Source organism: Photorhabdus cinerea, from assembly GCF_011189575.1.
Lineage (GTDB): Bacteria > Pseudomonadota > Gammaproteobacteria > Enterobacterales > Enterobacteriaceae > Photorhabdus > Photorhabdus cinerea.
The window spans coordinates 173,014-230,684 of the sequence record NZ_PUJW01000003.1; the positions used below are offsets into that span (position 1 = coordinate 173,014).

At 40.9% G+C, this 57,671-nt stretch carries 49 protein-coding genes and 2 pseudogenes (1 of these 51 running past the window's edge); 19 read left to right on the forward strand and 32 right to left on the reverse strand.

All coding sequences use genetic code 11. From position 1 onward, the window contains the following. Positions 1-41 precede the first annotated feature (41 nt). Entirely contained in the window at positions 42-425 is a 384-nt protein-coding gene (locus C5469_RS04290) for a helix-turn-helix domain-containing protein (protein WP_054478268.1), read from the forward strand. Positions 426-516: 91 nt separating this feature from the next. Further along, positions 517-1,323, forward strand: a complete 807-nt coding sequence (yidA, locus tag C5469_RS04295) for a sugar-phosphatase (protein ID WP_166302776.1) — start codon at positions 517-519, stop codon at positions 1,321-1,323. Positions 1,324-1,590: 267 nt separating this feature from the next. Here yidA and C5469_RS04300 read toward each other — a convergent pair whose 3' ends face one another. The 5 genes from C5469_RS04300 to icd form a co-directional block, all read right to left on the reverse strand. Further along, on the reverse strand, positions 1,591-2,091 hold the full coding sequence (locus C5469_RS04300; protein ID WP_166302779.1) for a DUF2165 family protein: 501 nt from the start codon (positions 2,089-2,091) through the stop codon (positions 1,591-1,593). A 1,035-nt stretch (positions 2,092-3,126) separates the two neighbouring features. Continuing rightward, positions 3,127-3,954 carry an N-acetylmuramoyl-L-alanine amidase gene (locus tag C5469_RS04305; protein WP_166302782.1) on the reverse strand — a complete coding sequence of 276 codons (828 nt, stop codon included), beginning with the start codon at positions 3,952-3,954 and terminating at the stop codon, positions 3,127-3,129. 253 nt (positions 3,955-4,207) lie between these two features. Then, positions 4,208-5,671 carry an alanine/glycine:cation symporter family protein gene (locus tag C5469_RS04310; RefSeq protein WP_166302785.1) on the reverse strand — a complete coding sequence of 488 codons (1,464 nt, stop codon included), beginning with the start codon at positions 5,669-5,671 and terminating at the stop codon, positions 4,208-4,210. Positions 5,672-7,910: 2,239 nt separating this feature from the next. Beyond that, entirely contained in the window at positions 7,911-8,360 is a 450-nt protein-coding gene (locus C5469_RS04315; protein WP_166302788.1) for a DUF16 domain-containing protein, read from the reverse strand. A 130-nt stretch (positions 8,361-8,490) separates the two neighbouring features. Continuing rightward, complete coding sequence (icd, locus tag C5469_RS04320; RefSeq protein ID WP_166302791.1) at positions 8,491-9,744, reverse strand: NADP-dependent isocitrate dehydrogenase; 1,254 nt, start codon at positions 9,742-9,744, stop codon at positions 8,491-8,493. 139 nt (positions 9,745-9,883) lie between these two features. Between icd and rluE the strand changes: the two genes are divergently transcribed. The 8 genes from rluE to C5469_RS04360 all read left to right on the forward strand — a co-directional run bounded on the left by rluE (position 9,884) and on the right by C5469_RS04360 (position 17,777). Further along, complete coding sequence (rluE, locus tag C5469_RS04325) at positions 9,884-10,513, forward strand: 23S rRNA pseudouridine(2457) synthase RluE (protein ID WP_166303007.1); 630 nt, start codon at positions 9,884-9,886, stop codon at positions 10,511-10,513. Beyond that, entirely contained in the window at positions 10,506-10,955 is a 450-nt protein-coding gene (locus tag C5469_RS04330; protein WP_166302794.1) for an NUDIX hydrolase, read from the forward strand. Before rluE ends, C5469_RS04330 begins: the two co-directional genes overlap by 8 nt. An 84-nt stretch (positions 10,956-11,039) precedes the next feature. Continuing rightward, positions 11,040-12,143, forward strand: coding sequence for a tRNA 2-thiouridine(34) synthase MnmA (gene mnmA, locus C5469_RS04335; RefSeq protein ID WP_166302797.1), 1,104 nt, complete (start codon positions 11,040-11,042; stop codon positions 12,141-12,143). Positions 12,144-12,145: 2 nt separating this feature from the next. Then, entirely contained in the window at positions 12,146-12,787 is a 642-nt protein-coding gene (hflD, locus tag C5469_RS04340) for a high frequency lysogenization protein HflD (protein ID WP_166302800.1), read from the forward strand. A 23-nt stretch (positions 12,788-12,810) separates the two neighbouring features. Next, complete coding sequence (purB, locus tag C5469_RS04345) at positions 12,811-14,181, forward strand: adenylosuccinate lyase (RefSeq protein ID WP_166302803.1); 1,371 nt, start codon at positions 12,811-12,813, stop codon at positions 14,179-14,181. A gap of 239 nt (positions 14,182-14,420) precedes the next feature. After that, positions 14,421-15,089 (forward strand): two-component system response regulator PhoP, encoded by a 669-nt coding sequence (gene phoP / locus C5469_RS04350; protein ID WP_166302806.1) that lies wholly within the window; start codon positions 14,421-14,423, stop codon positions 15,087-15,089. A gap of 19 nt (positions 15,090-15,108) precedes the next feature. Further along, entirely contained in the window at positions 15,109-16,572 is a 1,464-nt protein-coding gene (gene phoQ, locus C5469_RS04355; RefSeq protein WP_166303010.1) for a two-component system sensor histidine kinase PhoQ, read from the forward strand. A gap of 83 nt (positions 16,573-16,655) precedes the next feature. Then, the gene (locus C5469_RS04360; protein WP_166302809.1) at positions 16,656-17,777 is read left to right on the forward strand and encodes a ribosomal protein uL16 3-hydroxylase; all 1,122 of its coding nucleotides are present in this window, start codon (positions 16,656-16,658) and stop codon (positions 17,775-17,777) included. A gap of 218 nt (positions 17,778-17,995) precedes the next feature. Here C5469_RS04360 and pepT read toward each other — a convergent pair whose 3' ends face one another. From pepT to lolC, 5 genes are all read right to left on the reverse strand, one after another. After that, entirely contained in the window at positions 17,996-19,258 is a 1,263-nt protein-coding gene (pepT, locus tag C5469_RS04365) for a peptidase T (RefSeq protein WP_166302812.1), read from the reverse strand. Between the two features lie 56 nt (positions 19,259-19,314). Then, positions 19,315-20,157, reverse strand: coding sequence for a Sir2 family NAD+-dependent deacetylase (cobB, locus tag C5469_RS04370; RefSeq protein WP_166302815.1), 843 nt, complete (start codon positions 20,155-20,157; stop codon positions 19,315-19,317). 93 nt (positions 20,158-20,250) lie between these two features. Then, complete coding sequence (gene lolE, locus C5469_RS04375) at positions 20,251-21,498, reverse strand: lipoprotein-releasing ABC transporter permease subunit LolE (protein WP_166302818.1); 1,248 nt, start codon at positions 21,496-21,498, stop codon at positions 20,251-20,253. Then, the gene (gene lolD, locus C5469_RS04380) at positions 21,498-22,202 is read right to left on the reverse strand and encodes a lipoprotein-releasing ABC transporter ATP-binding protein LolD (RefSeq protein ID WP_166302821.1); all 705 of its coding nucleotides are present in this window, start codon (positions 22,200-22,202) and stop codon (positions 21,498-21,500) included. Before lolD ends, lolE begins: the two co-directional genes overlap by 1 nt. Beyond that, positions 22,195-23,397, reverse strand: coding sequence for a lipoprotein-releasing ABC transporter permease subunit LolC (gene lolC, locus C5469_RS04385; protein WP_166302824.1), 1,203 nt, complete (start codon positions 23,395-23,397; stop codon positions 22,195-22,197). Before lolC ends, lolD begins: the two co-directional genes overlap by 8 nt. Positions 23,398-23,595: 198 nt before the next feature. On the opposite strand from lolC, the gene mfd reads away from it, so the two are divergent. The 5 genes from mfd (at position 23,596) to C5469_RS04410 (ending at position 31,989) form a co-directional block, all read left to right on the forward strand. Then, positions 23,596-27,045 (forward strand): transcription-repair coupling factor, encoded by a 3,450-nt coding sequence (mfd, locus tag C5469_RS04390; RefSeq protein ID WP_166302827.1) that lies wholly within the window; start codon positions 23,596-23,598, stop codon positions 27,043-27,045. A gap of 677 nt (positions 27,046-27,722) precedes the next feature. Next, a complete protein-coding gene (gene pvcA, locus C5469_RS04395) occupies positions 27,723-28,700 on the forward strand; it encodes an L-tyrosine isonitrile synthase (RefSeq protein WP_166302830.1) in 978 nt (325 codons plus the stop codon). A gap of 12 nt (positions 28,701-28,712) precedes the next feature. After that, complete coding sequence (locus C5469_RS04400) at positions 28,713-29,558, forward strand: TauD/TfdA family dioxygenase (protein ID WP_166303013.1); 846 nt, start codon at positions 28,713-28,715, stop codon at positions 29,556-29,558. A gap of 123 nt (positions 29,559-29,681) precedes the next feature. Continuing rightward, on the forward strand, positions 29,682-30,110 hold the full coding sequence (locus C5469_RS04405; protein ID WP_166302833.1) for an N-acetyltransferase: 429 nt from the start codon (positions 29,682-29,684) through the stop codon (positions 30,108-30,110). A 205-nt stretch (positions 30,111-30,315) separates the two neighbouring features. Beyond that, positions 30,316-31,989 (forward strand): S8 family peptidase, encoded by a 1,674-nt coding sequence (locus C5469_RS04410; protein ID WP_166302836.1) that lies wholly within the window; start codon positions 30,316-30,318, stop codon positions 31,987-31,989. 81 nt (positions 31,990-32,070) lie between these two features. Here C5469_RS04410 and C5469_RS04415 read toward each other — a convergent pair whose 3' ends face one another. The 18 genes from C5469_RS04415 to yceD all read right to left on the reverse strand — a co-directional run bounded on the left by C5469_RS04415 (position 32,071) and on the right by yceD (position 47,545). Continuing rightward, positions 32,071-33,375 (reverse strand): NAD(P)/FAD-dependent oxidoreductase, encoded by a 1,305-nt coding sequence (locus C5469_RS04415; protein ID WP_166302839.1) that lies wholly within the window; start codon positions 33,373-33,375, stop codon positions 32,071-32,073. Between the two features lie 398 nt (positions 33,376-33,773). Further along, positions 33,774-34,796, reverse strand: a complete 1,023-nt coding sequence (nagZ, locus tag C5469_RS04420; protein ID WP_166302842.1) for a beta-N-acetylhexosaminidase — start codon at positions 34,794-34,796, stop codon at positions 33,774-33,776. A gap of 47 nt (positions 34,797-34,843) precedes the next feature. Beyond that, complete coding sequence (gene thiK / locus C5469_RS04425; RefSeq protein ID WP_339413670.1) at positions 34,844-35,731, reverse strand: thiamine kinase; 888 nt, start codon at positions 35,729-35,731, stop codon at positions 34,844-34,846. Then, positions 35,694-36,260 carry a penicillin-binding protein activator LpoB gene (gene lpoB / locus C5469_RS04430; RefSeq protein WP_166302845.1) on the reverse strand — a complete coding sequence of 189 codons (567 nt, stop codon included), beginning with the start codon at positions 36,258-36,260 and terminating at the stop codon, positions 35,694-35,696. The genes thiK and lpoB overlap by 38 nt, the downstream gene beginning before the upstream one ends. 178 nt (positions 36,261-36,438) lie before the next feature. After that, the gene (gene hinT / locus C5469_RS04435) at positions 36,439-36,789 is read right to left on the reverse strand and encodes a purine nucleoside phosphoramidase (RefSeq protein ID WP_166302848.1); all 351 of its coding nucleotides are present in this window, start codon (positions 36,787-36,789) and stop codon (positions 36,439-36,441) included. A gap of 71 nt (positions 36,790-36,860) precedes the next feature. Continuing rightward, positions 36,861-37,646, reverse strand: a complete 786-nt coding sequence (locus tag C5469_RS04440; RefSeq protein WP_166302851.1) for a metal-dependent hydrolase — start codon at positions 37,644-37,646, stop codon at positions 36,861-36,863. 30 nt (positions 37,647-37,676) lie between these two features. Further along, positions 37,677-38,660 (reverse strand): DNA polymerase III subunit delta', encoded by a 984-nt coding sequence (gene holB, locus C5469_RS04445; protein ID WP_166302854.1) that lies wholly within the window; start codon positions 38,658-38,660, stop codon positions 37,677-37,679. Continuing rightward, positions 38,660-39,298 (reverse strand): dTMP kinase, encoded by a 639-nt coding sequence (gene tmk / locus C5469_RS04450; protein WP_166302857.1) that lies wholly within the window; start codon positions 39,296-39,298, stop codon positions 38,660-38,662. The genes holB and tmk overlap by 1 nt, the downstream gene beginning before the upstream one ends. Further along, positions 39,295-40,320, reverse strand: a complete 1,026-nt coding sequence (gene mltG, locus C5469_RS04455) for an endolytic transglycosylase MltG (RefSeq protein ID WP_166302860.1) — start codon at positions 40,318-40,320, stop codon at positions 39,295-39,297. The genes tmk and mltG overlap by 4 nt, the downstream gene beginning before the upstream one ends. A gap of 27 nt (positions 40,321-40,347) precedes the next feature. Continuing rightward, complete coding sequence (gene pabC / locus C5469_RS04460) at positions 40,348-41,172, reverse strand: aminodeoxychorismate lyase (protein ID WP_166302863.1); 825 nt, start codon at positions 41,170-41,172, stop codon at positions 40,348-40,350. Positions 41,173-41,409: 237 nt separating this feature from the next. Continuing rightward, positions 41,410-42,651, reverse strand: coding sequence for a beta-ketoacyl-ACP synthase II (fabF, locus tag C5469_RS04465; protein ID WP_166302866.1), 1,242 nt, complete (start codon positions 42,649-42,651; stop codon positions 41,410-41,412). A gap of 75 nt (positions 42,652-42,726) precedes the next feature. Continuing rightward, positions 42,727-42,963, reverse strand: a complete 237-nt coding sequence (gene acpP / locus C5469_RS04470) for an acyl carrier protein (protein WP_015833846.1) — start codon at positions 42,961-42,963, stop codon at positions 42,727-42,729. 154 nt (positions 42,964-43,117) lie between these two features. Further along, on the reverse strand, positions 43,118-43,852 hold the full coding sequence (gene fabG, locus C5469_RS04475) for a 3-oxoacyl-ACP reductase FabG (protein WP_166302869.1): 735 nt from the start codon (positions 43,850-43,852) through the stop codon (positions 43,118-43,120). Positions 43,853-43,859: 7 nt separating this feature from the next. Further along, on the reverse strand, positions 43,860-44,792 hold the full coding sequence (gene fabD, locus C5469_RS04480; protein ID WP_166302872.1) for an ACP S-malonyltransferase: 933 nt from the start codon (positions 44,790-44,792) through the stop codon (positions 43,860-43,862). 18 nt (positions 44,793-44,810) lie between these two features. Further along, complete coding sequence (locus tag C5469_RS04485) at positions 44,811-45,764, reverse strand: beta-ketoacyl-ACP synthase III (RefSeq protein WP_166302875.1); 954 nt, start codon at positions 45,762-45,764, stop codon at positions 44,811-44,813. A gap of 6 nt (positions 45,765-45,770) precedes the next feature. Beyond that, positions 45,771-46,808: a phosphate acyltransferase PlsX gene (gene plsX, locus C5469_RS04490; protein WP_166302878.1), complete on the reverse strand. Its 1,038-nt coding sequence runs from the start codon at positions 46,806-46,808 to the stop codon at positions 45,771-45,773. Between the two features lie 29 nt (positions 46,809-46,837). Further along, positions 46,838-47,008, reverse strand: a complete 171-nt coding sequence (gene rpmF, locus C5469_RS04495) for a 50S ribosomal protein L32 (protein ID WP_011147057.1) — start codon at positions 47,006-47,008, stop codon at positions 46,838-46,840. A 12-nt stretch (positions 47,009-47,020) separates the two neighbouring features. Continuing rightward, positions 47,021-47,545: a 23S rRNA accumulation protein YceD gene (gene yceD, locus C5469_RS04500; RefSeq protein ID WP_166302881.1), complete on the reverse strand. Its 525-nt coding sequence runs from the start codon at positions 47,543-47,545 to the stop codon at positions 47,021-47,023. A 142-nt stretch (positions 47,546-47,687) separates the two neighbouring features. On the opposite strand from yceD, the pseudogene C5469_RS04505 reads away from it, so the two are divergent. Continuing rightward, positions 47,688-48,280: pseudogene (locus tag C5469_RS04505) on the forward strand (Maf family protein). Here C5469_RS04505 and rluC read toward each other — a convergent pair. Further along, positions 48,277-49,239, reverse strand: coding sequence for a 23S rRNA pseudouridine(955/2504/2580) synthase RluC (rluC, locus tag C5469_RS04510; protein WP_166302884.1), 963 nt, complete (start codon positions 49,237-49,239; stop codon positions 48,277-48,279). The pseudogene C5469_RS04505 and the gene rluC overlap by 4 nt on opposite strands. 559 nt (positions 49,240-49,798) lie before the next feature. Between rluC and rne the strand changes: the two genes are divergently transcribed. Then, entirely contained in the window at positions 49,799-52,858 is a 3,060-nt protein-coding gene (gene rne / locus C5469_RS04515) for a ribonuclease E (RefSeq protein WP_166302887.1), read from the forward strand. A 165-nt stretch (positions 52,859-53,023) separates the two neighbouring features. Continuing rightward, positions 53,024-53,635 (forward strand): annotated as a pseudogene (locus C5469_RS04520) (SDR family oxidoreductase). Positions 53,636-53,675: 40 nt separating this feature from the next. Here the strand turns inward: C5469_RS04520 and tmaR are convergent. The 3 genes from tmaR to C5469_RS04535 form a co-directional block, all read right to left on the reverse strand. Beyond that, positions 53,676-53,993 carry a PTS system regulator TmaR gene (tmaR, locus tag C5469_RS04525; RefSeq protein WP_166302890.1) on the reverse strand — a complete coding sequence of 106 codons (318 nt, stop codon included), beginning with the start codon at positions 53,991-53,993 and terminating at the stop codon, positions 53,676-53,678. Positions 53,994-55,547: 1,554 nt separating this feature from the next. Continuing rightward, the gene (locus C5469_RS04530) at positions 55,548-56,195 is read right to left on the reverse strand and encodes a hypothetical protein (RefSeq protein WP_166302893.1); all 648 of its coding nucleotides are present in this window, start codon (positions 56,193-56,195) and stop codon (positions 55,548-55,550) included. Continuing rightward, complete coding sequence (locus tag C5469_RS04535) at positions 56,195-56,674, reverse strand: Hcp family type VI secretion system effector (protein WP_166302896.1); 480 nt, start codon at positions 56,672-56,674, stop codon at positions 56,195-56,197. The genes C5469_RS04530 and C5469_RS04535 overlap by 1 nt, the downstream gene beginning before the upstream one ends. 293 nt (positions 56,675-56,967) lie before the next feature. Here C5469_RS04535 and sbcB point away from each other — a divergent pair, with 293 nt between their 5' ends. Further along, positions 56,968-57,671, forward strand: the 5' end (the start) of a protein-coding gene (gene sbcB, locus C5469_RS04540; protein WP_166302899.1) for an exodeoxyribonuclease I. It continues 727 nt past the right edge of the window; the window shows 704 of its 1,431 coding nt (coding positions 1-704); its start codon is at positions 56,968-56,970; its stop codon lies beyond the right edge, outside the window.

Below are 57,671 nucleotides of genomic sequence, written 5' to 3' on the forward strand. Positions count from 1 at the left end.
GTGTATACTTCTTTTCACTTTCAACCAGAACGAAATTGTTAATGCCACAGGATAATCACTTAGCACTTGTATACGCTCTCAGCAAATGGATTGAGAATCACCTTGGCCGGGTAATCCATCTGGAGGAACTGGCAGCTTACTCTGGCTATTCGCTTTGGCATATGCAGAAGATATTCAAGGAAATTACTGGAATTTCTCTTGGCAAATATATCCGCCAACGACGTCTGGCTGGTGCTGTTCACCTTCTAAGAAACAGCTCTTTGTCTATTTTCGATATCGCCCTGGATTTTGGCTTTGGTTCACAGTCTCATTTTACTTACATGTTCCGCAAAGAGTATGGCATAACACCTTATGATTTCCGGCAGAACCCAGATATTGAGCTTGAGGTAAAACTACCTCTTCACTTCGCCAATAGCTGTTCATGACACTATCATCAGGAAAAGAAACGCCTTTAAGCGGGAATTACAAATTACACAACAAAGCAGCGGTACCTAATCAGGCTTTCAGGAGAGAGAAATGTCAATAAAATTGATCGCCATTGATCTTGATGGCACTTTACTGAACGAAAGTCATCAGATCACTCCCCCAGTCAAGCAAGCTATTCATTATGCCAGAAAACAAGGAATTCATATTGTTCTGGCTTCTGGTCGGCCTTTTATTGGCATCCAGCGATACTTACAGGAATTAGAGCTGAACGAAACTAGCAGTTACTGCATCAGTAACAATGGTAGTGTTGTCCATCAGGCAAATGATGGTGAACATTTGCTAGAAAATTTATTGGATTTTGAAGACTATCTGTTTTTTGAATCACTCTCCCGTGAAATTGGCGTTCATCTTCATGCTTTAGAATTTAATAAAATATATACTGCCAACCGTGATATCAGTCCATATACCGTCAGAGAAGCTTTCCTCACCGACACGCCTCTAATTTATTGTCCTGTTAATGAAATGGACAACGAGATGCATTTCACTAAATTAATGATGATAGATCATCCAAACATCCTCAGTGATGCTATTAATTTCATTCCAGTAGACGCTTATGAACACTATACGTTGATGCAGAGCAGTCCCTATTTTCTAGAAATTCTCAGCAAAGAAGTCAACAAAGGCACTGCTATCAAAGCCATCGCTGATCATCTGGGTATCACCAGAGATAAAATTATGTGTATCGGTGATCACAATAATGACTTAGCTATGATCGAATTCGCCGGTGTTGGTGTTGCAATGGGGAATGCCGAACAAAGTGTTAAAGATATCGCTCAATTTATTACCGCAACAAATGAACAAGATGGAGTAGCAATAGCGATAAATAAGTTCCTATAAAGTAGCTTATTTTATAAAACAAAAAAATTTACTGATAATTATTTAATCTTAAATTATATAACTAAACGGAAAAATTTCGTTTAGTTATTCTAATTTGTTACCATGCTTGTTTCATTTTTACTCTGCTATTGGGCAAAGCAATAAGATCCCGAAGCCTGAATGCATCCTCTGACTGAATAATAAGCAGGTTAGATTTTCAGAAATATATGAGGTTGGGGCTTCATCAAGAATGCCCCACCTCATTACTGCTTCTATCTCAATAGGCAGTTATTCTTCACCTAATTCTCTGTCACGTTGAACCAAATAAATCAATACCAGAATGATAGTTACAAAGAAACGGAAAGCGCTGGATACACCATTCCATTGTTTAGACATCCACATCCCAAACCATTCACCTCCAATTGACATAAATGCCACCTGCCAAGTCAGAAAACCCAAAGTCAGGCCAGCTATCGCAATAGCTTTCTTCTTATTAAAGACAGCAGCATTAGATTTTAAATTCGCCAGTAAGAGAATACCACCGATCCAACACAGTACCGCGGTAAGCGTTTCTAGAAAAATAATTCCAATATAACCAATATGATGTAATACAGGTGAATTGATTGCTCGATAAGTAATGGCAGTATCAGGGAAAACAGCATCCATCATGAATACATGCTGTACAAATGCGAAATTAGTACCATAATCTGTAATGTTGCCAAAAGCGACCAATGTAGCAAACAAGGCAATTGCACAGACAGTCAGAGCTTTAGATAAGCGAATAATCATTTGTTGAGTCCTTAAAGAATAAGAATAACTTAAGCACTACCAAGATCACAAAGCCTACAAACTATCATATAACTTAACAATCATCACCTTATTATCACATATTCAATCGTATGATTATCTTTAGGATATTTCTATCCAATTTGGGATTTATATTTTTCTGTTCATACCATCATCAAATCAGTTATTATCTATTTAATATTTATTTACCTGACTATTCTTTATGGATGATTCTCTGTTTAATGCAATAAAAAGCTATTTCAGGCAAAAACTGAGTAGAATAGATTATATTATCAGCTTTATTACAGCGGCGGTTATTCTCGGAGCGCTGATTTTCTTCTCTGGTTATCTGGCAGAAAACAATTATGCCTCCTATATGCAATATGAATTATCAATATGGTTGTACATGATTTCGATTGGCTTATGGGCGATGTGCTCCTTCGCCACTGTTTACTATTTGATCATGAAAACAGCTTTCAGGTTTAATAGTACGGGGTTATATGGCTGGCCAATATCTATTTTTATTTATCTATGCAGTGTCTTACCAAACTATCTTTCTGACAGAATAATCATGTATTCACCACTTATCAGCCTTGTCGGAATTATTCTTGCGTTTACTCTCCCTGCAAGAAAAAACAATGATAAAAGGTAATCTTGATCCTATATATCATGAATTTTATTTAATTTTACCTATTGGTAATAGTCGTTATAAAATAAGCGACTATTACTTAGATAAAGAAAACTTATCATCTTATTACTACTGAATATCTGACCATTTAGCAATATCCTATTTTTACCCTTGTTGAAATAATTAACTATTAAAAATAACGAAAGAGATCTGGATTCAATACAGCGGGAACTGATAATTCTCGATTAAGAATCGTCGGGGTAAACAGTGATAACAGATTAAAATAAAGTAAAGATGAGTTCGAAGAATAAACCATGAAAATTTATAATACTGATTATCAGAAAAACCATGCCACAAAAGCCACTTTTATAAAGTTACTTCTGTGACATGATCTTACTCTGATATCAAAACTATCTTTTATACTTCTCAACCAACGCCAAAGCTATTGACTCAGTTTGTGCATCAGGATTACCACTGATGTCATCTGGCCTAAAATGCATCTGGAATGCACTGATTGTTTTACGAGTATCTTCATCAAGTACACCCGTTTGTGGAATGGTATAGCCATATTTTTCTAATGTTTTCTGTATTAACTCAACAGAAACCTTTGCATTCCATTTTCTACCGGCCATGTATTTTTCAACAGTCGCATCATCAGGCCATGCACCAATACCTTGTTCGGCCAACCTCTTCCAAGGAAAAAGTCTACCTGGGTCATACTTTCTCAGCGGAGCAATATCACTGTGACCGATGACATTTTTCGGTTCAATGTCATAACGCTGGATAATATCTTTTGCCAAACGCGTTAATAGATCGAGCTGCTGCTCATTAAATGGATACCATTCTTTCTCAAGCAACCTTTCCGTGAATCCTTTATTGACAATTTCAATTCCAATAGAGGTATCATTCAAGTCTTTCCGGCCATTCCATGCACTAACACCCGCATGCCATGCCCTTTTATCTTCAGGAACCAACTGCAAAATGACAGGTTTCCCTCTCACATAATTCGGTAATGATGGAATCAAATAATGAGCACTGACACCACCTTGAGTTAATATACGTAAAGAATCTTCGTCATTGACAGCGGTATAGTGAAATACCAAAAACCTTATCCGGTCATTCTGACTTTGTGAAGGAAAGGAGCTATCAACTTTATAAGTGCCCCTATCTTCCAGATGACGCTGACTAGAACACCCGGCTAATAGCATGAATAAGCCAACTAATATGATCTTCTTCATAATCTCCCTGTTCCACCTATTAATTGAAAACAAGATAATAACACAAAGAAATCAAATGAATACAAAATAAAATTTATGTTTTATATGGTTTTTTTTATAAGCTATGGATTTTGTTCTTGATGTGGCACATCAAGGAAAATGCCTTATTCCCATAGGCAAATGGGAATAAGGCACACAAATGAAAAGTTAAACGCGAAAGGTAATCGCTTCTACATCATTAAATATCGTTAACCATACCTTTTGCTCTGGTCTTTCACTTATGGTCAGCCATTTGAGTCGAACGGGCACGACTTGCAGTTTCTTCCCAAATACCAACTTCAACCTTTTGCTGAATTTCAGGATACTGATTGATATCAAACGTCGGTAGCTTCCCAGCACGTCTCTGCTGGTTATAGTCTCTTGCAAGTTTAAATGCGACACCGGAAAGCAGCAAAATAGCGGTCAGATTAGTGATTGCCATCAATGCCATAGATAAATCAGCCATTTTCCAAACCAAAGGCACTTCAGCCAACGCACCAAACATCACCATACCTAATGCCGCTAGACGGAGGATTATCAAACCCGCTGTGTGATTACGTTCAAGGAAGACAATATTACTTTCCGCATAAGCATAATTCGCAATGATTGATGTGAAAGCGAAAAAGAAGATAGCTAAAGCGATAAATTCAGACCCCCAATCGCCTACTGCTGAAGATAATGCCCGCTGAGTCAGCTCTATTCCACTTATTCCTGAAATATTGCCATCAAGCACACCCGATGAAAGGATGATGACAGCGGTAGCACTACAGATAACGATAGTATCCATAAAAACGCCCAGCATTTGTACATACCCTTGGGATGCTGGATGAGGAGGATACGGAGAAGCTGATGCTGCCGCATTAGGCGCTGACCCCATTCCGGCTTCATTTGAAAACAACCCACGCTGAACACCCTGCGTCATCGCCTGCGCAACACCATAACCAACAGTTCCTGCAACAGCTTCCTGTAAGCCAAACGCACATTTGAAGATCAATGCAAAGACTTCTGGCATGCGTTCAAAGTTATGACCGACGACCCAAAACGCCAAGATAAGATAAGCGGTCGCCATAAAAGGAACAACCAACTCCGCAACTCTGGCAATCGAACGCAAACCACCCAAAATAATGATCCCGCTCAAGATAACCAATCCAATACCTACATATAATGGGCTAAAATCAAAGGCAAAAACCGCAGCCTGAACAATTGAGTTTGCCTGAACAGCATTAAATACCAGACCAAAAGCAATAATAAGGAATATGGAGAACAGAATGCCCAACCAGCGTACCCCAAGCCCTTTTTCCATATAATAGGCCGGGCCACCGCGGTAATTCCCCTTATCGTCTTTTGTCTTGTACAGCTGAGCAAGTGTGCTCTCTATAAAAGAGGTCGCCATCCCAATCAGAGCAACAACCCACATCCAGAAAATGGCGCCAGGCCCACCAGCTGTTAAAGCGATCGCCACACCAGTAAGGTTACCTGTACCTACTCGCGCAGCTAAACTGGTACATAGGGCCTGAAATGACGAAATACCTGCACTGTCAGATTTTTTACTATTTTTCAATACCGAAAACATATGCCCAAAATGGCGGATCTGTATAAAACCTGAACGTATAGTGAAGTAAGCACCAGCCCCAAGAAGAAGATAAATCAACACGGAGCCCCAAAGGATGTTGTTAAAAAAGTTAATCAGTTCCGTCAAGATATTTTTCCCCTTATAATTAGCAAACCCAGTCTGACCATAAAATCGTATCCGGCAGAATTCATTGCGCTTAATATGCCTTTATAATTAACAAGTAATACAATGCTGTATGAAAAGAACACAGAGATACTGGTCAGAAAAACGCTATGAATGTAACACAAGTTTGAAATTGATGTGTAATGTTTACTGATCTTTTTACATTATCCATCAGATTAAATGAATGTTTGATGTACTACTCTTGACCGCCAGTTAATAGATTACGTTATTCAATCAACTATTGTCCGTCAGTAACATCTATACATTACATTAGTCATTAGCGATGCCTCTTGTCGATGGTTCTCAATAAGCTACATATATGAAACTCATTTATGAAACTGATTGCTCTGCTCCATACAATAAAAGGAGTTGTACTAATGAATCGCTTTTAATTAAATCAACAAGCAATCAATATCAAGAAAAAAAATTCAGAAATAAGATATTGTGATTAATTTTGTGAGCAGATTATCAGCTTTAAGAAAAAAATCGTAATTAATTATAAAAAATTTCACATAACGAGATTCATCATATAAGACACTAAAAAAATCAAAAAGATAACTCACCACTCCTTATCAGATCACAACGAAATGTCAATGCCATAATGTTAACGTAGGAAATATCATCTCAATGAATACTCCTCTTTATCTGACTATAATTAATACATCCTCGCTTGTTTTGCTACTTTCTGAGCACCTCTAATATATCCAATATCTCCCCTATAGTATTTCCTGTAAGATTATTATCCAATATTCCCACAAGCATATTAAAATCAAATTACAATAGAATTGACATAACAAGATATTTATTATAAAGAATACTCTCTGTTCTCTGGTTGGTCCTCAGAAATAAATAATATTTATCTGACAATTTTCCGGTTGTATAAGTAAAAATTTGATTTCCTGCCAGATAGATGGAATACTTTATCAAGTTTGTGAAGAATTCTCCTGATGAACAATAGAAGTTGAATGAAACCAGATATATTGCAAACTAAAACCATTACAATAATATCATTATCCTGGGCTTTCCCAAAGCTGAGTCACCAGCATAATTGTACTTTATAAATACAGGCACGAAGTTCAACAACTCACCATACCAAGATAACCTAATCAAAATCATAGCTGCCATCTACTGCAACAATTGTTTTACCTTTAAACATTAAAATTTTCCCAAGCTAATATTTACACGACTAATTGCAGGCTTCTTAGCCTATGAAAACACACACTTAACTCAATCATACATAACCATGATCAATATTTTACTCACACTTGCATAACAGAACAAATTAATTACAATAAAATATAATTTACAATTGAAATTATATTTGTAAAAAAATATGAAAAAACTTCTCTTATATGCAACATAAGACTGGATCTTTTATTATCTACTGCTAATATTTTCATTTGTTATCTTTTACAAAAAAAATATGTCTATGAAGTTAATATTGCTTAAATATCTCACTTTTATTCTGAATACATAATTTAAACAATATACGTTGAGGTTATGAATGATGTTAAGAAGAAAAAGGAAGAATCCCACTGATAACAATTTACCTATAAGAGTCTATCGTGGGAGATCTAAATATGAATATCACCCTCCATCGGGAGGTTCAATATCCATTTGCTGTTTAAGTTCACCATTATCTGTCGTTTGGGAGGAATATGAAAAAATCCTTAATAAGGAAAATATAACCAAATAATAAAATTTCAAATATTATACAATAAGTATTATATTTATAGTTATAAAAACAGCGGGAGAACACACTCCCGTTAGCGGTTTCGACCTAATCTCACCCATAAAAAAGATTTTTAAAAGCTATTAAATTAATTATTCAGTTATAAATTCCGTTCCCTGTCTATTGCTCATCGGAAAATCTGAAATAAAAATGACTATTCCAACTATAGCAAAGGAATACCTTACTGATGACAATCTAATCAAGTCTGTGCAAATTGGAAATAATTCACAAAAAATTATTAAAGTAGATAGAGTTCTACCACCAAGACTGCTCTAGACAGCTCGTTAATCAGTAAACGAGATATCTATGAAGTTTGGGGTCAACAGTTTTTTTCCAGTCCATATGAAGTTATACACACAGCTACAGTACCATTCCAGCATAAACCGGAACATACCGTAGCAAAGGTTATAAAGAAGAGGAAAAAATAATAGGTGAAAAAATGACTAACCGCAATTTACGAAATTTTGCAAGTTACTGGATCAAAGTCGCCGCCTTAAAAATATACTCTTTGAAAAGCAGCGCTAGCGCCGCAGCAACAATAGACCATTGAAGACGGTCAAATTTACCTTCAAGTTTGTCAAAACGTTTGTCAACAGATTCGAAGCGCTTATCAACAGACTCGAAGCGTTTATCAATAGATTCGAATCGTTGGTGAATAACCTCAAATTGTTTGTTAACAGACTCAAATTGCTTGTTAACAGACTCAAATTGCTTGTTAACAGACTCAAATTGCTTGTTAACAGACTCGAACCGCTGGTCAATATCAGATCTAAGTGACGCAAAGGAGGACTCACTCTCGCGGCGCAAATTATCAACACTTTCCTGAGTCGCAAGATGTTGCATATTCTGCCCTCGATGCAAAAGAGCGTTCAGAACATCACTTGTACTAAATTCTATTTTTTTATCATTTGAATCACTCATCTTACCCTCCGTATCGGACAGAACAAATATTAACCTTAGTATACACCCTGCCATACGTGAGTTGCAAAATTTGAAACGTTCATCCTCCACAGAAGGATTAACTACCGTGGAGGTGTCTGACAATTTCAGATTACATATGCTGGATAATAGCGTCACCAAATTCGCTACATTTCAACAGCTTAGCCTCTTCCATCAGGCGCTCAAAATCATAAGTCACGGTCTTCGCGGCAATCGCGCCTTCCATACCTTTAACAATCAGATCTGCGGCTTCTGTCCAACCCATATGGCGTAACATCATTTCAGCGGAAAGAATAACTGAACCTGGGTTCACTTTATCCTGGCCAGCATATTTAGGTGCAGTACCATGAGTGGCTTCAAACAGAGCACATTCATCACCAATATTTGCGCCCGGAGCGATACCAATACCACCTACCTGAGCAGCCAGCGCATCAGAAATATAGTCACCATTTAGGTTCATACAAGCGATAACGTCATATTCAGCAGGGCGCAGCAGAATCTGTTGCAGGAAAGCATCTGCAATCACATCTTTGACAATGATCTCTTTACCATTTTTCGGGTTGCTAATTTTCACCCAAGGGCCGCCATCAAGCAATTCACCACCGAACTCTTCACGAGCTAACTGATAACCCCAGTCTTTAAAAGCGCCTTCGGTGAATTTCATAATGTTGCCTTTATGAACCAGAGTCACAGATTCACGGTCATTATCAATTGCGTATTCAATAGCAGCACGGACTAGACGTTTAGTGCCTTCTTCAGAGCATGGTTTCACACCAATACCACATTGTTGTGGGAAACGGATTTTACTCACCCCCATTTCGTCTTGCAGGAATTTAATTACTTTATCCGCTTCAGCAGAACCCGCTTTCCATTCAATACCTGCGTAAATATCTTCAGCGTTTTCACGGAAGATCACCATATCCGTCAACTCAGGCTGTTTAACCGGGCTTGGCGTTCCCTGGTAGTAACGAACCGGGCGAAGACAAACATACAGATCTAATTGTTGACGCAATGCCACATTCAAGGAGCGGATACCACCACCAACCGGCGTCGTCAGAGGGCCTTTGATGGCAACGCGGTATTCACGGATCAGATCCAGAGTTTCATCCGGCAACCAAACATCTTTGCCATAGATATGAGTAGATTTTTCACCCGTGTAGATTTCCATCCAAGAAATTTTACGCTCACCCTGATAGGCTTTCTGAACCGCTGCATCGACAACTTTCAGCATTGCAGGGGTAACATCGACACCAATCCCATCCCCTTCAATATAAGGGATGACCGGGTTATTCGGAACAACCAGTTTACCTTTAGCGTCGACTGTTATTTTTTTACCTTCCGCCGGAATAACTACTTTGCTTTCCATTAACCTCTCCTTTCAAGTAAGCGTAATACCTTGTTAATTTTTTGTAAGGGACGTGTCAATACTACTTGAATATTCTGCGAACGCCAATCAATAGCAGACTAATGTATAATATCCCTCCCTTTTTGCTCAGTGACCTATGATGACAAATTTCCCTGTTAAAAAACACAAACTTAACCGATTCAGCCAAAGAAAAATATCAAATTCTGTCAAAAAACTAACAGGACCTCGCCGAGTGTTGATATTTAACAAACCTTACGACGTTTTACCCCAGTTCACTGATGAAATGGGCAGAACCACGCTGAAAGACTTTATCCCGTTTCCTGATGTTTATGCCGCCGGACGTCTGGATCGTGACAGTGAAGGATTATTGATTTTAACTAATGACGGTAAACTTCAAGCACAACTGACCCAACCGGGTAAAAAAACTGCCAAAGTTTATTATGTTCAAGTTGAAGGGATTCCAGATGAAGAATCACTCGATAAACTACGTAAGGGCATCATCCTAAAAGATGGGCTTACTCTGCCCGCAGGTGCTGAGTTAGTTCATGAACCAACCTGGCTCTGGGTTCGTCATCCCCCAATTCGCGAACGTAAAAGTATTCCGGTAAGCTGGTTAAAAATCACACTTCATGAAGGCCGAAACCGTCAAGTGCGCAGAATGACAGCCCATATTGGTTTTCCTACACTTCGACTGATTCGTTTTAGTATGGGAACCTTACAATTAGGCGAAATTAAACCCGGTGAATGGAAGGAGATCAATTTTGTTTAGCCCTCATGTTACAGTTGCCTGTATTGTCCATGCTCAGAATAAATTCCTGGTAGTTGAAGAGACAATTAATGGCAAAGCATTATGGAATCAACCGGCTGGTCATCTTGAAGCCGATGAAACACTATTACAGGCAGCAGAACGTGAATTATGGGAAGAAGCCGGTATCCGGGCTACGCCACAAGCGTTGCTGAAAATTCATCAGTGGGTTGCACCAGACAACACACCATTTATCCGTTTTCTATTTCTGGTTGAAATGGAGCAACAAATAGCCACCAATCCACAAGACAATGATATTGACTGCTGCCACTGGGTTACGGCAGAACAAATACTAAACAGCACCTGTCTTCGTTCTCCACTTGTTGCAGAAAGTATCCTCTGTTATCTGCAAAATAAAAAACACCCTCTTACGATACTGGATAATTATGCCGCGTCGTTCAATTAGCAGTAAAACAGTCATGCGCTTGATGCACCCTCGCTTGCAACGTGTTAAAGTACGGCGCTTGTTTTTTTCTCCAGTGAGATTCCCATGTCAGATAACAGCCAGAAAAAAGTCATTGTCGGCATGTCCGGCGGTGTAGATTCTTCCGTTTCCGCACACTTATTACAACAGCAAGGTTATCAAGTGTCTGGCTTGTTCATGAAGAATTGGGAAGAGGACGATAATGAAGAATACTGTTCAGCCGCGACAGATCTGGCTGATGCCCAATCTGTTTGTGACAAACTGGGCATTGAACTTCATACCGTCAATTTTGCTGCCGAATATTGGGATAATGTTTTCGAACATTTCCTTTCTGAATATAAAGCAGGCAGAACCCCTAATCCAGATATTCTATGCAACAAAGAAATTAAATTTAAAGCATTTCTGGAATTCGCCGCTGAAGATTTAGGGGCAGATTACATCGCTACAGGTCATTATGTTCGTCGCAAGGATATTAACGGAAAAAGCCAGTTACTACGTGGGCTCGACAATAATAAAGATCAGAGCTACTTCTTATATACCTTGAGCCACCAGCAAATTGCTCAAAGTCTGTTTCCTATCGGTGAATTAGAAAAACCGGAAGTTCGCCGTATTGCTGAAAAAATCGGTTTGGTGACAGCAAAGAAAAAAGATTCCACAGGTATCTGCTTTATTGGTGAACGCAAATTCCGTGATTTCCTCGGCCGTTACTTACCCGCCAAACCTGGCCCGATTGTTACTGTGGATGGTGAAATCCTCGGTAAACATCAAGGGCTGATGTACCATACACTCGGCCAACGTAAAGGTTTGGGAATCGGTGGTACAAAGGACGGCAACGAAGAGCCGTGGTACGTAATAGATAAAGATATTCAAAATAACATGCTGATCGTCGCTCAGGGGCATGAACATCCTCGCCTGATGTCTACCGGCCTTATTGCCCAACAGCTTCATTGGGTAGACAGACAACCATTGACTGAAGAAATCCATTGCATGGCCAAAACACGCTATCGTCAGCAGGATATTCCTTGCACTGTCACACCAATAAACGAAGATAAAATAGAAGTACGTTTTGCTAACCCCGTCACCGCAGTTACACCCGGCCAATCAGCGGTCTTTTATCAGGGTGAAATCTGTCTTGGCGGTAGCGTGATTGAACAACGTTTGCAGGAGTAATTGTGGCAAAGAATTATTACAATATTACACTAGCACTGGCAGGAATTTGCCAGTCAAGTCGTCTGGTACAACAACTTGCCCATGAAAACCAGTGTGATACCGATGCTGTTGCAACTATGGTGAATAGCATCCTGAACACTAACCCGGCATCTGTTTTAGATGTATTTGGCAATCATGAACACAATCTGCGTATCGGGCTGGACGCAATGCTGGGGATATTTAATGGCGGTAATAACGGTAATAGTAATAATAGTGTTTCCGCCGATCTTACCCGCTATATGTTAAGTCTTATGGCACTGGAACGCCGTCTGAATAAACATCAGGAAGCTTCCGATGAGCTTGGTAACCGTATTAATCTGTTAGAACGTCAGCAGGCATATTTTAAGCCAATGTCAGAAGGTATGTTCAACGCATTGGCGGGTATTTACGTCGATGTCGTCAGCCCACTTGGCCCACGTATCCAAGTGACGGGTTCCCCTGACGTTCTGCGCAATCCACTTGTACAGGCGAAAGTCCGGGCTATTCTGCTAGCTGGAGTCCGTTGCGCCGTCTTATGGCAGCAGGTTGGCGGCGGTCGCCTGCAATTAATGTTTTCTCGTCAACGCCTGGTACAACAGGCGAAAGATATTCTTGCTCATTGTTAAATAAAACCCAGGAGTTGCTACCAATGGAATTATCCTCACTGACTGCTATTTCTCCAATTGACGGCCGCTACAGCGACAAAGTCAGCGCATTACGTGCCATTTTTAGTGAGTTTGGCCTACTAAAATTCCGCGTGCAGGTTGAAGTACGTTGGCTGCAAGAACTGGCAGAATGTGCTGAAATTAAAGAAGTCCCTGCTTTTGATGCAGACGCAAACGCTTACCTGGATGAAATTATCGAAAATTTCAATGAACAGGATGCAATGCGTATCAAAACTATCGAACGCACCACCAACCACGATGTCAAAGCAGTGGAATATTTTCTGAAAGAAAAAATTGCACATATTCCTGCACTACATAAAGTCTCCGAATTTATTCACTTTGCTTGTACTTCTGAGGATATCAACAACCTGTCTTATGCGCTGATGCTGCAAACAGCCCGTGAAGAAGTCCTTTTACCGCAATGGCGTCAGATAATTGATACTATCAAAAAAATGGCGGGTGAATATCGAGACTTACCTCTGTTATCTCGTACTCACGGCCAACCGGCTACACCTTCCACTGTTGGTAAAGAGTTTGCAAACGTCGCTTACCGGATGGAACGCCAGTATCGCCAACTGGAACAAATCGAAATATTAGGCAAAATCAATGGTGCAGTAGGTAATTATAATGCCCATATAGCTGCTTACCCACAAGTTGACTGGCATCAGTTCAGTGAAACTTTTGTGACTTCACTTGGCATCAAATGGAATCCATACACGACTCAAATCGAACCTCATGATTATATTGCTGAATTGTTCGATTCCATCGCCCGTTTCAACACGATTCTAATCGATTTCGACCGTGACACTTGGGGCTACATCGCTCTTAACCATTTCAAACAGAAAACAGTTGCTGGTGAAATCGGTTCTTCCACTATGCCACACAAAGTCAACCCAATTGACTTTGAAAACTCCGAAGGTAATCTGGGGCTGGCAAATGCGGTATTGGGTCATCTGGCCAGTAAATTACCCGTTTCCCGCTGGCAGCGTGATCTGACAGATTCAACCGTCTTGCGTAACCTTGGTGTTGGTCTGGGATACGCTCTGATCGCTTATCAAGCTACGATGAAAGGCTTAAATAAGCTGGAAGTCAATGAACAACACCTGTTAGATGAGTTGGATCAGAATTGGGAAGTGCTTGCTGAACCCATCCAGACAGTTATGCGTCGCTATGGTATCGAAAAGCCTTATGAGAAACTCAAAGAACTTACCCGCGGTAAACGTGTCAATGCTGAAGGGATGAAGACCTTTATCGATGGACTGGATTTACCCGAAGAAGAGAAAACACGTCTGAAAGCAATGACACCGGCAAATTATATTGGCCGTGCAATTACTCTGGTTGATGAATTGAAGTAATCGATCTTCCACAGGCGGATAAAACATCCGTCTGTTACTACCCTTATATAAACCAATCCCAAACACACATCAAAGTTATATTCTATATTTCCACTTGACGTCTTGCTGTTACATATCCATGTATCTAACATGTTTGGTGAGTCTATTGTATTGAATTTTTTGCTAGCAGTTTTGTCTATATAACAGTCTTAATGACCTGTTATCATATACTGCTTGTTGGAGTTTAGAAGGAATATTCCATGCGGATATTGATTGTTGAAGACAATATGTTACTACGCCACCATTTAACGGTACAACTTCGTGACACGGGTCATCTGGTTGATGCTGCCGCAAATGCTAAAGAAGCTGATTACTATCTGGCAGAGAGCGAACCCGATATCGCTATTGTTGACCTTGGTTTGCCCGGAGAAGACGGTTTGAGTCTGATCCGTCGCTGGCGCCAGAAAGATGAGAAACTCCCTATTCTTGTTCTGACCGCTCGTGAAAGCTGGCAGGAAAAAGTCACCGTTCTTGATGCCGGGGCGGATGACTATGTCACCAAGCCATTTCATCTTGAGGAAATCATTGCCCGTATGCAGGCACTCCTGCGCCGTAATAATGGGCTGGTTTCCCAAATTATTGAATTTCCCCCGTTCAGGATTGATCTGTCACGCAAGGAATTAACAATTTATGGTGAAAGTCTCAAACTGACGGCTTTTGAATATAAAATTGTTGAAATATTGATGTGTAATAGCGACAAAATTGTCACTAAAGAGTCATTAATGCGTCAATTATATTCCGATGCTGAACTGCGCGAAGGCCATTCCATTGATGTTTTAATCGGGCGGTTAAGAAAGAAAATACAAGATATTTGGCCTTATGAAGCTATCGTGACTGTTCGCAGCCAAGGCTATCGCTTTGATGTATAAAATTTTAATGTGTAAAAAAGTGCTTAAACGTAAAAAGCAACCTTTTTCACTCCGTACCCGGTTTTTAATGGCGACTGCCGCAGTCATTCTGGCTCTGACAATGTCTTATGGTATTGTTGCTATTGTCGGTTACCTGGTCAGTTTCGACAAAACCGCTTATACATTATTACGTAGTCAGAGTAACTTGTTTTTCAGCCTTGCTCAGTGGAACAACAATAAGCTGGATATTTCAGTACCACCCAATTTCACCCTAAATAACCCGTCATTGGTTCTAATTTATAACAACAAAGGCACTATCCTTTGGCGTCAACGCCATATCCCAAAAGTAGAAAGATCTATCCCGAGTGAATGGTTGAAGGAAGATGGTTTATATGAACTGGATACTGACCTGAAAAGCAGTCGAGACTTATTAAAAGACTCGACCAATATGCAGGGGCAATTAGGCAAACTTAATGCTCTCGACGAAAATGAAGATAACGAGCTAACCCATTCCGTTTCCGTTAATAGATATAATGCGACAACACATCTGCCAGAATTGACTATCGTAGTGATTGATACCATTCCACAGGACTTACAGAAAACAGTTCTGGTGTGGGAATGGTTCGGCTATGTATTGATTGCCAACCTTATTCTGGTTATTCCATTAATCTGGCTAGCAGCTCACTGGAGTTTACGGCCAATCAAATCGCTTATTCATCAGGTCAGCTCGTTAGAAAAAGGTGAGCGAGAAAAATTGGATGAGAATCCACCGGCTGAGCTGCGGGGATTGGTTCGTAACCTCAATGTTCTGCTCAATAATGAACGCAACCGCTATACAAAATACCGCACAACACTGGCTGATCTGACACACAGCCTGAAAACACCGCTAGCTGTTTTACAATCAACTCTCCGTTCTTTACGCAGCAGTAAGCAGATGACCATTGAACAGGCGGAACCTATCATGCTTGAACAAATAGGCCGTATTTCTCAGCAGATAGGCTACTATTTGCACCGTGCCAGTATGCGCGGTGATAATAGTATCATTATGCGGGAAGTTTCTTCTGTTCCGGCTTTACTGGATAGTTTGTGCAGCGCTTTAACCAAAGTCTATCAACGCAAAGGAGTCAGTCTCACGTTAGATGTATCGCCGGAAATCACCTGGCTTGGTGAAAAAAATGACTTTATGGAAGTCATGGGCAATGTCCTGGAAAATGCCTGTAAGTATTGCCTTGAATTTGTCGAGGTCTCCGCAACTATGGATCATGATTCGGTAATGATCATTGTTGATGACGATGGACCTGGTGTTCCTATTAATAAACGGGAAATGATTTTCCAGCGGGGACAACGTGTCGATACCTTACAACCGGGTCAGGGGCTTGGATTATCCATTGCTTCTGAAATCATCGAACAATATAAAGGAGATATCAGTATCAGTGACAGTCCGCTTGGCGGCGCCAGAATTTGCGTTATATTCCGTTGCCAGCAAATTAATGATGACGATTAGCCAAATATGCCTGTGTAGTCTGATACTCAATTTAACTATTTCGTTATAATATCCTAAAACTCACCTCAACTCAGGATGTCACTATGGACTATCAGTTGAATCTGGACTGGCAGGCGTTTTTACAAAATCATTGGCAAAAACGGCCTCTGCTGATTAAACAAGGTCTTCGTCAATTCATTGATCCCCTTACTCCCGATGAACTGGCTGGCTTGGCTATGGAAAATGAAGTTGACTGCCGCTTGGTCAGCCAGAAAAATGGCCGTTGGGATGTTTCCCATGGTCCATTCGAAAGTTACGATCATTTAGGTGAAAAAGATTGGTCATTACTGGTACAGGCGGTTAACCACTGGCATCATCCCTCCTCTGCATTAATGCAACCATTCCGTGTGCTATCTGACTGGCGCATGGACGATCTGATGGTCTCTTTCTCTGTTCCTGGCGGGGGTGTTGGCCCACATCTTGACCAATACGATGTATTTATCATCCAGGGAATGGGACGCCGTCGCTGGCGCATTGGGGAGAAAGTGCCAATGAAACAACACTGCCCTCATCCTGATCTGCTACAAGTCGATTCATTTGATGCCATCATCGATGAAGAGATGGAGCCAGGCGATATTCTCTATATTCCACCCGGATTTCCACATGAAGGCTACACCATTGAAGATTCACTGAATTACTCAGTTGGTTTTCGTGCACCTAATACCCGTGAGCTATTCAGTAGTTTTGCTGATTACCTACTAGCTAATGATTTAGGAGGCTATCGCTACAGTGATCCCAATCTGACTTTACGCGACAACCCGGCATTGGTGCAAAAAGATGAGCTATCCGCACTACACTCAATGATGAGTGAATTATTGACACAACCCGAAACTTTCCAACAATGGTTTGGTGAATTTATCTCTCAGTCACGGCATGAGCTTGATATTGCCCCACCAGAACCACCTTATGAAAGCGATGAAATTTATGAATTAATGAAACAAGGCGAAAATTTCCATCGTCTTAATGGATTACGGGTTATAAGAATCGGTGACCAATGCTTTGTTAACGGCGAATTAATAGATACACCTCATATTAATGCTACTGACGTTCTTTGCCACCACTATGAAATTAATGCCGAAATGCTTGGTGAAGCGATAGATGATGTTCGTTTTATCAGCCTGCTCACTGCATTAATAAACAGTGGTTACTGGTACTTTAATGATTAATAAGGTGAATCTAAACAGAGTCGTCCAAAAGTCCATTAATTCTGTTTAACTTCTAACTCGACTATTAATCTACTGCCTTTTAATCATAACTTCCGATTAAAAGGCAGTTACCACAAGTTGCATTAATTATTGTTATATACCCTTCATCTTTCAAGCTGCTGCTTTGTTGGCTGCGTTCACTTGCCGCCACGCTGCAATTTGAAATCTATTGGGTATAGCTAATGCTGCAAAACACCTGAATTTTTCCCAATTTTTTTAGACAACAGAGCAGTCAATTCAGCAATACGCATGACAACACTTACAGCCTGTTCCATTCCTTCCAGCGAAACAAATTCATGTTTACCATGATAATTATATCCCCCCATAAATATATTCGGGCAAGGCAAACCACGAAATGACAATTGTGCTCCATTAGTACCACCACGAATAGGCTTAATGATGGGTTCAATATCACAATCCAGCATTGCCTGTTTTGCAATATTAATAACATGCGGATATTTGATAACTTCATCGTGCATATTGTAATAATTGTCATCGATAGCTAGTTCGATATAACAATCAGGATGTAACCCCTTACCTGCTTTTTCAGCAACTTTGATCATCTTCTTTTTACGTTCTTCGAAATTATCTCGATCAAAATCACGAATGATATAATGCATTTCAGCACGCTCTGCCGTACCTTTAATTCGTTGCAGATGATAAAAACCTTCATATCCGTCCGTGTGTTCCGGCGTTTCTCCTGATGGTAATTCCTGATGAATGCGGATCGCCAGCGACAAAGCATTAATCATGACCCCTTTGGCATTACCAAAATGAATATTATTGCCAACAATCTTGACTGTTACTACCGCCGCATTAAAGTTTTCAAATGCCAATTCACCCACACCACCACCATCAACGGTATACGCCCACTCAGCATCAAATGAATCAATATCAAAATAACGTGCTCCCTTACCTATCTCTTCGTCCGGTGTAAACGCTATGCGAATATCACCATGTAAAATATTGCTATTCTTCAGACGAACCATTGCGGTAATGATTTCTGCAATACCCGCTTTATCATCGGCACCAAGCAGTGTTCTACCATCTGTGGTAATAAGCGTTTTTCCTAACATACTATGCAATACAGGAAACATAACTGGCGATAACACTTCATCACCGCATCCTAAAGCGATGTCACCACCCCGGTAATTTTCCAACATTTGTGGGTTCACATTTTTTCCAGAAAAATCTGGCGAAGTATCAAGATGAGCAATAAAACCGATAACCGGTACAGGCCACGATGTATTAGCCGGTAATGTTGCCATCACACAGCCATGCTCACTTTGTACCACATTAGAGAAACCTAGCTCTATTAGCTCCTGCTTCAATGCCTTGGCAAGTTTAAGCTGACCATTACTGCTAGGAATGGTTTTCGCTGACAGTTTTGACTGAGTATCAAAAGAAATGTATTTAAAAAAACGCTCTAATAATCTGTCCATTGTTCTCTTCCCCCCGGGACTTTAGCTATCCATTATGAGGAAGAGAAACACAATAATTATTGCGTCAAATCAGCTTTAAATTCTTTTATCTTATCAATTAACCTTTGGACATACTCATCCACTATTTTACTGGCTGGTCCATAGTGCTTTTCATCAAACAGGCTTTCTACCTGACTCGGTTCCAGATTCAATTCCACCGTATGTGCGCCTGATAGTTTAGCTTCATGCACAAATCCAGCCGCAGGATAAACATGCCCGGAGGTGCCGATCGCAATGAAAATATCTGCCTGAGCCAGTGCAGAATAGATCTCTTCCATACCAAAAGGCATTTCACCAAACCAAACAATATGTGGACGCAACGGTGATGGGAACTGACAGCAATGGCAGCGCTCATCTGTAGCCAGTGCACCTGTCCATTCAAACACTTGCCCAGATTGGCAGCAACGGATCTTGAGTAACTCACCGTGCATATGTACCGTGCGGCAACTACCTGCCCGTTCATGAAGATTATCGATATTCTGAGTAATCAACAGAAAATGGTCACCAAGTTCATGCTCCAGCGCTGCCAAAGCATAATGCGCTGTGTTCGGCTTTATATCCGATTGTTGGAGCTGACGCCGCCGGGCATTATAAAACGCCTGTACCAAGTTTGGATCTTTCTGAAAACCTTCAGGTGTAGCAACATCTTCCACCCGATGTTCTTCCCACAACCCATCAGAAGAACGGAAAGTCCGAATGCCCGATTCAGCTGAAATACCCGCACCAGTCAATACCACTACGTAAGGTTTTTTCATATCAAGTGCCAATCGATTATCCCTATAGAAAATTCGGCTACGAAACCGCTGATGCCTCAAACGCTTTACCTTACGAAATCGACAAAGCCGACGACGAACACGCATACTGATTTCCTTTAAGATTTCTCAATAATGCTTAGGTTTCTGTTTCCTTCACACCATAGCGCTTTTGGTTAGCGGATGCCAATAATAGGTTTATTATTTCCCACTTAAAATCCGTGCCGGATCAAGCTTGCTTGCCCGTCTTGCCGGATACCAACTTGCCAGCAAACTCAAAATCAGCGCAGTTGCTAAAACGTACAAAACATCCATGCTATGTAACTCTGATGGTAAGAAATCAATGAAGTAAACATCACCGGAAAGGAATTGATGGCCGATCAGCTTTTCCAGTCCATGGATAAGTGAAGTCAGATTAAGTGATGCTAATATTCCAACTACAGCACCTGCGATACTGCCAGTCATCCCCGCCAGTAACCCATACCAGAGAAAAACCGCTCTGATTTGTCCGTCTTTTGCTCCCAGTGTTCGCAAAATAGCGATATCTCTGCTTTTATCTTTTACCGCCATAACCAAGGTAGAAACGATATTGAAACACGCCACACCAATCACCAGAATCATTGCCAGATACATAATGCTGCGTACCATCTGAATATCCTGATACATATAGCCGTAATTCCTTATCCAGCTACTGATATAGACATATTCCTGTGATGCTTCTCCAGCAGCCCTTACCCGCCGATCAGCGGCAAACACATCATCAACCTTGATAGCAATTCCGGTGATCCCTTGGCTATAATCCAGATATTGTTGCGCATCGGCTAAAGGAATCAGAGCCAGACTATGATCAAGTAAGCCACTCAGTTGAAAAATCCCGCTGACCTGTAAACGAATCCGTTTTGGTTGCAACAACTTCATTTCTGGATCGCTGTTTGGGATCATAACCGTCAGCCAATCGCCCTGTTTAACCTTCAAAGCATTAGCAACCCCTTGCCCAAGAATGATCTGTTGATGGCCCGCCTGAAAGTGTTGCCATACATTATTCTGCACAAACGTTGGTAATGAGCTAACCTGAGCCTCTGTGACTAAATCAACGCCTCTTACCTGAACAGCATGTAGACTAGCACCTTTTTCCATCAATCCAGTGAAAGTAATATAAGGTGAAGCAGCAACCACGCCAGTTGTGTTTTTCACCCGTTCTAATGCAGATTGCCACTGTTCAAAAGGCTGATTCACCGCATAGATTTCACCATGAGGAACAACTGAAAGTATCCGGCTCCTCAGTTCCCGTTCAAAACCATTCATGGCACTCAAGCCAATAATCAGGACTGCAACACCAAGCATAATTCCCAAAGTAGAAATCACTGAAATCAAGGAGACCATTCCACCACGACGGCGTCCCCGGCTGAATCGAAGAGCAGTAACTAAAGAAAGAGGCAAATTTGCCATTACAATGCTCCCGTCAGGGTCAATTCATCTTGCAAATAACCGTCACGCATCTCCACCTGACGATCCAATTTGCTGGCAAGTTTCAAATCATGGGTAACCACCAAAAACCCAGTTCCCTGCTGCCGGTTAAGTTTACCCAGTAACTCAAAAATGCTATCTGCATTACGTAAATCAAGGTTGCCAGTGGGCTCATCAGCCAAAACTAAAGAAGGTTCATTAACTAATGCTCTGGCAATCGCCACACGCTGACGTTCACCACCCGATAATTCTGATTGGCGGTGATGAGCCCGCTTCTCCAGACCAACAGCAGCCAACATTTCCAACGCTTTCTTCTGTGCTTGATTCCGGTTTTTACCGCCAATCAGCAGCGGCATAGCCACATTTTCTATCGCGTTAAAATCTGGCAACAGATGATGAAACTGATAAATAAAGCCTAATTCATGATTGCGCAATTCTGCTCTGGCTCTGGAAGACATTTTATTCAGAGACTTCCCTTTAAACAAAACGTCACCGGAAGTCGGTGTATCCAATCCACCAAGCAAATGCAGTAACGTACTCTTACCTGACCCTGAACTCCCTACAATCGCCATCATTTCGCCCTGATTGATAGCAAAAGTGACATTTTTCAGTACTTCGGTCAGTACTTGCCCTTCCTGATATTTTTTACACAGATTATTACACAACAATAATGGTTGATTATTCATAACGCAAAGCCTCAGCAGGTTGGGTGGCAGCGGCACGCCAGGAAGGATATAACGTAGATAATAGGGCAATAACCATCGCTGAAATTGCAATTGTAGCGACTTGTAATGGCTCAATAGCAACAGGTAACTCAACACCTGAAGTCAACAAGCCAATAAGTGGCATTAAGTTATTAAGCTGGCTCGAAAGTAGAACACCAAGCCCAGTTCCCAATAATGTACCGATAATCCCGGCACCCGCTCCTTGGATCATAAAAATCGCCATGACCTGACGGCGTGTCAGTCCCTGTGTTTGCAAAATTGCCACTTCACCCTGTTTTTCCATCACCAGTAAACCAAGTGAAGTAATGATATTGAATGCAGCCACAGCAATAATCAGGCTCAACAGCAATCCCATCATGTTTTTTTCCATTCTTACAGCCTGGAAAAATTCACCTTTACGTTCACGCCAATCTTTCCACAACAACCCTTCAGGCATAGTTTGCAAGCTCAAGCTATCCACCGCCAGCGGTTCTTTGAGATAGAGACGCCAGCCAGTAATATTACCCTGCGGGTAACGCATCAAGCGGGCAGCATCTTGTTGATTAACCAGAATTTGTGTGCCGTCTACTTCACTGTTAGAAGCAAAAGTACCCACAATCATAAACAAACGTTGACTCGGAATACGCCCCATTGGTGTCAATTGGCTTGCACCTGGCACCATCAGGCGAACTCGGTCGCCGCGTTTTACCCCAAGCTCCTCCGCCAACTTTTCTCCCAAAATAACATTATAACTGCCGGGTTCAAGTTGATAGCGAACAGTGTTAACCAGGTATTCAGTCAGTGGTTCATACTCATCTGAAGTAATACCCAACATCACGCCCACACCGACATTACGGGCGCTTTGCAATACAACGTCGCCCATCACCAATGGTGTAATCCTGTTGACTTGCTCTAAGTTCGAAAGTTCACTAGCAGAATGCCTTACGGGATCTAGAGAACCACTTGCCGACGTCACAACAGCCTGCGGCATCAAGCCAAGAATACTGGTTTCCAATGAACGCTCAAAACCATTCATCACTGACAATACAGTGATTAATGCAGCAACACCGAGAGTAATACCGATTGCTGACAGCCATGAAACAAACCGGCCAAATTTGTCAGCCGCACGGCCACGCATATACCGCAAACCTATAAATAATGAGACAGACTGAAACATGAAATCTATTACGCCCCTGTTGCCAAAGCAAAGTGTTCGGGGATAATAAAGGGTAGCTATACTTTATGGAACCACCAACGCCCAGATCTGTGGTTTTTTTTATTTTTTCTCAACCTGCCAGCGTGTTTATTTTAAGGCCATTATGGGTCAAAAAATCTGTTGGGAATGGGCTGAATCATAGAGAACACATTAACGCTTATGTCCTCAAAATACCGTTATGAACTTCCTGAACGCCGCGGTGATAGCCGCCAGTTAGGTCAGCTCACTGGTGCAGCCTATGCTGTAGAGTGTGCTGAAATTGTCGAACGCCATCAAGGTCCTGTCGTACTGATAACCAAGGATATGCAAAACGCTTTACGTCTGCATGATGAAGTCCATCAGTTTACCGACTGTCCTATCAATATACTTTCTGACTGGGAAACACTGCCCTATGACAGTTTTTCTCCTCATCAGGAAATTATTTCTAACCGCCTGTCTACACTTTATCGTCTGCCAACAGTAACCAAGGGTGTTTTAATCCTGCCGGTAAATACCTTAATGCAGCGGGTTTGCCCACATGAATATCTTCACGGGCATGCATTGGTTATGCATAAAGGACAAAAGCTCTCACAGAATAAACTCCGTGCTGAACTGGAACAGGCGGGCTATCGCAGCGTTGAGCAGGTTCTCGAACATGGTGAATTTGCCACCCGAGGCGCATTGCTTGACCTTTTTCCAATGGGAAGCGAGCATCCTTATCGTATCGATTTTTTCGATGATGACATTGATAGCCTGAGAATTTTTGATGTTGACAGTCAGCGCACGCTAACTGAGGTCAAGCAAATCAACTTATTACCTGCTCATGAATTTCCAACAGATAAAGAAACTATTGAACTGTTCCGCAGCCAGTGGCGGGAACGTTTCGAAGTCCGTCGTGATAGTGAGCACATTTATCAGCAAGTTAGTAAAGGCACGTTACCCGCCGGGATAGAATATTGGCAACCGCTGTTTTTCAAACAACCCTTGCCCTCGTTGTTTGATTATCTACCAGATAATACCTTGATTATCATCAGCCAAGAAGTCAACAGCTCTGCTGAACGCTTCTGGCAAGATGTTCAACAGCGTTTTGTGAACCGTAAAGTTGATCCAATGCGACCGCTTTTACCACCGGAAGAGCTCTGGCTTCCAGCTGATAGGTTATTCTCTGAACTGAAAAACTGGCCTCGTATTCAACTCAAAACGGAAGAGCTTAGTAAAAAAGCCAGCCACACAAATCTCGATTATCAACGACTACCTGATCTATCTATCGTCGCACAAAATAAAGCACCGCTGGATAAACTTCGCTGTTTCCTTGAGCAATTCAATGGCCGTGTTATTTTCTCCGTTGAGAGCGAAGGCCGCAAAGAAACATTGCAAGAATTGTTGTCACGAATAAAGATTAAACCAATAAAAATCAGCAAACTAGATGAAGCTCAGGAACCGGGTCACTTTTTAATGATTGGTGCTGCTGAACATGGTTTTATCGATAACAAGAATGAACTTACCCTGATCTGTGAAAGCGACATGCTTGGGGAGCGTGTTGTCCGCCGCACTCAGGATACTCGCCGCACTATTAATACCGATACCCTGATTCGTAACCTGGCAGAATTACGCCCCAGTCAACCCGTCGTCCATCTGGAACATGGTGTTGGTCGTTATCAGGGGTTAACCACTCTCGAAGCGGGTAGCATCAAAACAGAATACTTGATATTGAGCTATGCTGGTGATGACAAGCTCTATGTACCCGTGTCTTCACTGCATCTGATTAGTCGCTACGCAGGTGGTGCAGATGAAAATGCCCCGTTACATAAATTGGGTGGAGAGACATGGAGCAAAGCCCGCCAGAAAGCAGCTGAAAAAGTACGTGATGTCGCCGCCGAACTGCTCGATATTTATGCTCACCGTGCCGTAAAACCAGGATTTGCATTTAAACATGATCAGGAACAATACCAATTATTCTGCCAAAGCTTCCCATTTGAAACTACGCCAGATCAAGAACAGACTATCAACGCCGTTCTAAATGATATGCGTCAGCCAGTGGCAATGGATCGCCTAATTTGCGGTGATGTGGGATTTGGTAAAACTGAAGTTGCTATGCGCTCCGCATTTCTGGCCGTCCATAATGATAAACAAGTGGCTGTACTGGTTCCGACAACGCTTCTGGCCCAGCAACATTTTGACAATTTCCGTGACCGTTTTGCTAATTGGCCTATACGTATTGAGATGATATCCCGCTTTCGCAGCGCAAAAGAGCAACAGCAAGTGGTTGAAATGGCAGCCGCTGGTAAAGTAGATATTATCATCGGTACTCATAAATTGCTGCAAAGTAACCTACGCTGGAAAGATCTTGGTTTGTTAATTGTCGATGAGGAGCACCGGTTTGGTGTACGTCACAAAGAGCAGATTAAAGCCATGCGTGCGGACGTCGACATTCTGACACTTACCGCAACCCCCATTCCGCGAACGCTCAATATGGCAATGAGTAGCATGCGGGATCTATCAATCATTTCAACACCTCCCGCTCGCCGTCTGGCAGTCAAAACATTCGTCCGTGAATATGACAGCCTGGTCGTTCGAGAGGCAATACTGCGTGAAATCTTGCGCGGTGGTCAAGTTTACTATCTTTACAATGATGTTGAGAATATTGAGAAAGCCAAACTACGTCTTGAAGAGTTGGTACCAGAAGCACGGATCGCCATTGGCCATGGGCAGATGCGTGAACGAGATTTAGAACGGGTGATGACCGATTTCCATCATCAACGATTTAATGTTCTGATCTGTACTACGATTATTGAGACTGGCATTGATATTCCAAGTGCCAATACTATCATTATTGAACGTGCTGACCATTTCGGCCTTGCTCAATTGCATCAACTGCGTGGACGTGTTGGACGTTCTCATCATCAGGCTTACGCTTATCTTTTGACTCCACATCCGAAAGCAATGACAACCGATGCCCATAAACGTCTGGAAGCAATCGCTTCGCTTGAGGATTTAGGTGCAGGTTTTGCACTAGCCACTCATGACCTTGAAATCCGTGGAGCCGGGGAACTACTTGGTGAAGAACAAAGCGGCCAGATGACAACCATTGGCTTCACACTCTATATGGAACTATTGGAAAGCGCTGTCGATTCACTAAAAGCGGGTCGTGAACCTTCACTTGAAGATTTAACAAATAGCCAGACTGATGTTGAATTACGCATGCCTGTCTTGTTACCTGATGATTATATTCCTGATGTTAATATGCGCTTGTCTTTCTACAAACGGATTGCCAGTGCCAGAGACAAACCAGAATTGGCAGAATTAAAAGTTGAATTGATAGACCGATTTGGCACATTGCCTGATTCAGGACGCCATTTATTACAATCAGCCACAATTCGCCTGTCAGCTCAGAAATTAGGTATTAAGCGAATAGAAGCCCATGAGAAAGGAGGATTCATCGAGTTTAGTGAGAAAAATAAAGTTGATCCAACTTATCTGATTAATCTATTACAAAAACAGCCTGAAATTTATCGACTGGATGGCCCAACAAAACTGAAATTCATTACTGACCTGAACGAAAGGACATCGCGTCTGGAATTTATCCAGCAGTTACTAAGTACTTTTGAACAGCATCAGTGCAACTCCTAAGTCATTTTTCACTTCCCTGTCCGTGATTGATTATCAATCTGTGGGGAAGTGTTGCAATTCGCCTTGCGAAACTAAACTATACCCAATAGATTTCAAATTACAGCACGGCGGTAAGTGAAAGCAGCCAACAAAGCAGCAACTTGAAAGATAACGGGTATAGTCATGTTCGTAATAGCGACCCGTATTATCAATCCTATTTAACAATAGGCCACTTTAATTTGCATTACTCTATCCTGTTATAATCATTATTTTTACTTATGCATAAGCAACATTGTATAACCCAAGATAATAACTAGAAAAAAGAAGTTCCTTAACCTCATTATTTAAGCGCAATTTTAATAAAATACCGATATAAGACCGTTCAACAATTTCATCCCACAGACATCAATTCAGCTTAAGTTGCCATTCGATTAAAGTGATCGTACCAGTTATTTAATATGCTAATAATATTGCGAAACTGTGCCCTATTGTAACAATCAATCAAATATATTGAGTAATTATAAAAATCATATTCAAACATATTGTTTATTAAAAAATAAATTATTATATATTCCTAAATATTATATTATCTTTTAATTGCATTATCTTACACTTCGTCTATACCAATTAGTTAAACCGCTATTTATCTATTAAGAAAAAATAATAGATATTTATAACAAATATGAGAAATAGTCATTATGCAAAGTGTTACTGATAATAATATTACTTCCGATAATATTTCCTCTAAAAATATCTCAATGCAAATTCTGCATGAATTATTGCAATACCGCCGACACCTAACCGATTCAGGAAGAGATTTAGCTCAAGAAGAAGAGAGCATTAAGAGTGTACAGTTACCCCGAATTGAATATTTTATCAGAAATAAAGAACCTATAGAATTTATTTTACCCGCGTTCCCAACCAAATCGCCAAACAAAAATAAAGTACTTGGTACCGCTCCCGATATGGCAGAACGCTTATCTTTGAGTTTTCTTAATTCTCTATGCCAGCGTATCCAGCTTTATTATCCTCCTGGCGCACGCATTATCATTTGTTCAGACGGACATGTTTTCGGTGATCTAATTCATGTCAAAGACGAAGTTATCAGCCAATATCATGAAGATATTAAACAATTACTCCATGAAATGGGCGCTATAAACTTAGGTACATTTAATCTCAACGATGATAAGGGACTCTGCGAGCATAGCGATAATTTTAACTTACAGAGAGATATGCTAGTAAAACATTACGCCCGATCTGAAGAATCCATCAAAGATGAATTGTTACAAAATAATGATGGATTGCAATTGTATCGTGCAGTCACCCGCTTTTTATATGAAGACAGCTTATTACCTGGTTATACCGGATCAAACAATGCCCTGCAAAAAGATGCCAAACAAAGAGCTATCGGTGTTATTCAACGAAGCTGGGCATGGGGAAGTTTATTAGATACCCATTTCCCAAAAGCCATACGTCTGTCTATTCATCCTCAACCAGCAGACAGTATTAAATTCGGTATTCATATGATGCCAACTAGGGATGACTGGTTAACCCCTTGGCATGGTGTCGCAGCCAATGTAAATGGGCAATTTATACTTATGAAACACAAAGAAGTTCAGATGATGGGCGGGAAATTAGTCAATATTCATGGAAAACCCAGCCACTATGTAATTTAAAGGAAAAAGATGATGACAGAATTAAATAAATTTCAGACAGAAGAGATCATACCTTTTGGTCTAAAAATCACACCACAATATTCCGATCAACATATTGATACGCTATCAGTGGAACAACTGAGAGAACTGACTAAAAAACACAATCTGCTTATATTACGTGGTTTCAAATCTAACTTATCCGATCACGAAAAATACGAAGAATATGCCCGTAGTTGGGGAGAAATAATGATGTGGCCATTTGGTGCCATCTTAGATGTCCGTGAACACCAAGATGCTACCGACCATGTCTTTGATAACACCTATATGCCACTTCACTGGGATGGCATGTATAAACCGACAATTCCCGAATTTATTATGTTCCATTGTGCCCACGCACCTGAAAGTGACCAAGGAGGTAGGACAACCTTTGTCAATACCCGTCGTGTTATTGCTAATGCTACCCAGCAGCAATTAGAACAATGGAAAAATATATCTGTTACTTATCGTATTAATAAAGTCACTCATTATGGTGGAGAAGTTCATTCTCCTCTATTAGAAGAACACCCGGACGGAAACGGATTCGTTATTAGATATAATGAACCAGCAATAGATGGTGAAAAATTCCTTAATAAACATGCTATTGAATACCATAATATCAGCGCCGATCAGGTAGACGAATTCCAGCAAGATTTTATAAATATACTGTACGACAAGCGCCACTTATACGCTCATGCCTGGCAAAAAGGTGATCTCGTGATTGTGGATAATTTCTCTCTATTGCATGGACGTGAAGGTTTTACTTCCAAATCAGAACGGCATTTACAGAGAATCCACATTCAATCTGATCCGGTCTTTAATAATCAGGCGTTAAGATCATAATATTCTTATACAGACGAAAAACTGGAAAAATTATTACTTTGACTCCCAACTCCCATTGTAGTACGCTGACCCTTTATGTCTGCAATATAATACCAGCTAAAATAAATTTACCGGGAGTCAATAATGATCCGCCCTTTTAACACACAGGATATGGATTCTATTCTGCACATCTGGCTATCAGCATCATTGATTGCCCACAAATTCATTGATGCTGATTTCTGGAAAAGCAAAGTAGATGATATGCGCGATATTTATCTTCCATTATCAGAAAATTATGTGTATGAAAAGCAAGGTTCTGTAATAGGTTTTTTCAGCCTATATGAAAATTGTATTGCTGCGATCTTTGTTGCACCATTAGAGCAAGGAAAAGGTATCGGTAAACAACTTATCAACTTTGCAAAAAATCTACGGAATAAACTGGAATTAGAGGTTTATTGCCAAAATACAAACTCCATCAATTTCTATCTTAACTGTGGTTTCGCGGAAAAAGAAAAAATAATAGATAAAAATACAGGTTACCCTGCGCTATTAATGGAATATATTAGAACCTGACCTTTTCAATCAGACCCCTTATTCTAATCTTAGAAAATAAAAAATTCATTTCCCAATAGATTATAAATTTATTTATAAATCACACTCAGTAATAATCAATATAGATAGCCCAATCGCTCTCTATGGACTGAGAAATAATAGTAATTTTAAATACCAAGTTATAGTTATACTAAGGAGGCGATTAACAATAAAGAGGAAAATAACAATGTCTATATCTCTTGAATATTTTAGATCTGCAAAGTTTGACGGAAATCTATATCTAAAATGTCATGGTAAAATAGGTAAAGATACAGAAACAAAACATACATTAACCAATTTAACCACAAAAGAAATATATGAACATTATAGTGAAAACAATCAACTCTCCTGTTTCACTTCGCTTAAACCCGCAAATTATATAATAGAAACCACTATCATTAAAGATGGTAAAACTATTAAAAACCTACCACCAAAAAACATAGAAATAAAAGAATCAGACTTGCTATTTGATATAGAAAAAGAAATAGATGAAATAAATAAAAATGCAAGTAATGATATTAACATTAACCCTATCCCTCCGGAACAAACCACATTTGAATATAGAACTATCTCTCTAAAAGGAAACAATTACATTCCAAATGACAATTTAAAATACAAGCTTGAAATCATGTTTTCTCCTGATGGATTAAAAAGACTTGAAATCGAAAGAAATAATTTATTACCTGTTTTTAATTCACTTAAACACACAATAGAGATAGAACCTGTTTTTAATCAAGAAGATTTAGATAAGAAAACCTGGAAAACTCAAGAATTCAGTAAATTAGCTCACCTTTACAAAATAGACTCTAATATTAATCATTCTGATTTAGTCAAGTTAACCAATGAACTGGAAAAACTAGATTATGTCGAATTTTGCTCCCTTACTCCTATTTTGAAAGATCTACCGCCACCGCCTTTACTTCTGTCCAAAGAAGAAGTAGTAATTCCTGAATCTGATATTCATATCACTACACCTGATTTTTCACATCTACAGGGATATTTAGACGAACACAATGGCATGAATATCAGAAACGCCTGGGCTGAAGGTTATAAAGGTCAAGGTATCACTATACACCACCTTGATTTTGGTGTTTACAGAAACCATGAAGATTTAGTTGGTAATATTACGGTTATCAACAGCCGTCCAGAAACACAAGATTGTAATCACGGCACAGCATCCACCGGCTGTATTGCCGCAAAGGATAATAAATTCGGTGTAACTGGTATTGCTCACGAATGTCAATTCCGTTTTTATGACGTCGATGATTTTGATAAAATAATATATAGCTTTTCACCAGGAGATATTATTAGTTTAGATGTTCAAATTTCAGTAAATTATAGATATTATCCTTTTACCTACATCAAATCTTATTGGCAAAAAATAAAAAGTTGTGCTGATGCTGGGGCAATCATTATTTTCGCCTCTGGTAATAGCGGTCTTAATTTAGCCTATGACTTCACATTCCCTAACTATGGCGATCCTGGCGGTATTATGATCGGTGCCTGTACATCAATTAATGGACACAGGTTAGGCTTTTCCAATCATAATCTCCATACTAGTTTAAATTCCTGGGGTGAGAATGTTACAACAACTGGATATTCGGACTTACAAAAACTACCAGGAAATAATAGGAACTATACTCATAGTTATAATGGGACATCCAGTGCAACACCTTTAGTTTCAGGTGCATTAGCACTCATTCAGTCTTATGCAAAGTCAAAATATCATAAATATCTTAATTGCTATCAAATAGCGACATTGGTTAAAAACAGTGGTTTTACAATAGGAGAAATACAGGGAATTGGTTCGCGTCCGAATGTCGCAAATGCTTTCAAACTAATGGATCGTCTATTTTCTTAATTAAGTAAACTATTTCAAGTAAAAAAGTCATACCTTATAAAGGCTACCAGCTAATCGCTGGTAGCCTTATCAACTGAATAATTAATGCAATTTTAATCGTGGACGAATTACGCGGTTAATTCCACCAACCAACATCATCAAACCAGTTTTAATATAACCATGTAAAGCTACCTGATGCATACGATATAAAGAAATATAGACCGCTCGCGCCACACGCCCTTCTATCATCATTGAGCCACGCATCAGATTGCCCATCAGACTGCCAACCGTACTGAATTTAGATAATGAAACCAAAGAACCATGATCTTTATAAACATACTCTTTTAACGGCTTGTCATTCAGCAACGCAATAATATTGCTATGACAGCGGCTGGCCATTTGGTGAGCCGCCTGTGCTCTTGGTGGAACAAAACCACCTTCTTTCTTCGAGCATGATGCACAATCGCCAATTGCAAAAATATGGTCATCAAGTGTCGTTTGCAACGTTGGCTTCACCACCAGTTGATTAATCCGGTTAGTTTCAAGATCAGCAATATCTTTCATAAAATCCGGTGCCTTGATGCCAGCAGCCCACACCATTAGATCAGCTTTAATCAGCTCACCCTCTTTGGTATTCAACCCATACTCATCAGCACTGGTCACCATAGTTTTAGTCAATACGTGAACGCCAAGTTTTGTCAGCTCTTGGTGTGCCGCAGCGGAAATGCGGGTTGGCAATGCCGGCAAAATACGCTCTCCAGCTTCTACTAACGTAACGTTTAGCGCTTCTGAACTAAGCCCCTCAAAACCATAACTATTAAGTTGTTTTACTGCATTATGCAATTCCGCAGACAACTCAACGCCTGTCGCACCACCACCAACAATTGCAATATTAACCTTATCTTGCTGATTACCGCTTGCAGAATACTTGAGAAACAGATTCAACATTTCATTATGGAAACGGTGAGCCTGTTGTGGGTTATCCAGGAAGATACAGTTATCTTTCACACCCTGCGTACCAAAATCATTAGATTTACTGCCCAGGGCCATAACCAGAATGTCATAACTCAATTCACGCTCAGGAACCAGTATCTCGTTATATTCATCCCGGATCTCAGCCAAAGAGATCTTTTTGGTATCACGGTGAATATCGGTCAAAGTCCCTAATTGGAAATTGAAATAGTGGTTACGGGCATGAGCCAGATAACTCAACGCATCAACACCATCGTCCAGTGATCCTGTCGCGACTTCATGTAATAACGGCTTCCACAAATGGCTTTGGTTACGATCCACCAGCACAATTTCTGCTTTCTTTTTGCGTCCCAGCTTATGCCCCAGACTGGTTGCCAGTTCCAAGCCACCAGCCCCTCCACCAATGATCACAATTCTCTTCTTTGGTGTTGTCATGACTACTCCACTAAAATGTAAACAAAATGTTATTTAAGGGCATTACTTCAATGACCTTAAATAACATTTATTTTTATATAAATAACTGATGTGATAGTTACAGAATATCACGACTGGTTAGTTGGTCATACCAAAATTGAGTGACAACAAATTCTTTTGAATAAATAAACATCAATCACAAATATTGTCAATTTATTTTCAGTTGGTTCGGTTCATCTCTCATTTATCTCATTTTCCTATTTACATAGAAAATAAAATACGATTTAGAAAAAAGCCCTAAAAAACCTGACATTGGAGAAATTATAGGGATGGGGCTTCTAGGATAGAGGCTCTCTACCCTAGCATTAGCCAACTGTCTCGTTTTGATAAGCAAATGAAGATTTGAAATATTTTTATCACTACTGCACACAACCCTGCCATTTCTCATGTAAAGCCGTTAATGCTTTGTTAGCCCGCTGCCAGCGTTTTGAATCTTTTAGCTCATTCAAACTAAATTGACCTCCCCGATGATACAATTCTGATACTTTCTCTGCTTTGGTCTGCAGCAAGTTATCAAGCACACTGACCGCCCCATCACGGTTATTACACACCAGGATCATGTCACAGCCGGCATTCAACGCAGCCTGCCCGCGTTCAGCATAACTGCCCATAATCGCCGCACCTTCCATAGAGAGATCATCCGAAAATATCACACCATTAAAGCCCAATTGCCGACGCAACACTGATTTCAACCAATATGATGATCCGCTGGCGGGATATTTATCTACCTGAGAATAGATCACATGAGCCGGCATAATCGCATCCAACAAATTGCGCTGGATAAAATCACGGAAAATAGACATGTCATGACGACAAATGAGTTCCAGAGGGCGATCATCTTGAGGCGTCTCTTTATGAGAATCGGCACAAACAGCACCATGTCCCGGAAAGTGTTTACCCGTCGATTTCATGCCAGCAGAATGCATACCTTTAATAAAGTGCTCTGCCATAATCATGGCCTGTTCAGGGTTTTCATGGAATGAACGTTCACCAATAGCCACACATTGATGGCCTAAGTCCAGAACGGGTGCAAAACTGATGTCGATATCCATTGCAATCATTTCAGATGCCATTAGCCAACCCGCTTCTTGCGCCAATTTCATACCATCAAAATTATTACTCAATCCAGCAAAAGACTGGGCCGCTGGTAAACGGGTGAAACCTTCACGGAAACGCTGAACTCTGCCACCTTCCTGATCTACGGCAATGACAAGACGATGACGAGAAGCCTTACGAATCTGAAGTACTAATTCACGTAATTGCTCAACATCATGAAAATTGCGGGTAAACAGAATTAAACCGCCCACTAATGGATGTTGTAAAATTTCCTTTTCTTCACTATCCAATTCATAACTGACAACATCTAACATTACCGGACCCATAACATTCCTCACTTGTAAATGTACTGTAATCAATGCAGCGTAAGAGATTAAAACGCCAGACCAAAAGAGAGACGCAACTGTTGTGCTAATTCTAAAAATTGTCTATTACGGCTCTGTTTCCAACGCACTTCAAACCACATTAGAATCATGTAATCAACCCAAGGTTGCCAACATTTAATCTGATGTTCCAATAACGTTCGATCCAGATATCCTGATGGTTGACCACAATAATAGTTCAAGAACATCTGTTGCTGCGATTCATCCCAATGATTAGTCCGAAACAATGCCGCTAATGCAAACCCAATATCTGTATCCGCTGCATATTCCCAGTCAATGAGTTTCAGCCCCTGATGCGTATTGATTAAATTACCGCAATGAACATCCATATGAACCGGTGACAATTTCAGTATTGAAGGCATTGGAGAGGAAATAAAACGTTTATGCAGCCGTAACCAGCCCGGAGTAAGACGAGTTTTATCAATTTGCAACCACTGGCTTTCTAATTGATGCCGTAGTTGAAGCGGATAACCGAACAGCGGCTGATGATGCAAAGTGACCAATAGTGCCGCCAATTTTTGCAAAAAATCAGGCTGAGAAAACTCATCTTGTCCAATAACATGGCCCGGCAACCATTCTAATAACAACCAGTGGCGATCCATGGCAATCACTTGCGGAGCAATTTCTGTCTGGCTGAGATGGAGCAAAATAGCATGCTCACGCTGACGATTAACACCGAGTTGACTCCCTTGCTGCCACTGCCTACGACCAACAATATGATATTCACCATGAGTCGCGTAATGGCTTTCATTTGTCAGACCGCTTAGCGGTCTTATCTTCCAATCGCTTGCTATTGTATGAGGCCATTGTCTACACACTGCCTCCAACAAACGATCATCATTACTTAACGTCACTGAACCCTGACCAGAGAATTTCACCAGTCTGTACCAACATCAGTTGCATGACGATGTCACGTTTATCACTGTTACCTGAAACGATAGAATAGAGAACATAATCCGCATTCAAGTAGCGAGCCAGGCCAATCGCTTTGCTGCGCAATCCCAAGCTATCTTCTTCAGTTAAACCCAGAGATTGACGAGCACTCTGCACCTGATTTTGGGAAACTAATTCAAAAACATTTTTGCTACTAATGACTTGACGCAAAGCATCTGTTGCTTGCATGGCTTGCAACACACCATTGGTATTGTTCTTTACCGTATCAATTAACAGTAACTTCCCGTTTCCCAGCCCATGAGTCTTAACCATTTGTTCTACTAATGGTTGCACACTACCTTCCCAGTCAATTATACGCATTTTAGGTGGCTCTGGAACCTTATCAGGTGGTGATATCGGTTCTGATGGCGGCACCGGTATAACCGGAGTTGGAGGCTCAGGCTGCTGTGGTGGCAAGGACGGACAACCAGCTAACAACATGACCGATAGTGCTACAAAAATAATTCTTTTCATCAACCTATTCCAATTACAGAGTTTAAAAAAGCAGATAAGTCCCTGCTGTGACACCAGCAATTGATTATCAGTTCAACTCAGTAACAAAGTCGGAGCATTTATTTAAAAAATCAAGATATCCGGAGTGATCCTAGAGTCAGTATTCCCTCCGAATATCTGCCTATATAAAGCCTAACGTTTACTTCGCCAGTAGTGGCCCTAAATGACGACCACCAACCAGATGCATGTGGATATGATATACTTCCTGCCCCGAATGGCGGTTACAGTTCATAATTAAACGATATCCATCTTCCGCAATACCTTCTTGTTCAGCAATTTTTGCGGCAACCGTCATTATTCGCCCCAGCGCTAATTCATGCTCTGGCTTCACATCGTTTACCGTTGGGATCAAAACGTTTGGAACAATGAGAATATGAGTCGGTGCCTGCGGAGAAATATCACGGAATGCAGTTACCAAGTCGTCCTGATAAATAATATCGGAAGGTATTTCACGACGAATAATTTTACTGAAAATAGTTTCTTCTGCCATCACATTTTCCTTTTATCCAAATAATACAGAGAGATATGAATGCTTATAAACCACAAATTCAAGCTAATAAATCAGTTTTTGTATACTTCAACATGAAATAGATCACAGAAATTCTGTGTGGTAACTTTAGCCATTTCTTCAATACTTACGCCTTTGAGTACAGCCATATATTCCGCTACATCACGCACGTATGCAGGCTGATTTTCTTTGCCACGATGTGGCACTGGTGCAAGATAAGGGGAATCAGTTTCAATCAGAATACGATCCAACGGTACATATCTTGCCGCTTCACGAATTTGCTCTGCATTACGGAAAGTCACAATACCAGAGAATGAAATATAGAAGCCTAAATCCAGTAATTCTCTGGCGGTATCTTTATCTTCGGTAAAACAATGTAAAACACCACCACATTCTTGTGCCTGCTCTTCACGCAATACCCTCAAAGTGTCATCACGAGCACTGCGGGTATGAACGATAACAGGCTTATTAAGTCTGCGGCTAATACGGATATGTTCACGAAATGAAGTTCGCTGTAGTTCAGCGTTATCCTGTTGATAATAGTAATCCAGCCCAGTTTCACCCAGAGCAACAACTTCATTGCCGGCAGCTAAATGTGCCAACTCATCAAAATCATAGCCTTCATCTAAATTAAGTGGATGAATACCACAGGAAAAAACGATATTTTCCCGCTCACCAATTAAAGTTTTCATTTGCCGGAAACCGGATAGCGTCGTCGCTACTGCCAGCATAAATTTTACCTCCCGATCTGCCGCTTTTGCGACAACGTCATCTACATTTTTATGTAGCTTTTCATAATCAAGGCAATCGAGATGACAATGTGAATCAACTAACAACATATTAAACTCGTATACAAAAAAATTTCAGGGTTATGAATTAAACTGTTTTTCCCAATTAAGCAATTGCTCTGTCAGTAACAGTTCCCAATTTACGCCCACTACTGAAAGTAGCTGATGACGACAATATGTCCAGTCATTAACGCCTTGTAGTAAAACAGTTGTAGTATGCATGGAACTCAATTGATAAATCAGCGTTTGTTGATCCTGATTGATGCAATAATTTTGGGCATGCTGCTGCCACTTGACCGCATCAAGTAACAAGCTGATGAGCCAGTGAAGACGTTGCGGCGCATTTTCGTGATTTAATTGGGGTAAAAATGACAAAGCATCACGTTTATCCAACGCCTGTTCAATAGCCTGACAAAACTGCCTCCGCACCTGCCATTGCTCCGGTTGCAGTAATTGCTCTGCCGCAATAGGAGCCCCTTGAGACAGTTTCAAAGCCGTCATTGCATCGTTCGAAGAAATTGAGGGTAACTGTTTTTGCAACCAATAAAGACTGCTCTCCGCCCTTGGTACAGGTAGAAAATAATAAAAACAGCGGCTACGCAAAGTTGCCAGAAGGCTGGCTGGCTGCCGGCACTCCAACAGAAAATAAGTATATTCCGGCGGTTCTTCCAATGTTTTCAATAATGCATTGGCCGCCGCGTCTGTCAAACCTTCTGCCGAAGGTAACCAAACAATTTTTACCCCACCTTGCTGGGAACGACGATAGAGCGTTTCCGTAACCTGGCGTACCACCTCAACACCGATACTGGTTTTACCCTTTTCCGGTGACAAAATATGCCAATCTGGATGGGTTTCTGCCATCATCAGACGGCAACTATGACACTCTCCACAGCTTTTCATTGCCTGTTTATTCTGACACATCAACCAGCGGCTTAATCCGTATATCAATACATCAGCCCCTGATCCTGCATTAGCATGAAGCAATAAAGCATGATGTCCATGTCCCTGTTGATGAGATTCCACCAACTGACGATATGACTGACTAAGCCATGGATACCAGTTCATCAGCAACTTTCCTGCTGTTTCAACCATTGCTTAAGTACCTGGCAAATATCTGCTTGTACCCGCCCTATTGGTTGGGAAGCATCAACTGTCACAATACTCTTATCCTGTGCCGCAAACTCCAAATAACAACTACGAGTGCGATCAAAGAAATCCATCGATTCCTTTTCAATTCTGTCTAATTCCCCACGCTGACAGGCACGTAACAAACCAACTTTAGGAGGAAGATCAAGATAAATAGTCAGATCAGGGCGAAAACTACCAAGGACAGCATCACGCAGCGAAGTCATCAAGTTTTTATCAATACCGCGCCCTCCTCCTTGATAAGCCTGAGAAGAGAGATCATGACGATCACCAACAACCCATGAACCACGAGCTAAAGCAGGTTTAATCACATTTTCAACCAACTGAACTCTGGCTGCATATAACATCAACACCTCTGCTTTATCAGTCAGAAGTTCACCTTCAATACCTTGCTTAATCAACTCACGCAGTCTTTCTGCCAACGGTGTTCCTCCCGGTTCACGGGTAAAAACTAAATCCTGAATACCGTGCTGCTTCAATATTTCAACGACCGTTTCCATCGCTGAGGTTTTTCCGGCACCTTCCAGCCCTTCAATAACAATAAATTTGCTGTTCATTTGCCTTGTCTTAATCCCTGACGGTAAATATTCACCGCCCTGTTATGTGCAGCCAGATTGGTCGTAAAAGTATGACCACCTTTACCATCCGCCACAAAATAGAGAAATTCAGTTTCTGCCGGATGCGCGGCGGCTTTTATTGAAGCCAGACCGGGCATGGCAATCGGTGTTGGTGGCAAGCCATTAATCATATAAGTATTGTATGGCGTCAATGTGGTTAAATCTTTACGAAAAATAGTGCCTCTATATTTTTCACCTAAACCGTAGATCACCGTCGGATCAGTTTGTAGCCGCATATTTATCCGTAAGCGATTAATAAATACAGAAGCAACTTTTGTCCGTTCTGCTTCAACACTTGTCTCTTTCTCAATGATCGACGCCATAATCAACATCTCATAAGCATTTTTATAAGGTAGATCTTTAGCACGTCCTTTCCATTCCTCTTCGAGCGTCATTTTCATCTGTCGGTATGCCCGCTTCAGTAACGCTATATCGCTTGTACCCGCCGTGTAGAGATAAGTATCAGGATAGAGCCATCCTTCTAAGGTATCAGTATCCTTGATACCCATAATCTTAGCTAATTCCTGAGCATTTTTATCATCCAGTTCATGCTTAATATACTCAGATTGTTGTAGTATTTTCCACCAATCAGACAAACGGCTGCCTTCAACAAAACGGACCGTGAATTGTGCCTCTTTACCACTGGAGAATAATTGCAACATTTCCCGCAAAGTCATTTCTCGTGTCAACTGGTAAGTTCCCGATTTAAACTCGGCGAGTTTTGGCTCCAGCCTTAATAACCAAGGGAAAATATGGCTGTCTTTAATCAGACTATCCTGAACCAGTAATGTTTCCAAACTATTGCGGCCAATGCCGGCTGGCAGTGTAAATATCAAATCTTGTTTGATTGCCAGTGTTTGATCTGCAAATTTTTCAACTTTTTTATAGCCAGCATAGAACAATATTACTGCCACAATGACAATCAGAACCAATAGGGTAAAAAGACGTTTTTTCCGTTTCATCGATTAATCACTTAAACACAGAATGAATTACAACTTCAAACATTCAGGAAGCAAATATTCATACAGCTCCCTTGACTGATATTTCCATGCAGGCCGATTTTCATGCGCCTGAATTTCGCTGACAGGTATCACCGGCATTAACGAATTACAGACTATCACCTCGTCTGCACAGGCCAATGTCTCAGGATAATGGTTTATACAGGAAAGGTAATAGTCACTTTCTGATAGTAACTGCATTATTCTTTCCCGCATCACGCCTTCAACGCCACAGCTCTGCAAGTCAGGAGTATACACATCTTTCCCTTTGCGCCAGAAAATGTTTGCAGTACAACACTCGACCAATAAACCATTTGTATCAAGTACCAAAGCTTCTTCGGCATTTAATTTTTCGATAAATGATTTAATCAATACTTGTTCCAATCGGTTAAGATGTTTAATTCCAGCAAGATAGGGGTTTATCCCCATAGGTATTGGACTCAGTACTAAAGAAAGCCCTTTTTCACGCTGCCTCAGATAATGTTCGGGGTAAGGATTGAGAGACAAGATCTGATTTGGTTGTGTAAGTCCTTGAACGCTGTAACCACGCCCCCCAGCTCCACGAGAGAGGATAATCTTGAGTACGCCTTGTTCAGAAGTGGAAACAATCTGCTTCATATGGCTTTCAAGCTGTTGCCAATTAGGTTGCGGAAGAAATAACTTTTCAACACCTTTTTGTAATCTTTTAATATGCAATGGCAACAAAGCGACTTGTCCTTGCTCTATTTTTGCTGTTGTGAAACAACCATCACCGAATTGAATTGAACGATCATTCACAGGTAAGTAGTCACACCGCTCTCCATTAATCCAATGCATATGATTTTGTTCTTAATTACTCAAAAAAGGCATTTCAACCAACTTAACAAGAAGCGGTATCATAGTATATAGCTGATATGAGTGCAAAAATGCCCGCAGAAACTGTTATAAAAAAGCCCCAATAATGATCAACTATTGGAGCTTTTTATTCTGTCGCCTTAAAGTATTTACAAAATCATACTAACGAGGCTCTCAACAGCATGTATTTGTAACATCAAGCTTTGCTTGTTATAAGGTTTATATCTTACGGAAAATCAGTGAACCGTTCGTACCACCAAAGCCGAAAGAGTTACATAATGCATATTCCATACCTTCTACCTTACGGGATTCGTTAGGAACAAAATCCAGACGGCAATTCTCATCCTGGTTTTCCAGGTTGATAGTTGGCGGAACAATCTGATCACGCAGTGCCAAAATTGTGAAAATAGATTCCACAGCACCAGCTGCGCCCAGTAAATGACCCGTCATTGATTTAGTTGAACTGACTAAAACATCAGTGCCTTCACCAAATACTGCTTCAACTGCATGAGCTTCCGCTAAGTCGCCGGCGGGCGTTGAAGTGCCGTGTGCATTGATATATCCCACTTGTTCAGTGGTGATACCAGCATCTTTTAGCGCATTTTCCATCGCCAGCGCAGCACCAGCACCATTTTCTGGTGGTGATGTCATATGGTAGGCATCACTACTCATGCCAAAGCCAACGATTTCTGCATAAATTTTCGCGCCGCGTTTCTTCGCGTGCTCGTACTCTTCCAGTACCAGGATACCTGCACCATCCCCCAGAACAAAACCATCACGGCCTTTATCCCACGGGCGGCTTGCACTCTGAGGAGCATCATTCCGGGTAGACAAAGCACGGGCAGCACCAAATCCACCAACACCCAGAGGGGTACTGGCTTTTTCTGCACCACCTGCCAACATAATATCAGCATCATTGTAAGCAATAATACGAGCTGCATGACCGATATTATGTACACCTGACGTACACGCTGTCGCGATAGAAATACTTGGACCACGTAAACCGTAAATAATACTCAGGTGACCTGCTACCATATTTACAATTGTGGAAGGTACAAAGAATGGACTGATCTTACGGGGACCATTAGCCACCAATGCTCCATGATTTTCCTCAATAAGACCCAAACCACCAATACCAGAACCAATAGCAGCACCAAAACGACTAGCATTGGCTTCTGTTACTTCGATTCCAGAATCTTCAACGGCTTGCATACCTGCTGCAATACCATATTGAATGAAATCATCCATCTTTCGTGCATCTTTGCGCGAAATATTAAAATCTTCATGATTAAAATCTTTAACCAGGCCAGCAAATTTAGTTGCATGGTGACTGGTGTCAAAATGATCAATCAGGCTGATGCCACTCTGTCCGGCACAAACAGCTTTCCAAGAAGATTCAGCTGTAATACCGACAGGAGATAACATGCCTAGTCCGGTCACCACTACTCGACGCTTAGACACGCTTATCCTCCAGGGAGGGAAATAGAATTTAGGACAGAAACATAGGCGGTCGAGTGACCGCCTAGGTGTGTTCACTTATTTGCTTTCGTTCTGGACGTAATCAATAGCTGCCTGAACTGTAGTGATTTTTTCTGCTTCTTCGTCTGGAATCTCAATATCAAACTCTTCTTCCAGAGCCATTACCAGTTCAACTGTGTCAAGAGAATCAGCGCCCAAGTCATCAACAAAAGAAGCTGAATTGACAACTTCTTCCTCTTTAACACCAAGTTGTTCAACGATGATTTTTTTAACGCGTTCTTCAATAGTGCTCATGCTATTAAATTTCCTATCAAAATTCGCTTTCGCGATGGTTTTCGTAGTTTATAAAATACAGGAAAAGATGCAACCAAATCCCGGCTGGTCGAACCACAATCTTGCTCTATTTTGCGTTATTTAACACAAAAAATGCAACTGGTTCGCCCATTTTTTAGCTCATATACATGCCGCCATTGACATGTATTGTTTCACCTGTGATGTAGGCCGCTTCATCAGAAGCTAAGAAAGCCACAGCACTGGCAACTTCTTTCACATCCCCAAACCGCTTAACTGGTATGTCCTTCACAAAACTTTCCAGCTGCTCATCTGGCAATGCTCTGAGCATATCGGTTTCGATAAACCCTGGCGCGACAACGTTGACCGTGATACCACGGGAAGTAACTTCGCGAGCCAATGTTTTACTGAAACCAATAAGCCCGGCTTTCGCCGCCGCATAACTCGCTTGACCAGGGTTACCTATTGATCCAACAACAGAACCGATAGAAATGATACGGCCGTAACGTTTTTTTATCATAGAACGCATTGCCGCTTTTGACATGCGGAAAACGGAAGAAAGATTAGTGTCAATAACATTTTGCCACTCATCATCTCTTATACGCATCACCAAGTTATCACAAGTAATACCTGCATTATTGACTAATATATCAATTTCACCAAACTCTGTACGAGTGGTAGACATAACCTGTTCAATAGATTCCGGATCAGTAACATTCAGTACAAGCCCCTTACCTTTTTCACCAAGGTAAGCACTGATGACCTCAGCACCTTTTTCACTCGTTGCTGTACCAATAACACAGGCTCCACGCTCAGCTAATAACTCAGCAACTGCACGTCCGATTCCACGGCTAGCGCCTGTTACCAGTGCAATTTTTCCATCTAATCTCATGTTATCCTCAATTATTTTCCAATGTGGTTGCTAATGAAATTGCGTCATTAACCGCTGCTGCGCTTAAAGTATCGACAATTCGTTTAGTTAAACCTGTCAAAACCTTACCTGGCCCTATTTCTAATAGCTGTCCGACACTCTGTCCAGCAATAAATTCAACTGTTTCTGTCCAACGGACAGGATTATAGAGTTGTCGTACCAGTGCATCACGGATAGCTTCAGCAGATTGTTCTATTTTCACATCAACATTGTTTACCACTGGGAACTGAGGATGACTGAATTCAATTCCTTCCAAAACAACTGCCAACTTATCTGCGGCTGGTTTCATCAGTGCACAATGGGACGGCGCACTAACTGCCAAAGGCAGCGCACGTTTTGCGCCTGCGGCTTTGCATGCAACGCCAGCACGTTCTACAGCCTCTTTCTCACCCGCAATAACAACCTGACCAGGTGAATTAAAGTTAACAGGGGAAACAATTTGCCCCTGAGCTGCTTCTTTACAGGCTCTGTCAATAGACTCATTATCCAAGCCAATAATTGCATACATTGCACCAGTGCCTTCAGGTACAGCTTCTTGCATCAATTTGCCACGCAGTTCAACAAGTTTAATCGCTTGTTTGAAATCAATGACACCTGCGCAAACCAGTGCAGAATATTCACCCAGGCTATGTCCTGCCATCAGTGCTGGTGCTTTTCCACCTTTTTCCTGCCAAATCCGCCAAATAGCAACTGAAGCTGCCAGTAACGCGGGTTGGGTTTGCCATGTTTTATTCAGTTCTTCTGCTGGCCCCTGTTGAACCAGTGCCCAAAGATCATATCCCAGCACACCAGATGCTTCAGCAAAAGTGTGTTCCACAACCGGGAACTCTGCGGCCAAATCGGCCAACATACCAAGGGATTGAGAACCTTGGCCAGGAAATACCATTGCAAATTCAGACATGTTCATTTTCCTGTCAAATTAAAAACGTATCAGTGCTGAGCCCCAAGTAAGACCACCACCAAAAGCTTCAAGCAAAATTAACTGACCACGTTTAATCCGGCCATCACGCACCGCCTCATCAAATGCAATAGGTACCGATGCCGCGGAAGTATTACCATGACGATCCAACGTCACCACCACTTTATCCATAGTCATGTGTAACTTTTTAGCTGTTGCTACGATAATACGCAAATTAGCCTGATGAGGTACCAGCCAATCCAGCGCACTATGTGATAAATTATTAGCTTCTAATGTTTCATCAACCAAATTAGCCAATTCACGGACTGCAATTTTAAATACTTCATTACCAATCATACTGGCATACGCGGGTTCTTTCCGATTCTGGCGATCCTGATAAGGCAACACTAACAATTCACCATAGCTACCGTTTGCATGAAGGTGAGTTGAAAGAATCCCTGGCTCATCAGAGGCACCGACTACCATCGCACCCGCTCCATCACCAAACAGGATAAGGGTTCCGCGATCTTCTGGATTAAGCGTTCTGGTAATAGAATCAGAGCCGATAACCAACGCATGTTTTGCAGCACCGGTTTTAATGAACTTATCAGCAATACTCAGTGCATAAGCGAAACCAGAACAAGCCGCAGAAATATCAAAAGCAGCTGAATTTTGGGTACCCAACATGTGCTGAATTTGGCACGCAGAACTTGGGAAAGCATGACTGGATGAAGCCGTCGCCACAATGATTAAATCAATCTGATTTTTATCAATGCCAGACATTTCAATCGCTTTTTCCGCAGCCCTAAAACCCATAATTGCAACAGTTTCATCATCAGTAGCAATACGGCGTTCACGAACACCTGTACGGGTAACAATCCATTCGTCAGAGGTATCCACCATTTTTTCTAAATCAGCATTAGTGCGCACTTGCGCAGGCAGATAACTACCTGTACCTAAAATTTTTGTATACATGTATGTTCAGTCACTCTTGGGTAATGCTGTTTCCAGGCGTGCAGCAATTCTATCAGGAACCTGCCTTTCAACGGCCTGAACAGCCTGTTCGATTGCGGCTTTAAACGCAAGTTCATTAGCCGCCCCATGGCTTTTGATTACTATTCCATATAATCCTAACAGACATGCGCCATTATATTGGTCAGGGTTCAGGTGACCGAAGCGTTTTGTCATCCGTTTTTGCAACCACTTCTTGACTATTTTCAACAACCAGGAGAATCTTCTCTTTTGCCCATCCGATGATTTAAGCAGGGACAAAATAACTCTGATTGCCCCTTCTAGCGTTTTCAACGTTACGTTACCTGCGAAGCCGTCACACACCAACACATCAGTTTTGCCTGTTAACAATTGATCGCCTTCTAGATAACCAATGTAATTCATTGTTGAAATGTTTTTTAAAATAGTGGCGGCTTCGCGGATATTATCAAGCCCTTTACTCTCTTCTGTACCAATATTTAGTAATGCTACCCGAGGATTAACTATACCGACGACTTCCTCTGCCATCACTGAACCCATAATGGCGAATTGCACCAACATACGGCTATCGCAATTAACATTGGCACCCAGATCCAGTACCACAGTTTTTTGCTGTTTCAAGTTTGGCAATACTGTCATCAAAGCAGGTCTTTCGATGCCATCAATAGATTTTAGCATCAATTTGGACAACCCCATCAATACTCCAGTATTTCCTGCACTGACACACGCCCTCGCTTCACCAGATTTGACTAAATCCAGGGCAACTCGCATTGATGTTCCGCGGCTGGCTCGAATTGCCTGCGACGGTTTAGCATCATTAGCCACAACCCGTTCAGCAGGTACCACTTGTAAGCGACTGAGCAGCTCAGCATCGATATTTACAAGCAAAGGGGAAATGATATCGGGGAGTCCGACCAACAATAATTTAAGTTTAGGATTAGATGCCAGCGCCTGCAATGCAGCAGGCACTGTAACGCGAGGACCAAAGTCCCCGCTCATGGCATCTAACGCTAAAGTCAGATTAGTCAAGGTATCAACTTGCTAATGACTAGCGGAGATTATTTGTTGATGACCTTGCGGCCACGGTAGTAACCATCAGCAGTCACATGGTGACGCAGGTGAGTTTCACCAGAAGTTTTGTCTACAGATAATAATGGTGCAGTCAGTGCATCATGAGAACGACGCATACCACGTTTAGAACGAGTTGGTTTATTCTGTTGTACGGCCATTGACCTTACTCCTTAAGTACTTTTCTTTAAGCTGGCTAATACGGCAAATGGGTTTGGTTTTTCAGCCTCTGGAGGTAATTCACCAAATACCATGTCCGCGTCGGACACTTCACAGTGTTCAGAATCATGTACCGGAACCACCGGCAGAGAAAGAATTATTTCATCTTCAATCATCGCCAGCAAATCTATTTCGCCAAATTCGTCAACGTCAATTGGCTCATACTCTTCCGGTAATGCTTCAGCCTGTTCATCATTGACGACCGGGCTAAAACAATATGTTATGTGAACGTGATGGCTGAAATTACCGCCACAACGCTGGCACTGAAGCGTGACATCCACATCGGAATGCCCCCGCACAACTGCCAGACGTTGATTATCTATCTGAAACGATAAAACGCTGTCTACATCATTGTCCACGCTAACCACAGATTCCGCGATACGCAAAACTTGCTCAGGTGAATAACTACCTGTGTAGTCTAATCGTTTCTGAGCTGCGCGAAGCGCATCAATGGTCAGGGGTAATTTTACCTTTTGCATAAGGCGCGCATATTATCTTTGTAATGAGATATAGTCAAAGAAAAAGGCCACACATCTGCACCTTTCCGCCAAATATTCGCTTATTAAGCAGTACTTAGTTTAAAATGCCTTCAATTATTTCGCCATGTATTTTAGAAAAATTATGACACACATCATTTTAGCTTCCACATCAGTTTACCGCCGCATGTTAATGGAAAAACTCCGTCTGCCCTTTATATGCGCGGCTCCAGAGGCTAATGAAACACCTTAAGTTAATGAAAACGCTGAGCAACTCGTTATACGTCTGGCACAAGCTAAGGCACAGTCATTACAAGCAAAATATTCTCAACATTTAATTATTGGTTCTGATCAAGTTTGTGTTATTAACAACAAGATTACTGGCAAACCACATAGTTTCGAAAATGCCTTTAAACAATTACAGCAAGCGAGTGGTCATTGCGTCACCTTTTATACCGGTATTTCTCTCTAGTTAATAGTAAAACGGGGGAAATAGATACCCGTTGTGAATTATTCAATGTTCATTTCAGGGAGCTGACTAATGATGAAATCTGGGCTTATTTGAAAGCAGAAGAACCTCTTAATTGTGCCGGAAGCTTTAAAAGCGAAGGATTAGGAATCACTTTATTTGAACGGCTTGAAGGGAAAGATCCGAATACGCTGATCGGCTTACCATTAATTACATTGACGGAATTATTAATCCGTCAGGGGATAAACCCACTGACGGCTACACGTTAATTACGTACAGTATCTTGACGCAAGATTTTTATGCAATCGTGTAATTGTCCATCCATCGGTGCTTCAAGACGCAATGTCTCCCCTGTCGATGGATGGGTAAATTTCAACGCACTAGCATGTAAAAATAAGCGATTAAGGCCCGTATCTGATAGCTGCGAATCAAAAGCCTTATCGCCATAACGATCATCAAAAGCAATCGGATGACCGGCATATTGAGCATGAACACGAATTTGATGAGTCCGGCCCGTTACTGGGCTGGCTCTCACTAGCGTTGCATTGGTAAAGCGTTCTTCTACTTTAAAGCGTGTTTCAGAAGGTTTACCTTCGCCATTCACCTTCACAATCCGTTCACCACTTTGCAAGATATTTTTCAGCAATGGTGCTTGGACAACCTTGCAATGTGATTGCCATTGTCCCCGCACCAAAGCCAAATAATCTTTCTGCATCTGTTTGAGCCGTAATTGCTCATGCAAGGCCCGTAAAGCTGAGCGTTTTTTCGCAATTAATAAAATTCCAGACGTATCACGATCCAAACGGTGCACTAGTTCAAGGAATTTTGCCTCTGGACGTAGAACCCGCAACCCTTCAATAACGCCAAAACTTAAACCACTGCCTCCATGCACAGCGGTACCTGAAGGCTTATTAATCACCAGAATATAGTCATCTTCATATAAGATACAATCATCCAGTGCCGCGACTTTATGCAGTTTAGCTGAAACCGATACCTCTTGCCGTTCTGCGACCCGAACAGGTGGAATTCTAACCACATCTCCCGCAGACAATTTATACTCAGGTTTTACCCTGCCTTTATTTACCCGGACTTCACCTTTACGCACAATCCGATAAATCATGCTTTTAGGAACACCCTTCAAACGCGCTAATAAAAAGTTATCAACGCGTTGTCCAGCCTCATCGTCATCTATAGTGACAAATTGTACAATTTGATTATTCGTTTTCATGACAGCGATTCTAATTATCACTCAAGCGGAGTGCTACTCATTTTTAAATATGAGTAAAAATCACACATACTTTCCGCCTGTGACCTTTCCTTGTTTAAGACAAAGACCAAATATTAACTATTTATCCATATTTCATCAGAAAAAGCTCTTAAAGGCATAAAGTCACCTTGCTATCACCCCAACAGCAATGGAATAATGCGCAGGCACCGTCAGTTTTTTTAATTCTGAATGGCGAAGTTAAATGTTTGTCCTTTATTTGATTGCACAAAAACGCAGCAATGGCGTAAGACGTACTGGGGAATCAAATAATTAGCGGGCTACGGGTAGCAGCTTACTGGGATTGGACCAAATCCGCTTCATTTATATTTGCAGATTATTCCTGGAAAAGAGCGCTGTTTTTTAAGTGAAAATTCAGGCTCACCGAAAATATGCGTCTCTATACAAACGACAACCGGGAGGTTGGCGGATTTGTAAAAGACACGAGACCATCGGTTACTAGTAGCTCATCTATATTTGCCCGTAGCTCTATAACTAATGTAAAAATAATGAGTAAGTTACAATGAAAAGAATGCTAATCAACGCAACTCAACAAGAAGAGTTGCGTGTTGCTCTGGTTGACGGGCAACGCCTTTATGATTTGGATATAGAAAGCCCAGGACATGAGCAAAAAAAAGCAAATATCTACAAAGGTAAAATCACCCGAATTGAACCTAGTCTGGAAGCCGCTTTTGTTGATTATGGTGCTGAAAGGCATGGTTTCCTTCCTATCAAAGAAATAGCCCGCGAATACTTTCCTAATAACTACCATCCCCACGGTCGTCCTAATATCAAAGATGTTTTGAGGGAAGGCCAGGAAGTTATTGTTCAAGTCGATAAAGAAGAGCGTGGTAACAAAGGCGCAGCATTAACCACTTTTATCAGTTTGGCTGGTAGTTATCTGGTATTAATGCCAAACAATCCCCGCGCTGGCGGTATTTCCCGCCGTATTGAAGGTGATGATCGTACAGAACTGAAAGAAGCCCTGGCATCTTTAGAAGTGCCAGAAGGAATGGGGCTGATTGTCCGCACCGCGGGCGTCGGTAAATCCGCAGAAGCGCTACAATGGGATTTATCATTTCGTCTCAAGCACTGGGAAGCCATCAAAAAAGCCGCCGAAAGCCGCTCTGCTCCGTTCTTAATCCATCAGGAAAGCAATGTTATTGTCCGTGCTTTCCGTGACTATCTGCGACCAGATATTGGTGAAATATTAATCGACAATCCTAAAATTCTCGATCTGGCGCGTCAACACATCACCGCACTTGGCCGCCCGGATTTCACCAGCAAAATTAAGCTGTACAGTGGTGAAGTTCCTCTGTTTAGCCATTATCAGATCGAATCACAGATTGAATCTGCGTTTCAACGTGAAGTTCGCCTGCCATCAGGTGGCGCTGTAGTTATCGACACCACAGAAGCATTAACAGCGATTGATATTAACTCTTCCCGTGCAACACGCGGGGGCGATATTGAAGAGACAGCTTTTAACACTAACCTTGAAGCAGCAGATGAGATTGCTCGTCAGTTACGCCTGCGTGACCTCGGTGGCCTGATTGTTATCGACTTTATCGATATGACACCAGTACGCCATCAACGCGAAGTAGAAAACCGTCTACGTGATGCTGTCCGTCAGGATCGTGCCCGTATTCAAATTGGTCGTATTTCCCGCTTTGGCTTGCTGGAGATGTCCCGTCAGCGTTTAAGTCCGTCGCTGGGTGAATCCAGTCATCACGTTTGTCCGCGTTGTAGCGGCACCGGTACTATTCGTGATAACGAATCTCTATCATTGTCCATCTTACGTCTGATTGAAGAAGAAGCACTGAAAGAGAACACGCATCAAGTACATGCTATTGTGCCGGTACAAATTGCGTCATACCTGTTAAACGAAAAACGCCAGGCGGTCAGTGCAATCGAACGCCGTCAGGGAGATGTTGGCGTAGTGATCGTTCCTAACGATCAAATGCAAACCCCACACTTCTCTGTTCTGCGCGTGCGTAAAGGTGAAGAAGTTTCTACCTTAAGTTATCTGTTGCCTCAGTTGCATGAAACTGGCGCAGTAAATCCTCAAGAAGATATCCAGCCTGAACGTAAACGTCCTGAGCAACCTGCTATCTCTGCTTTTGCCTTACCAACTGATGCACCAGCACAACAACCATCAAATAAAGCAAAAGAGAAAAAGCCTAACCACCCTGCTCAGATTAAAACCGAACAACCTGGTCTCTTAAAGCGTTTCTTAACTGCCTTGAAAAAAATGTTCAGCGCAGAAGAAGAAGAAACAGTACAGAAAAAAGACAATAAATCATCAGGTCATGATAACCGCCGTCCTTCTGAGCGACGTAACCAGCGCCGTCAGCATTCACGTAAAGATCGTGATGAAAGTAACCTGCGTGATGAACAACGTAATAACCGTGATCGTGATGAACAACGGAAAAATCGTAATACTCAGCAGAAAAATAGCATTCAGGATAACAACACCATAGATATCGCTGCTCGTGAAACTCAGCAACAGCAACGTCGTGAGCAACGAGCAGAGCGTCAGCGCCGTCGTCAGGAAGAAAAGCATCAGCAGCAGCTTGAAACGAATAAACCAGAAGTCGCTGAAAATGAAGTTGAAGAATGCTTGCCGGTTATCCCGCGCCGTCAGCGCCGTCAGCTTGAGCAAAAAATCCGTATTACAGATGAAGTGAAAGAAACTACAGCTGTCATCACTTCCCTGCCAGCACCTGTTGTCACGGAAGAACAATTACCAGCACCAATTGAAATACGGACTGAAACAGCTCAACCACAACAACCGACGGAAAATAAAGAGCAACAAGACAATGTTATGCCGCGTCGCTCTCGTCGCTCTCCTCGCCATCTTCGTGTGAGTGGTCAGCGCCGCCGCCGTTACCGTGATGAGAGAAATCTGCCTCAATCACCGGTACCATTATCTATGGCTGTTGCATCACCAGAAATGGCTTCTGGGAAAGTTTGGGTTCGCTATCCGGTGGTTCCTATTTCCAGCGAAACTCCTGAAGAAATCTCTGTAGCTGAACAACAAGTCGTTGAGCAACAGAATGAGGCCCTGCCAATAATAGTGACAGAAACAGCACCTGCAATGATAGTTGCGACAGAACCTGAACAAATCACCACTGACTTACCTAGAGTAGAAGTACCAGAAGATTATCAGGATGAAATCAAACCAAAAGCAGCCATTGCAGAAAAAAATGACGCTGTCTTGCAGCAAAATAAATCATTACAGCAAGAACTATCAGTTATTGAACCTGTTGCAATAACACCGGTAACTACTGAACTCGAACAACACCCTCAGATAAAAGAAATTGTCGTTCCTAAAGAAATTTCGGAAGTGGCTATTGTTAAAGAGAGTGAAGCTGAAACAATTAAACAACCTGTTGCTATAGTTAAAAGTCATTACGCTTACGCGCCAATGACCAAAGCACCAGCCCCAGAGATGATTGAACAACTTGTTATTATCAGTGAATGGCAACGACCTTTTTCCCATTTCGAAGGGAAAGGGGGAGCTGGAGGCCATTCAGCGACTAACTCAGCCACTTCTCCGATGGCTAAGCCGCAATCTTTTGAATAACAACATTATTTAATATTAGCAAAATGGCTCTTTTCCGGGAGCCATTTTTTTGCCGCTCTCCCCACAAAATACTTATCATTAATTTCATTCCATCTACAATAAGGTTTAAATTAAACGATTATCATCCTATTGATGAATCACCTTTTAATCTGGAGAACACTCTTAATGAAACCATGGCTTATTTTTGGTGCAGGTAGTGGGATTGGACGCCACTTAGTCACTATCGCGTTGCAACAAAAACGCCCCGATCCGCAATTCTCAACAGGCTTGCGAACTTAGTAAATTAGGTGTCAGGGTGATGCCTGTGATGCAGGAAATGTTGAGAAAACAGTGCAGAATGCAGGCTCAAAAGCAATTGTGTTTTCTACTATTGGTGGAGTTGATTCAGATCTCCTGGGTAATATGACTATCATTGATGCTATTGAAAAAGCAGGAATAATACGTATGTTACTCGTCACATCAATAGGTTGTGGAGAAAGCTGGAAAACCCTGTCACCCAGAGCCAAATCATTATTTGGTCAGTCTGTCAGACGTAAATCAATGGCAGAAAGCTACCTTCAGACCAGTTCTCTAAATTATACAATTATTCGCCCAGGTGAATTAACAGATAAACCGGGAACAGGCCATTGCCAACGATATCAAAATGACATTCATGGTGTGGTCAGTCGCAAAGATGTTGCACATGAATTGGCAGTAATAGCAGAAGAAGAATTTTCATATCAGCAGATTTATGCCTTGGTTGATCCAGAACTTAAGCCTGATTGGGCTATTGCATAATCGAATAACCACGCATTAATGCGTGGTTATCTGATGATATTTACTTAAGCTCACCTACTGTCTTAAGCTTTTTGGACAATTCACGGCGCTCTTTGGAGAGATCCGCATTTTTAATGATGTAATCATCTATACGGTCTTCATAGTCACTACGCATATTCATAATAATGTTCTGGATATCCTCAATTGACATACCCGGCTTGATGTATTCACTAAGGTTATCAAGCAATAAAACACGTTTCTGATTGTCACGTATTTTCTTTTCATTGTCTGCGATTTCGCGCTGTAACTTATTCTTACGACGAAACATACGCACAAACTCCAACACATTCTGAAATGACGGCTTATTTACGTTGTCCATTTTCCTACCTTTATTCAACCTAAACATACAGATTATAATCTGATTACACAATACAGGTTAAAGCCATTAATAGACAAGCCAGTTTCTATTCTTTATTGATTTTAATTGGTTACAGAAGCCTGTTAGCCCCTGGCTTTTTGCTGAAAATTTCATCACATTGATTGTTCGAAAAAAACGGCCTGATACAAATGAATAACAAACAGTCAATCTGTCACTGATAAAAACCCAAGATTTTTTTCCCTTCCCTTACCACGACAAGATCAAAATATGATGATCGCTACAACTGTTTAAAACCCAAATTATAAATCTATTGGAAGAAAGACTTTTATATTTACAAGTAACAATTAATTTCGTCCATATTTCATGAAAATGAAAAAATCAAATGAAGAACTATAAAGCTCATTCTCCATTCTTTCAGAAATTATAATCATTTAATAAATCATCAAAAATCCAATAGAATAAAAATTAATTTCATGAAGTATCATTATTAAAACCTTAAATAAGAGATAAATATCCTCAACAGCATCCTATATAGTTTTAATATGATCATACCCTGAGACTTTATATAACAAAGCCATTTAAAAAAACAATTCAGATAAAAATTATATCAACCATAAATAAATATTAGTTTATTAGTTTATTAGTTTATTAGTTTATTAGTTTATTAGTTTATTAGTTTATTAGTTTATTAGTTTATTAGTTTATTAGTTTATTAGTTTATTAGTTTATTAGTTTATTAGTTTATTAGTTTATTAGTTTATTATTTAAATATATCTCTGAAATGACTATATTTGTGATATTCATCTTAATAATAAAATAAAAAATCCCTTATTACTGAAACAGTATTAAAATTGACGAAAAACATGACGAAGATTAGATTAGGCTAAATGATGAAAAAAATTCCTTTTGATTTAGATGGTTATGAAATTTCCTTTGGTCATGCACGTAGAACTAAGATTCCAATTATAAAAATAACCCATCCCAAAAATGGCATTTCCATTAGGCCATTCTACAGTGTCAATAGAGAAAATTTGCTTGAAAGGATTCAGTACGAGACGGGTTTAAGCAACCAATATATTGAATCCATTAATAAGTATTTTCAGGAACTGAATTATCCTTAATAAAAACAAATATAACAGAAGGTTATATCCTTCTATTTTAGTGCCTTGGAAATTACCAAGGTACTGCATATCCGGTTTATTCTGTTTAATAGTTTATTTACTGATGAATCTATATTTGTAATTAGTTGGTAAAAGAGACAACCTGATATAATACAGTAGGTAATAATCCCTCCCAATATTTCTATCGCTTATATCTTTATTAACGCTTACTGAAACAATTGGCATTTTTCTTTTATTTTTTCTGTTATATAGTAAAAGAAAACAGAAAATGCCAAGCATGTACCTGCAACTATCGCATACTGATATCGATTTTCTAATGTTGACATCAAGGTAAAATAAACTAATCCCATAACTGAAAATACACACACCGCACCAATTATCCCTTGAGTTATATGCATCACGATTCTCATCAATACACTTATTATCGTCATCATCATTTATCCAGTCCTGCGGAGAATTCATTAAATATCTCATTAAATAAACCACGATCTTCTTCATACGCCTCTAATGCTCTGACATATGACTCCATTTTACTCTCAACCAAAAAATAGAGTAAATCCAAGTTACCTTCTCGCCTTAATAACATATATAAGTTCGGGTTTGTTTGAGCTAACTCCCTAGAAGTATAGATCGCCCTGGATACCGACGCCCCAAGCCCCAAAACTGTAGTAAATACTAGAGAACCACCCAATTTCGCAAACCATTTTGTGCCGAAAAAAGCACCGAGCTGTCCGTTAAAGATGACATATTTTGCAACAATACCTCCAAATATTTTCCCAACTTTCGTTTCGATTAATCGTTGTTTTTGCTCTTCACTCAGTTTACCTAAGTAATCCTCAAAAATAATCTGAATCACCCTTTCAAGATTATTAAGCGTAATTGCTTCTGATTTTATTAATCCAACAAAACGATATTTGTCATTTTCATTATCCCATCGATGGTCAGTATCAAGATAATCATAACCGAGGTGATAAAAATCCACCGGGATATCCAATACTCCCTCAGAAAACCCAGTAAGCCAGCTACTGTCATCGTTAATAGTCGAAACCATTTTTTCAGCAATTTCTTTAGCTCCGTCCATTAAAAAATCCTTTCATCCCAAATGCTATACGCACCCGTTGAACACGCCACGTTATTCCAAGTAATATTAGTATATACCATCGAAATAATTTCCTGTGGCATCATATGATTACTGGTTAATGAATGTGGGTGGTCTGATTTTAAACTAACAATATACGCTTGCCCAAGACGAATTGTATAGTAAAGCTCAAGTCCACCATTTTCGCTGGTACGGTAAGACTCAAGAAAACACTCTAACCTTTCGTTATCATCCAAGCTTTTCGCTAATAAAGGAGAAGCTTTATCAATAGGTTTAGTGATAATTACCGGCTGATGTGAAACATTTTGTTTGCGAGTCATAAGATGTTGCAGACTATAGACGAAGATCTGATCCTCGTGCCCATTTTGCGCTTTGATACCTATTGAGTCTCTTCTGCCACAACCCGCAGAAATTAACCCTTGGTTTTGACCTTTAACCGTTAAATAAATTAAATTTGACATATTCACTTCATTTATCTTTTCAATACTTCAATGCATGTTGCAGTAGGCAGATCAATATTGTCAAGGATAAATGGTCTAAAAACATACAATCATTTATTACAAGCCCCAAAAACGTTAATAACTGACATCCCATCGTGGCGCAGAAAATAGGAAGATATGGATATGATATTGCAATCGCATGGATTCTCTAAGATAGTAAGCAATAATTACTCATATTTCTGGAAAAAATATTATTCCCTTCTCTAAAAAAACAGAAGAAACAAATAATTAACATGATTGGACATTGAACAACAGTGAAAAACAGCAGCGAACAACCCACTTTCTACATTCATGACTATGAAACTTTCGGTAAACATCCCGCATTAGACAGACCTGCTCAGTTTGCCGGTGTCCGCACTGATATGGATTTCAATATTATTGAAGAGCCGTTAGTTATTTACTGTTCACCTGCCGATGATTATCTCCCTCAACCAGAAGCGGTCATGATTACCGGCATTACACCTCAGATTGCATTGGAAAAAGGTGTCAACGAAGCGGAATTTGCCCGACAAATTCATAATGTATTCAGTGTGCCTAACAGTTGTATCCTCGGTTATAACAATATCCGGTTTGATGATGAAGTCAGCCGGAATATTTTTTACCGCAATTTTTATGACCCATACGCTTATAGCTGGCAAAAAGGTAATTCCCGTTGGGATTTACTTGATGTATTGCGTGCCTGTTATGCCCTGCGCCCCGAAGGTATTATCTGGCCCGAAAATGACGATGGTCTGCCCAGCTTTAAACTGGAGCACCTGACCAAGGCAAATGGTATTGAGCATTCACATGCTCACGATGCTATGTCCGATGTTTACGCCACAATTGCAATGGCAAAATTGCTTAAAGCGGCACAACCGCGGATGTTCAATTATTTCTTTCAGCTAAGAAATAAACAGAAAATCAGCAATCTCATCGATATCCCACAAATGAAACCACTGGTTCATGTTTCCGGGATGTT

What these genes read in the sequence shown, in the direction of transcription:
- pabC (WP_166302863.1), bottom strand. Translation starts at nt 41,172, where the DNA reads ATGCATTGGATTAATGGAGAGCGGTGTGACTACTTACCTGTGAATGAT.
- rne (WP_166302887.1), top strand. Translation starts at nt 49,799, where the DNA reads ATGAAAAGAATGCTAATCAACGCAACTCAACAAGAAGAGTTGCGTGTT.
- phoP (WP_166302806.1), top strand. Translation starts at nt 14,421, where the DNA reads ATGCGGATATTGATTGTTGAAGACAATATGTTACTACGCCACCATTTA.
- lolC (WP_166302824.1), bottom strand. Translation starts at nt 23,397, where the DNA reads ATGTTTCAGTCTGTCTCATTATTTATAGGTTTGCGGTATATGCGTGGC.
- lolE (WP_166302818.1), bottom strand. Translation starts at nt 21,498, where the DNA reads ATGGCAAATTTGCCTCTTTCTTTAGTTACTGCTCTTCGATTCAGCCGG.
- C5469_RS04315 (WP_166302788.1), bottom strand. Translation starts at nt 8,360, where the DNA reads ATGAGTGATTCAAATGATAAAAAAATAGAATTTAGTACAAGTGATGTT.
- cobB (WP_166302815.1), bottom strand. Translation starts at nt 20,157, where the DNA reads ATGCGTGTTCGTCGTCGGCTTTGTCGATTTCGTAAGGTAAAGCGTTTG.
- rluC (WP_166302884.1), bottom strand. Translation starts at nt 49,239, where the DNA reads ATGAAAACGAATAATCAAATTGTACAATTTGTCACTATAGATGACGAT.
- rpmF (WP_011147057.1), bottom strand. Translation starts at nt 47,008, where the DNA reads ATGGCCGTACAACAGAATAAACCAACTCGTTCTAAACGTGGTATGCGT.
- C5469_RS04360 (WP_166302809.1), top strand. Translation starts at nt 16,656, where the DNA reads ATGGACTATCAGTTGAATCTGGACTGGCAGGCGTTTTTACAAAATCAT.
- mltG (WP_166302860.1), bottom strand. Translation starts at nt 40,320, where the DNA reads ATGAAACGGAAAAAACGTCTTTTTACCCTATTGGTTCTGATTGTCATT.
- lolD (WP_166302821.1), bottom strand. Translation starts at nt 22,202, where the DNA reads ATGAATAATCAACCATTATTGTTGTGTAATAATCTGTGTAAAAAATAT.
- fabG (WP_166302869.1), bottom strand. Translation starts at nt 43,852, where the DNA reads ATGAGATTAGATGGAAAAATTGCACTGGTAACAGGCGCTAGCCGTGGA.
- C5469_RS04485 (WP_166302875.1), bottom strand. Translation starts at nt 45,764, where the DNA reads ATGTATACAAAAATTTTAGGTACAGGTAGTTATCTGCCTGCGCAAGTG.
- lpoB (WP_166302845.1), bottom strand. Translation starts at nt 36,260, where the DNA reads ATGAAAAGAATTATTTTTGTAGCACTATCGGTCATGTTGTTAGCTGGT.
- C5469_RS04410 (WP_166302836.1), top strand. Translation starts at nt 30,316, where the DNA reads ATGTCTATATCTCTTGAATATTTTAGATCTGCAAAGTTTGACGGAAAT.
- mnmA (WP_166302797.1), top strand. Translation starts at nt 11,040, where the DNA reads ATGTCAGATAACAGCCAGAAAAAAGTCATTGTCGGCATGTCCGGCGGT.
- C5469_RS04290 (WP_054478268.1), top strand. Translation starts at nt 42, where the DNA reads ATGCCACAGGATAATCACTTAGCACTTGTATACGCTCTCAGCAAATGG.
- C5469_RS04415 (WP_166302839.1), bottom strand. Translation starts at nt 33,375, where the DNA reads ATGACAACACCAAAGAAGAGAATTGTGATCATTGGTGGAGGGGCTGGT.
- pvcA (WP_166302830.1), top strand. Translation starts at nt 27,723, where the DNA reads ATGCAAAGTGTTACTGATAATAATATTACTTCCGATAATATTTCCTCT.
- yceD (WP_166302881.1), bottom strand. Translation starts at nt 47,545, where the DNA reads ATGCAAAAGGTAAAATTACCCCTGACCATTGATGCGCTTCGCGCAGCT.
- tmaR (WP_166302890.1), bottom strand. Translation starts at nt 53,993, where the DNA reads ATGGACAACGTAAATAAGCCGTCATTTCAGAATGTGTTGGAGTTTGTG.
- mfd (WP_166302827.1), top strand. Translation starts at nt 23,596, where the DNA reads ATGTCCTCAAAATACCGTTATGAACTTCCTGAACGCCGCGGTGATAGC.
- purB (WP_166302803.1), top strand. Translation starts at nt 12,811, where the DNA reads ATGGAATTATCCTCACTGACTGCTATTTCTCCAATTGACGGCCGCTAC.
- C5469_RS04535 (WP_166302896.1), bottom strand. Translation starts at nt 56,674, where the DNA reads ATGTCAAATTTAATTTATTTAACGGTTAAAGGTCAAAACCAAGGGTTA.
- acpP (WP_015833846.1), bottom strand. Translation starts at nt 42,963, where the DNA reads ATGAGCACTATTGAAGAACGCGTTAAAAAAATCATCGTTGAACAACTT.
- C5469_RS04305 (WP_166302782.1), bottom strand. Translation starts at nt 3,954, where the DNA reads ATGAAGAAGATCATATTAGTTGGCTTATTCATGCTATTAGCCGGGTGT.
- icd (WP_166302791.1), bottom strand. Translation starts at nt 9,744, where the DNA reads ATGGAAAGCAAAGTAGTTATTCCGGCGGAAGGTAAAAAAATAACAGTC.
- rluE (WP_166303007.1), top strand. Translation starts at nt 9,884, where the DNA reads ATGACAAATTTCCCTGTTAAAAAACACAAACTTAACCGATTCAGCCAA.
- fabD (WP_166302872.1), bottom strand. Translation starts at nt 44,792, where the DNA reads ATGTCTGAATTTGCAATGGTATTTCCTGGCCAAGGTTCTCAATCCCTT.
- C5469_RS04405 (WP_166302833.1), top strand. Translation starts at nt 29,682, where the DNA reads ATGATCCGCCCTTTTAACACACAGGATATGGATTCTATTCTGCACATC.
- yidA (WP_166302776.1), top strand. Translation starts at nt 517, where the DNA reads ATGTCAATAAAATTGATCGCCATTGATCTTGATGGCACTTTACTGAAC.
- C5469_RS04530 (WP_166302893.1), bottom strand. Translation starts at nt 56,195, where the DNA reads ATGGACGGAGCTAAAGAAATTGCTGAAAAAATGGTTTCGACTATTAAC.
- C5469_RS04440 (WP_166302851.1), bottom strand. Translation starts at nt 37,646, where the DNA reads ATGTTGTTAGTTGATTCACATTGTCATCTCGATTGCCTTGATTATGAA.
- tmk (WP_166302857.1), bottom strand. Translation starts at nt 39,298, where the DNA reads ATGAACAGCAAATTTATTGTTATTGAAGGGCTGGAAGGTGCCGGAAAA.
- C5469_RS04300 (WP_166302779.1), bottom strand. Translation starts at nt 2,091, where the DNA reads ATGATTATTCGCTTATCTAAAGCTCTGACTGTCTGTGCAATTGCCTTG.
- hinT (WP_166302848.1), bottom strand. Translation starts at nt 36,789, where the DNA reads ATGGCAGAAGAAACTATTTTCAGTAAAATTATTCGTCGTGAAATACCT.
- nagZ (WP_166302842.1), bottom strand. Translation starts at nt 34,796, where the DNA reads ATGGGTCCGGTAATGTTAGATGTTGTCAGTTATGAATTGGATAGTGAA.
- C5469_RS04400 (WP_166303013.1), top strand. Translation starts at nt 28,713, where the DNA reads ATGACAGAATTAAATAAATTTCAGACAGAAGAGATCATACCTTTTGGT.
- pepT (WP_166302812.1), bottom strand. Translation starts at nt 19,258, where the DNA reads ATGGACAGATTATTAGAGCGTTTTTTTAAATACATTTCTTTTGATACT.
- holB (WP_166302854.1), bottom strand. Translation starts at nt 38,660, where the DNA reads ATGAACTGGTATCCATGGCTTAGTCAGTCATATCGTCAGTTGGTGGAA.